Genomic DNA, 56353 nt, shown 5'->3' with positions numbered 1-56353 from the left:
AGTGTTGGGTCGCTCATTACTGCTCACCCCCGGTCGGAAGCTGTGTTTGTGGGGTCGCGACTGCTGTTGTCGGGTGTGGTGTCGGTGTCATGATGTCGGTTGGGTGGTCTCGGGTGTCTCGGATTTGGTGGGCGTGGCTGTTCGGCTGCCGGCTTGTGTTGGCGTTCGTCATTGGACGTATGGTATGATCGGCGTCGGCGCCGGGTTCAGTGAGGATCGAGATCGGTGGTTGTCTGTCCCATCTACCGCGATCGTCTCTCTCCGTGCGGACGGGGGGTGGGCTGTTTGATCCAGCGGGTGTAGTTGACTGTCGATGCGTCACCAGCGGCGGCGCGGTCGGATCGCTTCTTTCTGGGAGCCACGCCGTCACAGGGGGTGTCTTCGGGTGTGGCGTCGGCTTCGCCGTGGTCCACCGGCGGTGGCCCCCTTGCTGGACGGGCGTGACGCGGTCGAGATCGCGGATATCGCTCAGGCGACGGTCATAGCTACTCGCGGAGATGCCTGCTTGCTCAATGAGCTCTGAGCGGCCGAGTGGGCCGTCAGATCGGAGCAGAGTGGCGTACAGCTTTGTCGCCGTCGGCGTGAGATCGGGCCGGAAGCGCTCCGGCGGGAGCGTGGCCGCTGCGCGCTCGACCGCGGCAAGCGTCGGGGTTCGAGACTCGTTCAGCGCTCGCAGCAGGCTCGCCACGACGTCGTACGGACACGCGCTTGAGGTGTCCGCCGGGCCAAACGAGCGCAGACACAGCCGCACGAGCCGCTGGCGCTCGCGGGGTGTCCACTGAATGTTGTGGGTCATCGCGACCTCGTCGATCACCCGGCGAATGACGGGGTAGGTCGTCCCGTCGACGACCGGGATTTCGAGCGTCGGTGCGGATTCAGTGCCATCGGCGATCGCCTCCCGGACCGTCGTGAGTTCCCTCGAGAGGGTCGTGGTAATCTCGTCGTGGCATTCCGTGATTGTCGGGCCGGTCACCACCCACGACATGGTGAGATCTATCGTCGCGTCGTGGTCCGGTTCGTACGGGAGCCGTCGGCACAGCTTTGCAGGGCGGTCTTCGAACAGCATGCGGTACCCCGAATGAACGCCGTAAACGGACTGTTTGGGAGCGGTTTTGGCGAGGAACTCACAGAGATTCTGGAGACGGGTCTGGTTGCTTACGAGTGCGCCGGTATCGGGCACTCTGACGGTCGTCGTGAGATCGATCCCGACTGCGTGATACAGCTGGGTTGCTGAAGCGATTAGCCCGTGGAGATCCTCGAACAGGTCGCTGCGAGCGGCCGTGTCGTCGCTGTGCGTGAGTTCGGCGATCTGTGCGAGGAGGCGGTCTCTGACCGTTGTGATTCGCTCGCGCCACGCGTCGTAGGTGGTTTCGGCGTCGCTGTACCAGCCGACTTGGTGACCACGGCGGAGAATCCGGGCCGTTGGAATTGTCTGGCCGGGCTCATCGATCACCTCAAACTCCTGGCCGAGTTGTGTCGGGGTGAGAATGTTCGAGAGGGCCTTCTCGCTCAGTAAGGCGCCCGCGAGACGTCCCAGGGTGGCTAAGGGGCCACCCCACTGGAGGACGACGAGGGTTTCATCGTCGGTGTGGCTCAGGTACGCGACACGGCCGTCGTCGAACGGCTGGGGTTGGTCATCGACGAGGGTAATGGCATCGTCGTGGGCGACGGTGCCGAATCGCTCGTGGAGGTGGCTCGAAACGTTCTCAGGCCCAGTGAGCCACTGGACGTACTCGGCGTCTTCATCTGGATCGCCGGTTGCTGTTACCCACTCGTCGGGCGTGGGTGTCTCCTCGCCCGCCCGGCGGGGCGACACTGCACTTGTGAATTGTTGAGGGGTCGCAGTAAGACTCCCATCGAACCGGCGCTGATCCGGGTGGATGAGTTCGTAGTTGTCGTCGAGACACTGTTGGACGGTTGACTGGCCTAAGTCGGTGAGCTGGACGGTGTTGTGCTGGCTGCGCCGGTCGACAGTGACCAACTCGCGATCTTCGAGATCGAGGACATATCTGCTAATAGTACCCTCAGCGATATCGATCGCGTGATCGTGGGTGAGATCACGGTAGCTCCGGGCGTACTCGGTGTCGAGGTTGCCGAGGAGCCGGCGCTTTCTAGGTTCGGTGTCGAGATCACGGATGGCTTCCCACGCAGTCTCGGCGGTCTGGGCGTGGTCGGTGTGGGGGAACCGATCCCGGCCAGCAGTAAGATCGAGGTGACACTCGGTCCACTTGGGATATCGCTTCGAGAGATGTCGTCGGACTCTGGGAGAGGCGACAAGTCTGACGTCGAACCCGCTGGCGAGGACGGCGATCGCCGCGAGTGCGCGGACGCCCGTGCGGCGGTCTGTAAGGGAGGCCCAGGCGTCGCCGTCCAACAGGAGCGTGAGAGCGGTGGGATGCGATTCGAGTTCGCGATGGAGTGCGACCGGTCCTTTCTCGAGCGCACCGAGGTCCGCGTTGACTGGACCACGCCCCGTACCGATGCTGGTGACGGTGTCGGTGAGATCCGCGTGTCGCTGTTGGTGGTACCTAGTCAGTGTACTGGGGGGTTCGTCCCGATAGGTGAGCGCGAGTGTCGTGATCGCACGAGTGTACGCGACGGCCTCGGCGACGTCATCGGTCCAGCGGGTGTCCGTCGTTCGCCACTCCGGCAGAATTTCTCCGAGAAGCTGGGAGCTCGTACGCCACGGATCGGTGGTGGCGTGATCGCGAATGATCCGCTCGGTGTGTGACCGGAGTTCGGCGAGGAGGTCCGGCATCCACTCGGTCAGCCGAGGCGAGACTGCCGGACAGCGGATCCCCTCTAGTGAACGGTCTGTGGCGTGACTAACGAGTCGGATCCCTCGCTTGCGAGCCGCAGGCTGGCGTGTTCGCACAGCCGATCACCGCAGGGTGAGAGGCTGGCTGGTCACAGCGGCCACCATCACTCCGACCCCTCGCGTGGGTACCCACCATCAGAGCGGGCGTGTTCTCGGACAGCCGTGAGCAGCGGGGGTGGGTCTCGCTGTGTTGGCTGGGTTGGGTCTCGTGGTGTTGGGGCGTCTGGACGGACGCGTGGTTCGGTGGCTGTCGTGGGACTCGTGACGACTATGGTCGGATCAAGGAAGACGAACGTTGTTGATTGCGTTCGGGTGTTCGAACATGTCCCGATGTGACCCGTGAGGACGTACTCGCAAACGCCGCGCGTAAAGACGGTCGGGTGTTCGTGCCTATCTGATCCGCACATAATGTAGCCGATCGCGTACGCAGATTCGCCGGCCGCGCGGTAGGCGTAGGCGGTGACGTCGTTGCCTTCGTTGAGGGGTTGCCCGCAGACTTGGCAAATCGGGTCAGTCGTGTTGAGTGCGATGCGCGTGAACTGGGAGAGAGTTGCGGCGTGTGAGCTGTCGGGTCGCGTCATTCGGTCCTCCCCTCCGCGCTATGAGTGCCAGCTTGCCACGCTTGTCGAGCGGAGAGTGCGCGGCGGGCCGACTCGGTGAGTTGGTACTCGGTCGTGTCGTGGGTTTGTTCGGTAACGAGGTCGCGTTCGATGAGTTCCTTGAGAATGTTACAGATCCGGCTGTGGGAGATGCTGTCGGTGTAGTAGTCGGTGAGTGTATCGTGGAGTGGACGGCTCTCGCTGGTGTCTGTCTGAGAGAGTGCCCAGAGCAGGTCGCGCTGGGTTGCTGAAAGATCGGCAAGCGAGTGGGCAGCCTTCTCGGTTGGGCTAGACATTGTGCCCCTCCACGGTGTCCTCGTCGGCGCTGCGTGTCGTAGCGCACGTTGTACAGAGTGGGCCGTCGAAGGCAGCGTCGTAGCCGTTGGCTGGGTTGGGACACAAACTACAGCTGGAGCTGTTACGGTTCGATCCGTCGGTCGTCTCGCAGGGCTTAAGCCCCACAGTTGCCAGCATTAGCATGGTTCTGTGATCGGGCACAGAACCCGTCCCGGCCGGGTGCTAGTACACCGCGGTCGGGGTTTCAACACTTTCTCACGAGCCGAGAGTTCGTCACTGGGCTCTGTAGCTACTGATCAGTACTGGTGTTACTTTAATGTACTGAAAGTGTTCCAAATAACTTTTCGACCTCCTATTAAATATGGGTCCACCAGAGTAATCTATGAGATATGCTGGTGAATGGATGTCTGCAGCGGACGACCGCATCTTAGAGTATCTATCTGAAAATGAATCCGGCTCCCCAACAAAAATGAAAAGGGAGGGGCCAATACGATATTCTCGTGTACAGGTTCATCGCCGGTGTAAGATACTGGCCGAAAAGGGCCTTGTTAACGATCTCGGAAATGGCGTCTACATGATCACTGAAGATGGCGAGGCATATCTCGAAGGCCGTTTGGATACTGAAAATTGGCAGTATATTGATGAAGAGACTGATGAGGATACCTAGATAGCTCTACTGTCGATCTGTGAATAACGGCTAAGTGTTGTTTTCTGAATCTATAATCATTATTCTGGACTGTCAAATCAGGCTTAACCAACAACGGATCTATTTGAGCGCGGTCGTTGGTTAAAATCGCCCTGTTTAGTTCACCTCTTGGGAAACAGGTTTCGTGGTGTTCCAATATTCGATGGATTATATCGGCGATCGTTCCGGAGAAAACAGCCCTATAGCTCACGTGAAAGAACCAGACGGTCTTCTGATCTCAAATATCGGCCGAGTGAACGGTCGAATAAAGATTTTTTGAGCCCGGAGAAGTTATCGACGTTTTTGATGGTATTTACTCCGATCGAGCTGGATGAGCGTCAAGAAGCGACGTCGGAAGAGGCCGATCGCGAGCGCAATAAGTCCGATCAACCCGAGCCACGTAAGCAGGTACGCGATTCCGAGGTCAACTGTCGACACGGTCCCAGTACGTGAGACGTGAAACAGTAGCTGGGCCGCGAGAAGCACGCCGTTCGTGACGAGCACCCAGCCGACGATGTGCTCGTTCCGAAAGAACCGTGCTACATCGGCGATGCCCGGAATCCCAGAGCGTCCAAAATGAGACAGAAAACATGACGAATGTTCCGGGAACTGTCTGAAAACCGCGTTTTTAACCTCCCCGTCACGAGCGAGGGTCTCGAAGAGCGAGCCTAACCCCTCATCGGCCTTTGCGTAGTGGCCGTGCCGCGTCGTTCGCAGTACGCCGATGTCGACGAGAATATCGAGGTATTTGCCGATCGTCTCGTTATTTTCCACACTGGAGAACCACTTCGAAACTTCGGCGACGGTGTACGCCTCCGTCCAGAACGTGTCTTCGTATTTTGCGCGTGCAAGGTCGTACTGAAAAGTACAAAACAATTCGGCTAGACACACCTTTCTGTGGTTCGCGGGCAGATTTTGTTTCGAGTACGATTCTTCAGAGGTCACAAAGACAGGTCCGTCGACGGCTCCGGAGTCGACTCGCTCGTTCCACCGGGTGATCCGTTCCAGATCGTGTTCCGAGTACAACTGCTCTGGGTCGTGCCGAAACACCCGATTGCGATTGATCTCCGTGTGGCCTGGTGGGACCGGAGGAGCGGGCCGCATCGATATCAGGGTAGGACACGAATTGGCAATATGGCTTTTTGTCTCCAAATTAAATTACTATCTTGAAACAAGCGCCTTCGCGGCGTGGCATTATAAGCTTTTATCGGAATCGACGCCACTCGATTCGGAACAACGGGCAATTATTCCCCACTTGATGCTTCGAGTGCCGATGAACGGCAACCAGACGACGAACACGCTTGAACAGCACGCATCTCGGAGAGAGTACACTGTCCAACTCTTCGAAGAAATGAACAAAGAGCCGGGCACAGTCTCTCACGCAGCCGGAGGGCTGATCGCCACGACAGCGCTCGAAGACGGGGTCGATAAAGTCGTGAATCTGATCAAGGATCCACAGGTATGGAGGGTAGAGGCCTGTCTCAGTGATCGTAGTACGGCAATCAGGATTGCCGATACAGTTGTCACGGTCCCTGAAACGATCGCCACGGCGGTGCGGATCCACTACGAAGACGACGACGGGATCCGGACCCTCCCATTGTTAGGGACAGATACCTCACGAGCCCATCGATACGAGACTGCCGTCGCGCAGTTCCTCTTGACGTTCACGGAGACCGCCAACGGCGCGTCTCTCGACAAAGGCGAGCTGGCCGACAATCTCGGTCGCTGGCATCGGAACCTCACTGGCGACTCGATCAGCCCGGTGTGGATCGGGCGGACGCTTCAGGCGCTTGATGTCGAGACAACCGAGCTGGCAGTCTATGATCGGCGGTGGATCTACGGCGAACTCATGGAGTGATAACGGCTGACGCTAAACGGGCGTCGCCGGACCGTTCGCCTTAGCGCGTATCGGGAATTTCGGCCATTGGACTAAGCATTACCTATTTTTCATGAGATACATTTACCCTTCGAAGTGACATCTGATCCCTCGTTCAGTCGCCCAGCACGGCGTCTGAAATCACCACGCTGTACATCGAGTCGTCAGCGAAGAGTTGGTGTCGAGTCAATAATTACATCGCTTGGAGCATTCGAACACAGCTCCGAGATTACAGATGTCTCTGGCGTCGATTCAAGGCAGTATCTCGCTACTGGATACACCACCGACGTGGTTGACAAAGAACTCACACCGAACGACTATTACGACGAGCTCCGGGTGATTCGGTCGTCGCCGGATCTGTGTCACGAGTCCATTTGTGCGTCCGTTGAGACAGCGTCGGCGGTAACTCGGCGGAAAGAAGCTGACTGCTAATCTGTTCAGGCTACATACGACTGCGCTCGGTTAGTTATCGACGACTGCTTCGTCCACTTCATCATCCGCTTCCGGCTCCTTACCGCTCTCCAGTTCGTCCAGTCGCTCCTCGGCGCGGTCGCGGTCTTCAGGGTACCCGACGTCGATACGCCAGCCGTCCAGCCGAATCGCGTCGATGGTGCGGCCCGACTGGATGAGCAGATCGATCGCGTCGGGAAGTTCGTACTCGCCGCGGTCCGAGGGCTGAACGAGGTGGCACGCGTGGAAGATGGCGGGTGTGAACGTGTAGAAGCCGGTCATCACCAAATTGCTCGGCGGGTCGTCGGGCTTCTCGACGACTTCGATGACCTCCCCGTACTCGTTGGTGTCGAGGACGCCGTAACGAGAGGCTTCCTCGTAGGGCACTTCCTCGACGAGGAACGCGGCGTCGGCGCGGTCCTCTCGCTGGCGGTTGGTGACATCGGGAAGGTTGCCGCGGAAGACGTTGTCACCGAGCATCAGCATGAAGTCGCCGTCGACGTGGGGTTCGGCCTGAAGGATCGCGTGGGCCAGCCCGAGCTGTTCGCGCTGGTGCGTGTACGTGATCGGTACGTCGCGGTACTCGTCGCCGTATCGGTCTATGATCTGTTCGGCCTTGTAGCCGACGACGACGATGAGCTCGGTCGCACCCGCGTCGATGAGATTGTCGAAGACGTCCTCGATGAGGGGTGTCCCGTTGACCTCGACGAGGACCTTCGGCTTGTCATCGGTGAGCGGTCGGAGGCGTGTGCCCTTGCCCGCGGCGAGTACGACTGCTTGCATGGCTAGGGGATACCGAGGTAGTGGGAAATACTTTGTGAGCGAGATATCTCTTCCGAGAGTCATGTGGGAGAGGTATCTTCGCGTCCGACACCTTCCAAACAGCAGTCTTATCAGTCGAGCGCGGGAAAATCGGGTCACTCGAATGACGGACGCCAGCGAGAACATCACGTGGAGAGCAAAGCTGACGGCGTTACGTCGGGTCGCACAGTTTCGGCCAAAGATCACGGCCGTGATCGTGGTGTTGGGCGGAGCCACCGCGTTTTTGGAGGGCATCGGGCTCAGTTTCATTTGGCCCATCCTCGAAGTCGCGCAGGCTGACGAGCCAATCACGCAGGCAGAGGGTCTACTCGGTGTCTTCCTCCGGGTGTACCAGTTCATCGGGATTCCGTTTCGACTGGAGTATCTGATTGTCGGCGTCGGGCTGGCTATGACAGTCCGCTTCACGTTCTCGTTTCTCGTGACGTGGCTGCGGTCGATTCTTCAGACGACGTACGAGGAGTTGCTCCGGACCGAAGCGTTCGACTCCGCGATCGACGCGAAGGTGAGCTACTTCGACGAGGAGGGATCCGACGACATCCTGAACGCGATCATCACCGAGACGCGATACTCCGGGAAAGTGATTCGGTTCGCCGTCCAGTCGATCGAGACGATGTTTCTCGCGCTCGTCTACCTCTCGGTCATGTTCTACATCGCGCCGCGGATGGCGCTCGGCGCGTTGGCGCTGCTTGGCGGGATCACATACCTCCTGCGCGAGGTCATCGAACCCGCCTACACGGTCGGGTCACAGGTGGCAACATCGAACGAGCGCGTGCAGGAGGCAGTTCAGGCGGGAACACAAGGAATCCGAGACGTGAAGCTGTTCGGCCTCGCCCCAGAGTTATTTGAAAACTTCGATGAGTGGATCGGCAAGTACCGCGAGTCGTCAATCAACTTGGGCCGAAACAGGGCGGCCATTCGGAACTTCTACGATCTCGCGGCGGCACTCACGTTGTTCGCGCTCATCTACGCTGGTTTCACCTACAGCGGCCTCGCGCTCGGTGCGCTCGGAATCTTCTTCCTCGCGATGTTCCGGCTCGCGCCGTTAGTGAGTCGCCTGAACAGTAATTTCTATAATATGGAAGGAAATCTCCCACACCTTATCCGGACGCAGGAGTTTGTGGAAGAACTCGACGGTCGCCGAGAATCGGAGGGCGAGGCCGATCCCGGGCGTGTCTCGACGATCGAATTCGACGACGTTCGATTCTCGTACAACGACGACGAACAGGTGCTGGACGAGATTTCCTTTACAATCGACCGCGGCGAGTTCGTTGCGTTCGTTGGTCAGTCGGGCGCCGGGAAGTCAACGATCGTCTCGCTCCTAGCCCGGTTCTACGATCCCGACGCTGGTGAAATCACGGCAGACGGGACGCCCATCAACGAGTTCGATCTTCGAGCGTGGCGTGACCGCATTGCGGTAGTCCGCCAGCAGCCGTTCATTTTCAACGACACGCTGGAAGGCAACGTCACGGTCGGGAATCGTGATGCGTCGCGCGAGGCGGTAGAGGAGGTGTGTGCGATCGCGAAAGTGGACGAGTTTGCGGACGACCTCCCGAACGGGTACGACTCGCAGCTGGGCGATGACGGCGTTCGATTGTCTGGCGGTCAGCGTCAGCGTGTCGCGCTGGCTCGGGCGTTATTGACTGATGCGGATTTCCTCGTATTAGACGAGGCGACTAGTGATTTAGATTCGAGTTTGGAAAAAGAGGTCCAGGCGTCGATCGAAGCGATGGACCGCGATTACGGAATGATCGCGATCGCTCACCGGCTGTCGACGGTACAGAACGCAGATCAGATTTATACAATTGACAGCGGAGAAATTGTGGAAGCAGGGACGCACGAAGAGTTGCTCGGTGCCGGTGGTGATTACGCCGATTTGTACACTATCCAGTCAGAGGGGTGATCCGAATGAGCAATCGAGACAGTGAATATTGGTATTGGAAATCGCATCCGAACGTTTATTCTCGATAGTTTCGGTTGCTTAGGTAGAACAGATGGTCGACGTGGTATTTTCCGATGTCGACGGTGTCCTAACGGACTCGTCTATCAACATCGGTAACGACGGAGAGAGTTTCAAATCGTTCGACGTGAAAGACGGATACGGGATCGTCGAGTGGCACAATCACGATGACAATGAGTTTGTCATCGTCACCTCTCGATCTTCGGCCGCAGTCAAACACCGAGCCACGGAACTCGGGATCGATGAAGTACACCAAGGAGTGACAAATAAGCAGGAGACAATTACGCAAATTGCGGAGCGTCTCGGAGCGGACCTCAATGATGCGGCGTATATCGGCGACGACCTGAGCGACGTGGAAGCGATGGAGGCTGTCGGAAAAGCTTGCTGTCCAGCAGATGCTGTTTCTAAAGTCAAAGACGAGTGCTCCTACGTCAGCCCCCGAAACGGTGGACACGGAGCGGTACGAGACATACTTGAACATCTCAGTAATGATTCCACGACCGCCCTCGGAGTGATCCCGGCGCGATACGGATCCACGAGACTACCGGGAAAGCCGCTGGTCGAACTTGACGGGAAACCAATGATACAGCATGTGTATGAACGAGCAGATCGGGCGGACTTGCTCGATGTACTGGTCGTCGCAACCGACGACGAGCGGATCGTCGAGGCAGTCGAAGCCGTCGATGGTACCGCGGTGATGACGGATCCGGACCACGCTACCGGAACGGACCGCGTGGCTGAAGTCGCAGCGGAACTCGGGTTCGATTTCACGCTCAACATCCAGGGCGATGAGCCACTCATCGACCCGGATGTCATCGATTCGATCGTTCAGTCGCTGCGGGAAAACCACCCCGACGTCGCGACACCGGTTTCGCCGATCGACGACTCATCGCTACTTGATGACGAGAACACCGTCAAGGTCGTCGCCGACGCCAATGGACGGGCGCTCTACTTCTCCCGTTCGCGGATCCCTGCCAACGGAACTACGGACGACACGTACAAACACATCGGGCTGTACGGGTTCAAAACGGATCTGCTGCTCGACTACGTTGACATGGAGTCCGATCTCGAAGCCGCCGAAGACTTGGAACAGCTTCGATTGCTTGAAAACGGACACGAGATACAGACTGTCCTTACTGACTACGACGCAGCCGAAGTCAACGTGGAAAGTGATATACCGATGGTAGAGAAAAAACTCCGACAAGAAGATGAGCATGAAACTTAACGACGATATTTCGGTCTCCAACGACGATTCCTTTTTTCTGATCGCGGGACCTTGCGTGATCGAATCCGAGGAGTTTGTGTTAGAAACGGCGTTGCGGCTTAAAGAGATCGCAGCCCGATACGACGTTGACCTCGTATTTAAGAGTTCATTCGACAAGGCGAACCGATCGTCGATCACCTCGTATCGCGGCCCGGGGTTAGAACGGGGGCTGGAGATCCTCCAACGGGTGAAAGACGAGTACGATCTCCCGGTGATCACGGACTTCCACGTTCCCGATCAAGCGGCGCGGGTCGCTGAGGTCGTTGACGTGCTCCAGATCCCGGCGTTTCTCTCGCGGCAGACGGATATGCTCACCGCAGCGGGCGAGACCGGTCTGCCGATCAACGTCAAGAAGGGGCAGTTCCTCTCCGCCGACGGGATGGACAACGTCGTGAACAAGATCGAGTCGACCGGTAACAACCGAGCCATGCTCTGTGAGCGCGGTGCGATGTTCGGCTATAACAACCTCGTCGTCGATATGCGGAATTTGGATATTATGAAGGAACTCGGCAGGCCGGTCGTGTTCGACACGACGCACTCCGTACAGCGACCGGGATCGAAAGGCGACTCAAGCGGTGGGGATCGTCGCTTTGCGCCGACGCTGGCACGGGCTGCGCTCGGAGCCGGAGTGGCGGGTATCTTCGCTGAAGTACATCCCGATCCGCCGTCAGCTAAATGTGATGCGGCGACACAACTTCCGCTTGATGAATTCGAATCGCTCGTCAAACAATGGAAAGCGGTTGATGAAGCGGTGAAAAATGACTAGTGAAGAACAACAGTCGGTGAACGACGAGATTCGAGATGCAATCTCGCAGGCTGTTTCGGTTCAATCCGGCGCTATCAATACGCTTAGCAACGAGGAGACAATCGAACAGATCTATCGAGTTGCGCATGAAATAGACGAAGCCGATGGCCGTGTAGCATTTTCGGGGATTGGCAAGTCAGGCGATGTCGCCAAGAAGATCGTCGATACGTTCAACAGTATCGGAGTGACTTCGCATTTCGTCCATCCTGTTGAGGCGCTTCACGGGGATCTCGGGGCGCTGTCGTCAGGGGATGTAATGATACTTATCTCAAATAGCGGTAACACCGACGAAATGGTGGAACTGCTGAAATTCATCGGGCACTTCGACCCGACAACAGTTGCTATCACATCAGATCCGGATTCCGAACTCGCACAACAGTCGGAATACCATATCAACACGAAGGTCACCGATGAGGGGGCCGTTGTCGATCTCGTTCCGATGGCCAGTGCAACCGCCACGATGGTCGTCGGTGACTGTCTCGCAAACGCGCTGATGGCGATGCAGGACTTCGATAGAACCCAGTATGGCCACTTCCATCCTGGGGGAACAATCGGGAAGCGGCTTCTTTTGGACGTCAGTGATCTCCTCTATACAGATATTCCACGAACGAAGCCATCTGATACACTAGCTGAGGTTACTGTACAGATGAGCAAGGGTAGTAAAGGAATAGCAGTCATTCGTGACGAACAGGATGTTGTTCTAGGTATTTTGACGGATGGGGACATTCGACGCCTCGTTGAGGCAGAAACTGATTTTAATGAAGTAGCCGCAAGGAAGGTTATGACTACAGATCCTATCGTTATTTCACCGGAAGCTTCTGCTATTAAGGCACTTGAAATCATTGAAGGTCATGACATCACACAGATCGTCGTCACAGATAGAGAAAACAAATTTAAAGGTGTTATTCACCTACATGATATCATGAAAGAAGGCTTATCGAGTTAATTTAGAATGGCGGTTCAACTAATTCGCTTATCAAACATTGAAGTATATATGGAATGCTTTGCCTGATTAACCCATGGAGAAGCTTAGGCGGTTAGCTCAAATTGCGAGAGACGATGGGGCTTTTGAAGCCTGTAAACAGAGTATCAGATATGGTGCTAATCAGTTACCAGACTTCATCTGGTACCCGTTCGTTATTTATGGGTTACTACAAGACGGACGGAGCTTACAAGATATTGAATATCTATTACAAAACAATAGAGACCGCCATGATGCGTTAGTAGGGCCAGATCGACTATATTTGTCTACAATTTATCCAAAGACGTACACTAGGGCTCAGCATTATTATCGGTACGTATTTGCTGCGAACATAGTAGTCGAAACAGAAATGAGTAGAGTGTTGGACATAGCTGCTGGACTAAGCTATGGAACTAATATCTTCAAAACAAAATTAGATAGCGAGTTTGAGTATATCGCAGGCGATATCTCTGTAGATGCGCTCGCCTACGGTCAAAAATACTATTCACCCGACAATAGCATTCAAGCGGACGGCCAACACTTACCACTTGATGCCAATTCAGTAGATATGGTTATATCTTTTGAAACGATGGAACACATTCCTAACGTAGAAGAATACTTGAAAGAACTAAACCGTATTGTCAGTTCCAATGGCGATCTATTTTTTAGTGTCCCAAATGATGAAGACTTAGATTCAAAAGAAGAACACAACGTCAAAGAATACCCACATAGGAGCACATTTGACTATAAAAAATTTCGAAATACACTAAATGACTACTTCCCTGAACGAAACCTAACCGTATTTGCGCAGGAATATCCTTCAGATGTAAAGGAGCCCATGGAAATTCAGGGTATGCCTCCCGGCTTTTCAGAAGTAAATGGGCAACGAGAGATAGAAGACCAATCAACGTTACTAGCACACATCAACTAAGACTCCGTTCTTCACAAAGCTGGTTAGTTAGACCGACTGCTTGCTGAAGGAATGTCTACAACTGACGACGCCGCGACGGGGTGGGCGTCGTCTCTGGTGGTGGCCGTACAAGAGTTGATCATATGATTTGGTGAACAGCAGGGACTGCCCGACGCACCGCGACGGCCGTCCCTGCGAACCGCCCACCTGACGGCCGGTCCCACCGGTAATCATCGGCCGGCAATGCGTCTCAACCGGTGCGATCCTTTGTAAGACTTAGCCAATATCTTGTCGTCGCGTTAAGTTAGAGGATGAGGCGGACGATTTCTGAGTGTCTATGGCAGAATTCGACCGCCTCAGCGAACGTATCACGTGGATCGACTTGTCGTTTGTGGAGCGAGATCGAACTCCACGCTGGGCGATTGAAGTAGGGATCCGCTGTCACTTGGCCGGTATGTCACTTCGGGAGGTAAGTAAACATCTTGAACTATTTGGGATCAAGCGGAGTCACGTCGCGATCCATAATTGGGTTCACAAAGCCGATTTACAGCCGATCTCGACCGTCTCAGAGGATCAACTCGCGGTTGACGAGAAGATGATCCGCCTCCACGGCCAGCAGTTCTGGCTGTACGGCGCGGTTGATCCACAGACGAACGAGATCCTCCACGTGAGCCTCTATCCAACCGCAAATAAACAGACGACGCGATGGTTTCTCACCGAGCTCCACCGGCGCTATCAGCTCGATAACGTCGAATTTCTCGTCGATGACGCAGACTATCTCGGATCAGTACTCGCTGAAGACGGCTATCGATTTCAAGTCATTCGACATGGAAATCGGAACGCCATCGAACGTGTCTTTTGGGAGATAGAACGCCGAACATCATCTTTTGCGAATAGTTTTAGCAATGTCGCGCTAGAGACAGCTCAAAACTGGCTCGAAGCCTTCGCAGTCTACCACAATTCACGCCAAACTTAACGCGACCTATCTTGTCAAAACTACCTCGAAAATTGTACTGGCTCTCCCTCAATCATCCGCTGTATAACCGTCTTGTAAGGTTGACCTGCTAAGTCCTCAGGAGTGACCGGATACTTTTTACGGCTATACGTGCCCTCGCTCTTGTAGAACTCTACTGGGATATGCTTACGCTCAAAAAAGTAATGTGCGTATCGTTGAGCAAGACACTCTGTAGACGATGTATCGAACCCTTGCGAAAGTTCGTCTAAGTACTCTCTGTAATCCTCTGGGTTCGTTGCGTCGTGGGTGAATCCAAGATCGCGGTAATGAGGATCGCCAGCGACAATTACCGGAATCCCTTCGTAGGCCATTTCGAGACCGATGATCGAATTGTAGACGATACCCACATCGATGTCCCTGATCATCACGTATGGATTCACGTCACTATCTGGTTCAAGGAGAATAATGTTCTCTGGGAGCGTCCCACAGTAGTCACGTATCCACGTCGAGACTTGCTGATTCGTTCCGTGTTTTGCTTCGGCGGGGTGTGTTTTGATGACCAGTAATTCGTCTGGGTTAGACTCAAACCAATCTAGTGTCGTCTCTAACCATTCAAATGGATCGCTGTATGCTCCCTCTTTGGCTTCAAGAGATGCATCCCAAATAAGATTCGTGAATAGGCCAATAGCTGTGTCGAACCCCTCAACATCAACTGAAGCGTCGTCGTAGGAGACATAATCGGATTTCGTGTTGATGCCTTCCATCCGTTGTGACATCGTTTCATCAACGGTGTTCTTTTCTTCAGCAGTCAATGATGTGTCCACGATCTCAGATAGTAGATCCGCATCAGAAAACCAGGCTAGATACTGACGATTATCAGTCTTGCCGAACACAAGATCTTGAGACTTGTATCCCCAGTCAACGCTATAGCCGGTGATTCCTGCTTGTTCACCGCAGAACAGAGGGATTCCACCCTGTATATATGTTTCTTCAAACGCGACAAGCACCTCTACATCGTATTTTGAGAGTAGATTTTCAGTAGCATCGTTGATCATCATTGCGGCTGTACAGAACGCGTTCCAGACACCCTCGTTGCGCTTCGAAAGATCTGTTATGTGGTGTCTCTTGTAGTATTTTTTCAGCGACGACTGGACGAATGATGTTAGGTCGTTCTCTCGGTATGTGAATGTCGGCGGAGTAGAGTCTTTAGCAAGTGTTTCGTACTCGTCCAAATCCCGCTGAGTATTTTCTGAGAGTTTCTCAGCAGTTGCATTAAATTTGGAAGACAGCTTTTGTGGAAATTCTGAGCAACTTTTCCCGCACTCGTTGTCATCTGAATTCACGGTATTACTTGGACAGATCGGCAACATACCGTCGTTGAATAAATAAACCGGCTCATAGCCCCGGATTTTGAAGGCGTGACCGATCACGGCTTGTCTATATAAGCAGTCCGTGTACCCAGGGATCATTGGAAGTAGTACTACACCCTCTGGATTCTCCAGTTCATACCGTCTAATCTCATCATCAAGATTCCGTAAGTAGACCGGCGGGAAATAAGACGGCGAAAGATAAGACCAAGTAGAATAGAGTGCTGAAGACAGACCATCCTGCTGTTGTATTTCTACAAATCTTTTCACTTTGTCCAGTCCCATCAAATTGAGAATGTGACTCCCATCACTAAATCCTGCCGTCTAACAATACGACTGAGAGAAGTAGGGGTTACGGTTCCAACTCCGGTTGATTGATATGAATCGAACCACCCTATACGAGTATGACAAAACGGGTACTCGTAACAGGTGGGGCCGGATTTCTTGGGAGCCACTTGTGTGAACGACTACTGTCTGATGGACACGAAGTGATATGCCTCGATAATTTCGGTAGTGGACAGAGAAAAAATATTGAGGAACTCGAAGATCACCCCTCGTTTACCGTTAACGACCGCGACGTTCGTATCCCAGGATCGCTTCCGTCTGTGGATCGGATCTATCACCTCGCATCCCGGGCTTCTCCAGCGGACTTCACCGACTTCCCTGTCAACATCGCGTTAGCGAATACGCAGGGGACACGCAGACTCTTGGACCACGCCCGTGCCTGTGACGCGCGGATGGTGTTCGCCAGTACGAGTGAAGTCTACGGCGATCCCGAAGTACATCCGCAACCAGAAACTTATACAGGGAATGTGAATATTCGAGGGGTTCGTGGCTGTTATGACGAATCTAAACGCTTCGGAGAGACACTCACCGTTGCGTACCAGCGAAAACACAACGTTGATGCCCGAACTATCCGAATTTTCAACACGTACGGGCCGCGTATGCGTCCTGACGACGGGAGGGTTGTTCCGACGTTCATCACGCAAGCGCTGCGCGGTGAAGACCTCACGATCTACGGTGACGGCGAACAGACCCGCAGTTTCTGCTACGTTGACGATCTGATTACCGGGCTTGTATCCCTGATGCGTGTCGAGAATCCTGAGCACGACGTGTACAATATTGGGAAAGAGAACGAACGGACAATCAAAGAACTCGCATACGAAGTGCTGGATATTGTCGATACAACCTCTGACATCACCTATGAACCGCTTCCCGAAGATGATCCGAGCCAACGCAAGCCGGATATTACACGAGCTAAGACAGAACTAAATTGGGAGCCAGAAATACACCTGGCTGAAGGATTAGAAAAGACAATCGATCATTTCGAATCAAATCTCTTATGAAGAACACATGAACGAAAACAGTAGCTTGCTGCCGACATTACCCCAGAAGATATATCAATATTATTCAAGAAATGGGATAACCGACTTACTCAAAGAATCAGTACCATTCCTAACAAGGCGAATAGTTGACCGACAAAAGATCACAGCCGACGATATTGCCAGACAAGCGAATACTCATCAATTCTGGGAAGAGAGCAAGGAAAGTAGTTTCTCCATCTCAGAGCCGAACAACCAACGACTACGCCGGGAATTTAAATCATATCCAAAAAAATTCGACCCCCACCCTGGGACGGTGTATGAGATCAAAGACTGTGATTTGACAGGTCCCCATGCCATCGGGTTATATAAAGGAGAGAATCTCATATCCGAAACTTCTGGGTCACGTATTTCCAATATGTTTGTTGGTTCTAGAGGTGAAATCATAATACATAACACCAAATCACGGTTCAAAATAAGGCCTGACAAATTAAATGAGAGTGTGTTCCCGCTCATATGCCCAGATCCAAGTTACTATCATTGGATGATGGAATATCTACCTAAGCTTCGACTTCTTGAATTATATCAGAAAGAAACAGGGGAAGAACCTACTTTGTTGATTGAGTCAGACCCACGAGACTTCGTATGTAATACACTCAAAGCAGTTGGCTATGACTCTACTCAGTATACGGAATGGGACCAGCAAGAGACAAGAGTCGAAAAGCTAATTGTTACTACGCACCGTCCACACGTTTTCAATTACGAAACACCCGAACTATCAAATTATAATCCATCAGTCAGGGACTTCAGTTGGTTGCGTGACCGAATGAGATCGAATATGCCTGACTCAGACACCAATTCGGATAATATAAAGAAGGCCTACATTTCTCGCCAGGAAGCTAGTAGAGAGAGGATGGTGGTTAATCAGAACCAACTTAATGAAATTTTAGAAAAATACGGGTTCGAGACGTATAAACTAGAAACACTTCCCTTCAAAGAGCAATTAGAGATCTTTTATAAAGCGGATATAATTATGGGACCACATGGTGCTGGTCTTTTGAATATGATATTCGCGGACAACCCAACAATAATTGAATTGTTTCCCGAATCAGTAATAAAACCCCACTTTTACTTTTTGGCTGATATGTTTGACTTTGACTACACATCGATGGTTACCAAATCTGAAGGAAATAATTTAATAATAGATCCAGACGAGCTAGATGAGCTACTCAATGACATATCTGACTAGAAATCACAATCAGCAGTCTGATCTAACACAAGCTGTGCTCGGGCGGTAACCGAGTTATCAACCGGTTTCAGTCATTTTGTAAGCGCTTTTTATGATGAATCTAGTACCTTCACCTACAAGTCCCTGTGTATTTGCCCGTTTCAGTACGAGAAGCAGGCCGGTGGTTGGAACACCGACCCAGAGGGCTGTCAAGAGGACAACCCATGTAAATTACGCTGCTGACACAAGTGAATTATTCGGACTGACGGGTAGCACCGGGCGTGACGCCGAGAGGCTGACCTGCTTGATACGCAGGTCCGCGGTATGCTCGTACCCGAGGCAATCGAACAGAGCGACGAATTGCGTGACCGACCCGTAAAGGTTCTCTGACCGGCCTGTGGTGAGGAAGTCGAGCGGTACGAAGATGGGCTGCCATCGTACTTGTCGTGGTTCAAATGGCGGTGTTCGGACTGCAGGATCGAGCTGCGGCGGTGGAGCGCGGTCGCGGTGGATGCCGCGTACACTGAGTTGGTGACGCCGTCAGAGCTGCCTGAACTCGTCCAGTCGTACTGGGATCGACACCTGTGGGGCGGGATTCAGACTGCGGAGAACTGTCCCCGGACGCGGGAATTCACCGAGGCGTACTCGAAGCGAGCGCAGCAGTACGGCTGGGAGTGAAGCCCGACCCGTCCCCTGTGTCGACGGACGCTTGACGAACTCGGAATCAGCTGGTTGGACTACCATTATTGGCAGAAAGAGCCTGATGTCGGGATTTGCCTCTGTCGAAGCTGCCACGACGACATCAACAGTGGGGACTGCGACACGAACGTGGACTGGCACGCACGGAAGTTCGGGTTGAAGAACAAACACGACTTACAGATCCTCACACTGGCTACCCGGGAACACTTGGCCGAGCCTGCGACCTCACTCGATGCGTTCGCTGCCCGGCTCGTCGAACGGTACAACCTCATCCAGACCCCCGAGGCCGTTCGAACAATCATCGACCAGACTCGAGAAAGCGACGAGGTACAGTCCGTGAACGACCACGAACTCCCTGACTGTCCCGCTCGATGGTACCGGAATTCACCGTAGAGTATTCGCCTGTGTACCGTCCAAGTCGCAGGATTCGATACGAACCGCACGACGACGAGGACGAGTACTGGCGGATCATCGAAGAGTGGGACGGGGATCAGTGGTGTGTCGAACGGTGAGAAACGATCACTGATGTCGCGTACGAGGTTCAGTCGATCACATCGACAGCCGCGTAACCCCGTTTGATCACGGTGAACCAAACCGAACTAGCTGTGGAGCATCTTCGAACCGCTAGTGAGCATGATTTTCGGGATGGATCGCCGCTGTCGGCGGCGGACTGCCGCCGACGCGACGGCGTCGCCACTCACGACCGCTGTCCGGACCGGTGGACAGCTACCGGAAGAACCGGTCGTCAAGTGACTGGTTCGCTGGAACAGACCTACGCACACCAAGTGCTGTCCAAGCTGCGCGAAGCGTCATTTCGCAGAACTCCGTGAACGACCACTGCAAGAGGCGGCGCCCCCCGCGGCGGGGCGCCGCCACGTACTTCCAGTGGAGATATCGCCAGCTGTTCTGAAGCAGTAGGCTCACTACAAACATCATCAGCCGGAGCCCAGCGTCCTGAGAACTGGTGAAAGCGAGGCTCTGCTTAGCTAATCGGTAGCTCGACTCGATGCCGAAGCGCTTGCTGTAGTGTTCTCGGGCATCCCGTGGTGTGTCGATGAACGGCGCGTCAGCGGCGTAGCCGTGACGCGCCACCCCGTGTTCGTCGTATCGTCCCTGCTGGTAGACGCAGTCGATGAACACGGGGAACGTCACCTCACCGGCGAGATCGTGTTCGATCTCGCGGCTCCAGCCTCTGTTGAGTTCGTCTTGAATCGTCTCGCCCCACTTGACAATCGGCATGACGTAGGCGTAGTTGTGCTTGGACAGCAGTCCGAGGCAGGTACTGTTGTAGAATCCACGATCGAGGTAGACGGCCTTGACGCCGAGGTCAAGGCCGTCGAGCAGTTCGAGGAACTCAGCGAGGACATCGCTGGTGGTATCGCCAGCGACAAGCTGGCGAACCGCCAGCGTGTATCGTTTGTTGCGGACACGTACGTAGAGCGTCGCATAGGCGTGAAACGTCGTTGTTCCACGCTTGGCCTGTGAGGAGTACAGAGCCTCGGTTTCGTCCTCATCACCGTAGTAGGGATCGAGGTGGAGGTCTGCGCAGACCTCCACCGGTCGATCTGGAAGTGTCTCAAGCGTATCTCGCTGAAGCAGCGTGTCTCCAACCGATTCAACCGAATCCAGTTCAAACTGATCGGTGAGATGTCCACGGACGGTATTAGCGTGTGGTGAGTCGTCAGTCGTTTCGCAGACGTGATTGATCGAGGTCCCGCCGGCGCTGGCGCCGGCGAGGACCTCGTACAATGTCTCCGTAGAGACCTCAACGTCTTCTCCGAGATCTACCGAAAGCTCCTCTTCAAGACTGTTGACGACAAAATTAAGCAGGTGCTCTTCCTCTATCTCGCTGTCTGCTTCGGGTTGTTGCACATCTTCCCAAAGCAGACACTTCCTCTAACCCGATGTGATCGACTGAGGTTGATGCCGACCGACTCTGGCCTGAACCGGTAGGATAGGATCGACACAAAGTCTGACGTGCGGCAGACAAATCTCCAGTAACGGCTGGTCAGGATTACTTACCTTCTTAACGCGCAGGTGGTTACGATTATGTACCACAAGTTAGGCGAAGCAACGCGCCTGGGAAACCACAGGTGTGCCCGTTTAACGAGAAAACTTTCCAAACCATTCTCCTTAAACGGGCATCTGTACCTGTATTTGCTTGATCAGTGGCCGAACCTCGTGTCGCCGGGCAAGCCGTCTGATTTTCTGATCGTCGTAGCCTTTGTCACCGAGAGGGATGTCGATATTCTCGGGATTGCGCTTGATCAACGATGGGGCGATCTGGCGATCGTGTTTTCGTGTAGTCGTCACGTGTAATTCGAGAATTGCGTTCACTTTCGTATCGACCAGCAGCGTCACTTTGAGTTGCTGAATCGTGAGTTCAGCACGTTTCGTGTAGTGTTTCGAAGCGTGACTGCGGTCAAACCCTGACGCATCAACTCCAACGACTCCACTCGTCGGAAGTAGTGTCGCTGAGAGAGTCAATATGATACACCATACGGCCATATCAGGAAGATTGAACGCCTTACAGCGTTGATGGCGTAGGAAGTTCGGCTAATCCAAAGCTCGGCGGATACGTTGTATCTCGATCAGTTCGTCAAGCAGGCCAGTAAGTCGTGTTCTTCCGAACTTTGAGACACAACAGAACAACTTGCTGGGGAAGTCTATAGTGGTGTATTGAAAGTTTCGAGGAGTATCGAGAGACCGCTTGACGAGCCAGATGGATCGCTTTCTCAGTAAACCGGAGAATCTGCGACTTCGGGAGAGCCTTCATCTCGTAGAATCACACGACAAACATATAAATCTCTGAGGATTTCAACAGGGCCAGAAGATTACCACAAGCAAGGATTCCGAGAGCTCTATTGTCTATGTGAGAGCTGTATGATATTCAGGCAAAATAAATTTTTAACAGCAACATTTCTGGTATCTATCCTGCCGTACCGACGTCAGTTGCTGACCGACTTGCTCTCTGAGTTCAGCACGGCTCCAAGAACATGTCTCCTGTAGAGGATTTCAACAGAGCCATAAGTTTGAAAACGAACCGCCTCACCTTTCAATCCCTATCTGAACACCGCCAATATTAAACACGGAACTAATATATTGAACGGGACTACCGATATCACTATATGAATACAGTCTCTGAAATTGTAAAACTCATATCTGAAAGTGAACAAATAGTACAAGCTATTCGATTACTCGTATTTGCTGGATTCTTCGTTTTTACTGCTGGCTGTCTTCTCCTCCTGAACCGCTCGGACTCAGTACCCAATGAAACCGTCAAGAAAGTATTCTTACTCGCTCTCGTGATCGGACTGATCGTACCGACGCTAACAGGGAACACGTTTCCGCCGTTCGCTGGATGGTACTTTTTCACCGATCCGGCTCCCGAAAGTACAACACAGTACTCTGTAGTTTTGGTTAACGAATCCGGTGAAGAATTCGATTATCCGGTAGAAGCAGCTCCCCCGGGTCGAGTCGCTCACCGCGCCGGAGACATCGCGACAAACGAGACTACCGTCCCACCGGATCAGATGGCGAAGTTTTTGCTCGATCGGGCCGAAACTCATCGGAAAAGTATCGCAGCGAAACGATCACCTAGAGAGCGACGGCAAGACGGCTACGTTCACAACGTGATCACGAACGACAACAAGTGGAGTCCCACGGAGGCACACCAGATTGGTGACCTACAAACGATACGGATCTACCGCACCACCATGGACAGCTCTCCCGATGGACTCCGCATCGTTAGTCAGAATCGGAAATTAGTGTACAGTTACACCGGAAATACACCGCAAGGGACGAATCCATGATTAACTATTTTGCGGATGACGAGCGTTCCACGCCGATCAACGCTGCCATCGCTCGGGTGATCGTCTGCCTGTTCATTATCTGGAAGCTTTTCAAATATCAATGGAGCACTTACCCCCTGTGGCCGGCGCCGATGTACGACGTTCTCCCCATATTTCGACACCGGCTATTGTTTAGCTATATCGAGTGGGTAGTGTTGTTCTGTGCGGTGTTAGTCCTATGTGTACTTGTTGGCTATCGATTACAAGTGACTGCTTGGGCTAGCGCTGTCGTGATCACGTACCTCGGTACAGTTCGGTACGCGTTTCAGATCTCACATACTTCTGGAATTTTGTTTACTACTGCTCTCTTTCTCATTCTATTCACTATTTTCGAAGATGAACAAAAAATCAGTATCGACCAATTGAGGAAAACCCGCACTTGGGAATTGGACTCACTCACTTCTCATCTCGAGACGCGTACTGGAAACTTCCGACATCGCGGGCTAAGATGGAGCCTAGTCGTGATCGGATTCTTTTATTTTCAGGCCGGGTTTTCAAAAATTGTCCACGGGGATCCGATCGCCTGGATTCAACCGGCAAGCCTCGGCCGATACATTCTATACCGTATGGGTGACGAATCAGGTCGCTTTGTGGGTGAGTTCCTGCTTCAGTATCCATCCCTACTGACGGTTGCCGCAACTCTAACTATCCTCCTTGAAGTGACATTTTTGCTCGCAATCGTGCTAAAGAAGCCGGTTTGGCCGTTCTTCATTGGAGTCATCGGGATGCACATCGCGATCATGTACTCTGTTGGCCCGGACTTCACCGACCAAATGATGCTTTTAACCGTATTCATCCCTTGGGATACGATTCTCAAGAAGATCCAAACGACGGAGGAGTTAGTGATCGTATACGATCGACATTGCTTCTTCTGCGCAAGATCGCTTCACTTATTCAGATATCTCGACATAAGTGGCACAGTAACGTATCATAACCAGTATACAGTACCGGAGACTTTGGAAGACGAAGATCTCGATTTTGAAGAAGCGATGTATGCGTTCCAAGGGCAACAATCGTATCGTGGATATCATGCATTCCGCACGCTGTTTCGGCAGTTTGGAATCTACCCGATTGCCATCGTGATGACGTTGCCTGTTGTTGTCTACGTTGGTGAGAGGGTATACCAGCATATTGCTGACAACCGATCAAGATATTTCGTCTGCTCAGCTGAAACCTGAATCCTTGTATCATGATCTCTATTCTCACGTGTAGTGTGTCCCAGACGAAAATCTTGAACAAAATCACTCTTATACCGGGTGAGTGTAATTGCGCTAGTCCCGCACCGATCCGGATCAGTAACGCATGCCCACAGTCAGTACGGTAATACCCGTCTACAACGACGCAGACACGCTCCCACGCGCTATCGATAGCGTACTGAACCAGTCCCATCGCGTGAAAGAGATCATCGTCGTTGACGACTGTTCATCTGACAACCCTGAAAGAGTGGTTGACCGATACGACGACGAGAGAGTTGCATTCATCTCTCACGAAACAAATCGCGGTGGGGGGGCTGCCCGCAACACTGGGATCGAGGCAGCCTCGTCTGAGTTCATCGCGTTCCTTGACGCCGACGACGAGTGGAAACCGGTCAAAATAAAAAAACAACTCACAGAACTTCAGTCTCGTTCGGATGAGTGGGTCGCCGTACACTGTCGAGTGGAGAACGATCGAAGCGCCCTCAACGATCTAGGTGACAAACTGGCGACCGTCGTGGGCGCCCGAGACGCTGATCCCGCGACCGAAGGCGATAGCGAAATCATCAATGAAATTCTGAGAATGAACTGGCATATGTCGACATCTTCGTTATTAGTCAAGCGTGAAACCGTGGAGACCATCAACGGATTCGACGAGCGGTTCCAAAGACACCAAGATTGGGAGTTCCTAATTCGTGTTCTCAAACACGGAAAGTTGGCCTATGTCGACGAACCGCTAGTGATCAAGCACGGAACAGGACGACCAAGTGCCGCAGTACACGAAGACGCAAAACGGCTGTTTTTGAACAAATTCGACGAGGAAATCGCCGCACTTGAGAGCGACGGGGAAGATATCACTCACCGTCATGAGCTCCACCTCGCGAGACTGTACCTTGAAGACGGTGAGTTTGGGACCGGATTCGAGAAAGCGAAGATTTCCACCCTCACGGATGTACTGAGTGTCGCTTGGTCGCTATCGCTCGGAGTCCACTCGAAAGTACGATCAGCCTTGTCCTAAGGTAGCCGATATCAGTATGTTAATTGGACAGAAACACGGTCACTCGGTATGTCGTCCCCCTCGGTCAGCGTTGTCATGCCGACGTACGACGCCGCGGACTATATTGAACGATCTCTCGAGAGCATTCTTCACCAGTCGTTCGATGACTTCGAACTCATCATCGTCGACGACGGGTCGACCGACAGTACGATCGATCTGATCGAAAAACGAGATGACGAACGAATCCGACTTGTCGAGCGAGAAAACGAAAGTGGAATCACCTCAGCGCTGAACCGCGGCATCGATGAATCACATGGGAAATATATCGCTCGTCATGACGCAGACGACTGGTCGGCGCCCGAACGGTTCGACAGACAAGTCACGTATCTCGATACTCACTCGGATGTAGCTCTCCTCGGAACTGGCGCACACCTCGTCGACGAAGACGGAAAACGAATCGCAAAACGGCGGGTGCTTGAGGATCCCGAGGTAGGTGACTTAATCGACCACAACGAGTTCATTCACGGCTCAGTGATGATGCGCCGAGAACCGTTAGTGGATCTCGGTGGATACGATGAACGATTCCTGACCGCGGAGGACTACGATCTGTGGTTGCGACTCGCTGACCGGCATTCAGTTGCCAACATCGATGAACCTCTCTATTACTTCCGACAGCACGACGAGAGCATTTACGGAAGTAATCTTAAAATGCTCAAGCTGTACCACGTCTTAGCGACGCGTCGGGTGGACGACGGCTTCGACAAGGAGCTTTACGCTGCGATCACTACCGACGATCCGAAGAAGGCTATTGAGATGTTCACTACTGAAGAGCGCACTTGGTTTCACACGGAACTCGCGAGAGAGTCCATTCGCTACGGAAATCTCAGTTCCGGACGAGAGCACGTTCGCGAAGCGATCCGTCTGAACCCGACGGATCTTACCCTTCCTGCGATGCTGCTGCTAACCTACACGACACCAAAGATTGCCTCAGTGGTAGTCGATACGTACCGAAAAGTGATTAACGCAAAAATATCGGTAGAGAACCGTTCTGGATGAGCGCCAAGTACTGGAACCGTCACCACTAAACCCGTATTCGACCCCTCTCTACGGCATGAAGGTGTGCCAAGTCGCTCCATACGTCACGTATCCGCCGCGGATGGGCGGCGATCATCGCACACACGGCTTGATGAAGGAGTTCCCGGAGTTCGGTGACTCCGTGGTCCGCTACTGCCAGGGGGGATCCCCCGCGATGTATCGATCGTTCGATCTCCGACGATGGGTGACGATCGCAGATGGATACGAGGAACGACGACATCTCCATCCGATTCACGAGCTGCCAAAAGCGCCCATGCTGCTCGGTTATCCGAACCTGTTTGCTAGCCGGTCGCTCCGCCTGGCGAGCGACGGCCTCGACGAAATGTTCGCGGACGCTGATGTCGTCGTGGTACGCGAACCGTGGCAGCTACCGTACATCCTTGATCACGCGAACCCAGACGTCCCTGTGGTGTATTCGAGCCATAACGTAGAGACTGAGCGCTTCGGCGACATCGATCAACCGCTGTTCGCCGACAAAGTCCGGAAGCGCGTTGCGGCGCTGGAACGAAGAGCCATCGAAGAGACGGACGCGACGATCTGTACGGGAGAGCGGGACGCGAACGTCTATCGAGATCGATACGATCCAGGTGGGCCCATCATCGTCGCCCCGAACGGCGCTTATGAAGACGATCTCAGAGAACATTGCCCTGGCTCTCAGGGCGCACAGCGAGTTCGCCGCAAATACGATATTTCACAGGATTCGACCGTCTCGCTATTCATGGGAAGCAACTATCGTCCAAACGTCGAGGCCGCCGAAGTGGTGGTCGAAATCGCTCGGGATTTCCACGGCCGCAATGACCAGTTTCACTTCCTCATCCTCGGAGATGTCGGAAACGCCCTCAACGACGGAGATATTCCCCCCAACGTCACGACCACCGGATACGTCGAAGAGGATTTCGAGGCGCATTTCGACGCAGCCGACATCGCGTTAAATCCGATGCTGTCCGGCGGTGGGACCAACATCAAACAGATCGAGTACTTCGCCCGAAGCCTCCCCGTGATATCGACGCCCTTCGGCGTCCGTGGAATCGAGGTACGTGACGGCGAACAGATCATCGTCGCAGACGTCGAAGCCATGTCAGACGCGATCGAGAATCTGGCCGGCAATGCGGATCTTCGGGAGAAGATCGGAGAAAACGGGCGATTACTCGCCGCCGAGCGATATACGTGGGAAGCATCTTCTCGGACTGTCCGGACGCAATTTCGCAAAAATTTTGATCCGTTCTAACCCATTTGGGCTGGCACCCCAAGCGACGCTCGAGCGTATGATTGTCGACTCAGGCGAAATGTCGGCCACACGACCGATCTGATTAGTTATATCCCAGCTTTTCGAGGCGGTCTTCAACGACGCTAGAGACCACGGTTTTGGAGTCGTTCTCGACGTGCCAAGCGGGGAGCTGGTCGCGAAGAGATTCGTGGATATCGTATTGTAAATCGCTGACCGTAACCTCGGGATGTGAGTACCCTACCCCTACGTCGTGGCCTTTGGACGCAGAGGCCTGAAGTTGCGGTAATAAACTGAAATGAAAGAGGAGATGGCAAGCCTTATGCGCGTTTTGGGTGTCGTGATGACTAATGAGCGAAGCGAACGATCCATCGACCAGATCGGATCGGTCCCCAGCCGATCTATTTAAACGGTGGTTCCACGTTCCGGCCCTCCTTAGCGTACTGGTTTTCATGCTCTGGGCCCGGCTCCAGTCATACGGAAATTTCGTTGTCGACGGTGAGGTGTACTTCCGCGGCAACGACGCGTGGTATCACCTCCGTGAAACGTCATACCTCTTGGAAAACTGGCCGAATACGCTCCCGTTCGACCCGTGGACGGGGTTCCCGTACGGTAACAGTGTGGGCCAGTTCGGCACTCTCTGGGATCACATCATGGCCGTCGGCATCTGGATCGCCCGACCGATCATGGGCAGCGCCGAGGAGGTCATGCTCGTCATGGCTCCCATCGTCGGGGCGCTCGTCGCGGTGCCGACGTACTTCATCGCGCGGCGGTTCGTCGACCGTGTACCCGCACTCGCGGGCGCGGCGACGCTCGCGCTCTTCTCGGGTACGTTCTTCCGATACTCGCTCGTCGGCTTCCCCGACCACAGCGCGGCCGAGGTCCTCTTCCAGAGCATCGCCGTCCTCGCGTTCCTAGTCGCGCTCGGCGTCGCTGAGCGCGAGAAGCCGGTGTGGGAGCTTGTCGTTGACCAAGACTGGGAGGCGCTTCGTAAACCGATCGCCTACGCCGCCGCGGCCGGCATCGCGCTCGGCCTCTACATGTGGACGTGGCAGCCGGGTATTCTGATGGTTGGCTTCACGGGAATCTTTCTTGCGGTTAAACTCACGAGCGACACCTACCACGGGAAGAGCCCCGAGCCAGTCGCGTTCGTCGGTGTGGTGGCGATGACCGTTACGGGGCTGATGCAGCTGGTCCCGCTCGACACCTTTTCGTTCACAGCGACGCAGTACTCGCTCCTCCAGGTGGTCCTCCCGCTCGGCGTCGCGCTCGGCGCCGTCTTCCTCGCGTGGCTCGCCCGTCAGTGGGAGTCACGCGACATCGACGCGAAGACCTACCCACCCGCGGTCGGTGGACTCGTCCTCGTGTCCGCGGGCTTCGTCTGGCTCGCGATCCCGTCACTCTGGTCGACACTGACACAGAATCTCTTGAACGCCGTTGGGTTCAGCGCGAGCGCCGGACTCCGCACCATCGGCGAGGCGCAACCCCCCCTCCAAGGAGCCTCGTTCTCAGATTTCGTCCTCTCGCAGTACGGGCTCGCCTTCTTCCTCGCACTCGCCGCAGTCCTCTACATCCTTGCGCGCCCGCTCTACCGCTCCGACGACACCAACCACACGCTGTACATCCCGGCCGCGCTCGCTGTCGTCGGCTCCGTCTACGCGGTTCCGCAGGCGTACGGCGCCATCGGCGGGCTCGTCGGCGTCGACTGGCAGGTGATCGGCCTGCTCATCGCCGCCGCCTTCCTCGTCGGCGCGACGCTCCTCGTAGAGTACGACGCCGAGGAGCTGTACTTCGTCGTCTGGGCGGCGTTCATCGGCAGCGCCGCGTTCACGCAGGTCCGCTTCAACTACTACCTCGCCGTGGTCGTCGCGGTCGGCACGGCGTACTTCCTCCAGGTGGCGCTCGACGCCCTGGATCTCACCTCGATCGACGCCCTCCGCGAGATCGAGGGGTGGCAGGTGCTCACCGTCGCGGCCGTCCTCGCGGTCCTCCTCGTCCCCCTCGTCGGCGTCGCCACTCCGGTCTGGCAGGCGGGCAACTCCAGCCAGCCGGGCAGCGTCGTCCAGTGGGACGAGAGCCTCCAGTGGATGAACGACGAGACGCCCCAGCCGGGCGAGCTTGAAGGCGCGGACAACCCGATGGAGCTGTACGGCACCTACGAGCGCCCCGCGGACGGCGACTTCGAGTACCCCGAGGGCGCCTACGGCGTCCAGTCGTGGTGGGACTACGGCCACTGGATCACCACGCGCGCTGAGCGCATCCCGAACGCCAACCCGTTCCAGCAGAACGCGGGCGAGGCCGCCGACTACCTGCTCGCGCCGAGCGAGGAGGAGGCCCGAGAAGTGCTTGCGAGCCAGAGCACCGAGGGCAACGACACCCGGTACGTGATGGTCGACTGGCAGATGGCCTCGCCGAACTCCAAGTTCAACGCGCCGGTCACCTTCTACAGCGGCAACGAGACGACCCGCGACTTCAACGAGCTGCTCTACCGACAGGTGGAGGGCCAGGACGGCCAGCAGGGCGGGCTCCAGGCCGCGCTCCAAATACGGACGCAGCGCTACCACGAGAGCCAGATGATCCGGCTCTACCAGCACTACGGCAGCGCGGTCGAGCCGGAGCCGGTCGTGCTTGACTGGGAGCCGCAGACGGCACAGACCCAATCCGGCGAGCAGGTCGACATCAAGGTCCTTCCGAGCGAGGGCCAGCCGATCCAACGGTTCGATAACCTCTCTGCCGCGCGATCGTACGTCGAGGAGGACGGCTCCGCGCAGGTCGGCGGCGTGATGGGCGTTCCCTCGGAGCGGCTCGAGGCGCTCGAACACTACCGGCTCGTTCACGCCACGGAGGCGCCGGGGCGGTCGCCGTACGCCCAGCAGGCGCAGATCCTCGCCCAGCAGTTCGGCATTGACCTCCAGTCGACGTTCGGCGAGTCGCTGTTGGGCGCGTTCCGCGCCGACTTCGTCAAGACGTTCGAGCGGGTGCCGGGCGCGACCGTCGAGGGCTCGGGCGCCGAACCCGGCCAGGAGGTTACGGCGACCGTCGAGATGGAGAAGCCGAACGGCCAGACGTTCGAGTACACGCAGTACGCGACAGCCGACGACGACGGGAGCTTCGAGCTCACGCTCCCGTACTCGACGACGGGCTACGACGAGTTCGGCCCCGAGAACGGGTACACGAACACGAGCGTCCGTGCGACCGGGCCGTACAACGTCACCACCGAGCGGACGACCGGCGACGACCTCTACACCACCCAGCGCGTCGGGCAGGTCCAAGTGACCGAGGGCCAGGTCGTTGGCGCCGATGACGCCGCGGCGACGGTCGAGCTCGAAGAGCAGATTATCGACTGTCCGAGCGGCGACGCCGAGTGCCCCGTCGACGACGGCAGCGGGAGCGACGGCGGCAACACGACGAACTCTACGGACGCGGGGTCGCTGATTGGCGTCGAGCCGGCGATGACAACCACGACGACGGCGACGACGGCGTGACGGCCGCCACGTCGGCGACCGCACCGAACTGACCGAGGTCCCGAATCCGCGGTCGACGCGGCCGCCTGACACCCGGCCCTTCATAACCGCGGCGACGCTTTCTGCGAGCAGATGGCCGAACTCCGCGAGTGGGCGACGATCTATCTGAAGGGCGTGGCGATGGGGAGCGCCGACGCCGTGCCGGGCGTCTCCGGCGGCACCATCGCGCTTATCGTCGGCGTCTACGAGCGCCTCGTGGCGGCGATCACGGCCGCGACCCCCGCGCGACTTCGCCGGATACTCGCGGGCGTGCGGTCGGCGGATCGCGCGGACGCCCGGACGGCGTTCGGCGAGCTCGACGCCGGCTTCCTGCTCGCGCTCGGCGCGGGGATCGGCACCGCGGTCGTCGCCGTGCTGAGCGGCGTCGACTACCTGTTGACGACGCGGCCGGTCGCGACGTACGGCTTCTTCTTCGGGCTGATCGCCGCGAGCGCGGCGGTGCTCTTCGCCGACGTCGACCTCGCGACGCCGGCGCGGAAGGCGGCCGCAATCGGGGGCTTCGCGGTCGCGTTCCTGGCATCCGGCTACGCCTCCGCCGCGGTGGCGACCTCGCTGCCGGTCGTCGCCGTCGCGGGCGCGGTGGCGGTCAGCGCGATGATCCTCCCCGGCATCTCCGGCTCGCTGCTGTTGATCGTCCTCGGACAGTACAACTACATGGCGGGGACGGTCGGGCGGTTCGTCGACGGCGTGGTCGCGCTCGCGCTCGGCCGGGGCGCCGACGGGGTCATCGAGACCGCGCCGGTCGTCGCCGCGTTCTGCGCCGGAGGTGTAGTGGGTCTTGTCACCATCGCGCACGCTGTCCGGTACGCGCTCGACCGCGCCCGCGCCGCGACGATGGCGTTCCTCGTGAGCCTCGTCGTCGGGGCGCTGCGCGCGCCCGTCGCCGAGACGACGGGCATCCTGGCCGAGAGCGGGGAGTCGTGGCGGGCGGCCGGGCCGCGGTTCGCGCTGGCGGCGCTGGCCGGCGCCGGGCTCGTGGTCGTGTTGAACCGCTACTCCGCGGCGATCGAGTACTGAGCCGGCAAGGAGTCGGTCCCGATCGAGGAAATTGAATTAGAGCCAGTCGGAAGTGACGAACGTCACTGTCTCCATGGCTTCCCGATTGGGAAACGCTTCGACGACGCGCTGGATAATGTAATAAAGTTCCTGTGGATCAAGTGATTGGTCGGGCACGTAGAACACGCCGCTGTGCGAGTCGGCCGGCATCCGGACGAAATCGTCATCACTCGTGACGATGAGACGATCCTCCTCAACGGCGTACCGACGAATCGTGGTGTCGTCGATGCCCTCCCCGAGGTCGTTCACGTCGACGACCCGCTCTACGTCGTGGCCGGCCTTAGCGAGTTTGTCGGCGAGCGGAGCCGCGATGTTCTCGTCAAGTAGAAACGCCACCCGCATGCGCTACGATTCCGACAGATCCTCGGGGCCGGTGATGATGCTCGGATCGTCGTTTGCGGCCTCGCGTAGCTCTCGACGGCGTTCTTCGACTGCCCGCATCTCTTCGGGATGGTCGTGATAGTACGCCAACGCGTGGTAAACCTCCGAGGCAGTGAGGTCGAAGCGGTCCGCGACGGTCTGCGCGTCGAGGCCGCGCTCCTCAACCAGCGAGTGGATGTGGCTCACGGTGATTCGCCGGTCTCGAATGTGCGGCTCGTCGTGGATTCCCGACTCGTCACCAGAGACGACGGTGTTCATCTGCCTCGACATACCGACAGCTACCGTCGTAGTGGCCTTTAGTCTTTGCCGGTGGGACGGACCGCCGAATGTGTTCTGTGACCGAATGGGCTCTTTTTTGTGGCTCGCAACGCCTTTTCGGCTCCCGCTCGTACGCCCTCATATGGTCCAGATGGAATCTGACTCGGCGCTCGATCGCGGCGACGCCGCGCCCGACTTCGAACTGCCCGGCGCGGACGGGGAGACGTACGCGCTCGACGACTTCGAGACGGACGCGCTGCTCGTCATCTTTACCTGTAACCACTGCCCGTACGCGAAGGCGAAGATCGACCTTCTGAACGATCTCGCAGCCGAGTACGACGACCTCGCCGTCGTCGGGATCAACCCCAACGACGCCGACGAGTACCCGGATGACTCCTTCGCGGCGATGCGCGAGGCGGTCGCAGACGGCACGGTCGCGTACGACGCGTACCTCCGCGACGAGACCGGCGAGGTCGCCGCCGCCTACGACGCCGTCTGTACGCCCGACCCGTTCCTCTTCGGCCGCGAGGACGGGGAGTGGCGGCTCCGGTATCACGGGCGCCTCGACGACGCGCTCAACCCCGACGATGAGGCGACGGAGTTCTACATTCGCGACGCAGTCGACGCCGTCCTCGCGGGCGACGAGGTCGAGATCCCCGACCGCCCCTCCCGCGGCTGCTCGATAAAGTGGCCCGACGCCTGAGGCTCGGTGACCGTCGCCGAATGCGGCGTGCGGTCCCGGATCGGCGTTCCGCCGGAGAGGGGTTAACAAGCGTCCGGGCCGAACGGGTGGTATGAGCATGAAAGGCGACGAGCCGGACCTCCACGAGATCGATCGGTACGACGGCGGCGTCGGCTGGATCGCGTACCCCGACGAGACGATGGAACGCGCGAGCCACGCGTTCGCGGTCGAAAACGAGGAGACGGACGGAGACGACGTCTGGGTAGTGGACCCGGTCGACGCGCCCGGCGTCGACGAGTTGCTCGCCGAGTTGGGGACCGTCGCCGGCGTCGTGGTCGGGCTCGACCGCCACGTGCGCGACAGCGGCGAAGTGGCTGCGCGCCACGACGTCCCGGTGTACGTCCCCGAGTGGATGACGGGCGTCGCGGAGGAGCTCGACCCGGACGTCGAGATCGAGCGGTTCGGCTCGCGGCTCGCGGACACCGGCTTCGAGGCGATCCGGATCCGCGACTCCTCGCTGCCGCCGTGGCAGGAGGTCGGGCTCTTCGACGGGGAGACGCTGATCGTCCCCGAGTCGCTCGGCTCCGCCTCGTACTTCCGCGGCGCCCGCGAGCGCCTCGGCGTCCACCCCATGTTGCGGCTCACGCCGCCGACTGGCGCGCTCTCCGGGCTCGACCCCGAGCGCGTCATCGTCGGGCACGGCGTGGGTGTCCACGAGCGCGCCGCCGTCGCCCTCGAGGACGCGCTCTCCGACTCGCGGTCGAAGGCGCCCGGCCTGTACGCGAAGACGCTCAGGTCGGCGCTGCCGTTCTGAGCACGGGGTGAGACCGGCGGTGGGGGCGGACGGCCGCCGAACCCGCCGACCGAACGGTGCGTGAACTTTTGCCAATGCGTCCCGTAGCGACGGCTGAATTGTGATCTACGTCACCCGCGACCTGTTGACCGTGCTCCGTGAGCGCGCCGCGAGCGAGGACCCCGACGAGGTGAACGTCCGGCTCTCGGCGACGCCCGCCGGGGAGTTCGAGACCGACCTCGGGCTCGACCCGGCGACGCCGGTGGTGACCCACTTCACGCTTCCGTCGGTGGGGGGCTCCGTCAGCTCCGTGTTTGGCGTCGATCTCGGCACACCGGCTGGCGAGGGCGGCGCGCGGTTCGTTTCGCACCCGGACGGGTTCCTCGGGGTGTCGCGGACCGACGACCTCGCGGGCGTGGTGATTGTCGCCGTCCCGCCGTACGACGACGACTCGGTCGCCGCCTTCGACCGGTCCGGAGACGGGGTCGAACTCGCCGTCGTCGACGCCGAACCGCCGACCGAGTCGGTCCCGGAGTGAGCCGAGAGCAGGGGTTTGAAGCCGTCGGAGGGAGTACCCGACGGCAATGGCAGCACGGCCACCCGGCGGCGGTGATACGAAGGAGCCGGAGGCGATCGAGTTCGGCATCGCCGCGCTCGACGCCCGACTCGACGAGGCGGACGTGTCGTTTCCCGCGACGGCCGCGGAGCTACGCGACGCGCTCGGCGACCAAGAGGTCCCGTACGACGCGCAGGGCCGCTCCATCGCGCTGGCGGACGCGCTCGACCGCGTACCACAGGAGAAGTTCGAAAACGAGACGGCGTTTCTTGACGCCCTCTACCCGGTGTTCGACGAGGCACGTCGCGAGGAGCGCGGCGTGATCGCCAGCCTCCGCGACGCCCTTCCCTTCTGAAGCGGCACCGAGCGCGACGCGCCGGGTCGGGAACCGGTTACCGTGACTCCGGCCGCGCCTCGATCTCGCTCCCTTCCTCCTCCGACTCGCCGGTGTCGTACCGCTCGATGACGTCGTTGATCAGGACGACGTCGCCGACAGCGCGGACCCAGCGATACGGGACGACGACGCCGGTCGATCCGCCCAGCTGTCCGGCGAACAGCTCGTGGTTGAGTTCGGCGAGCGCGAGGCCGGTGACGGAGCGCGCGTCCAAGTCGAGCTGGATGTCTTCGATCTCGCCGACAAAAACGCCGTTGCTCGAGTACACCTCGCGACCGACGAGCGACGTGATCTCTTCGGGGGCTGCGTTCATACACGATACGGACACGAGCGCGCCTAATAAGCGTTCGTTGTCGAACGACGCGCGTCGGACATCTCCCCTCCCGCGCGTCGCACTCCGCGTCCCGCTCGCCCCCGGTTCCGCCTCACTCTCGAGGCGCGATCACTTCGATCGGGTGGAGCGGGGACGAGTCCAGCAGGGCGTCGAGCTGCTCGGTACAGGACGTCCCGGGGGCGACGACGGTGCGGTCGGTGTCGCCGAACTGCTCCCGAAGCGGCTCGCCCACGTCCATGCTCAGCTCGTAGTAGTCCGTCTTGTAGCCGAACGAACCCGCCATCCCGCAACACTCCGTGTCGGAGACGCGCACGTCGTAGCCGAGCCGCTCGAGGGCCGCGGTCGCGTACTCGCCCACCTCGACCGTGCGGGCCTGACAGTGCGGGTGGTACGCGATCCGCTTTCCGGATGCCACCGGCCCGGTGCCCTCGCTCGGCGCGCGCAGCGCCGCCGGGTCGGCACCGTTCTCCAGCAGGCCGAAGGCGTACTCCATCGCGTCGTAGCTCGCGTCCGCGAGCCGCTCGTAGGAGTCGGCCGGGAGGAACCGCTCGTACTCGCGGCGGAACGTCGCGAGATCGCTCGGCTCGATCACGACCACGTCGCGGCCGGCGTCGAGGTGGGGCGCCAGCCCGGCGTACAGATCCTCTGCGGCGGCCTCGGCGGTCGCGATCATCCCCTGCGAGAGCGGCGGGCGGCCGCTCCCGGGGAGGTCCGGCACGCGGACGTGAACGCCGAGCGCCTCCAGCGCCCTGACGGTCGCCTTCCCGCGCTCGACGTCGACGTAGTTCGTCGCGGTGTCCGGGTAGACGACGGCCTCGCGGGCCGCCTCGTCGGCCGGGACGGCGGGCCCGCCCCGCGCGTCGAACCACTCGACGAGCGACTCGCGCGCGAACGCCGGGAGGTCGCGGCGGCGGTCGATCCCGGCCACGCGCTCGGCGAGCGCGCGCACCGGGCCGGCGTTCGCGAGGCGGTTAGCGACCGGCGCGGTCTTATGCCCCCACTCCGCGAGCGTCGCGTAGTTCCCCACGAGGCGCGTGCTGAGGTCGAGTCCGCCGGGCTCCTCGTCGGGGACCAGCTCCTCGAACATCCAGTCCGTCTGGCCGGGCTCCGCCTCGCCGCGGTTGATCCGGTCGCGGACCGCGGTGTTGATCCACGGGATATCGATGCCGACCGGACACGCCGGCACGCAGCGCGAGCAGCCGGTACAGAGGTCGTTGAACTCGGCGGCGGTGTCGAGCCCTTCGATGCCGGCTTCCCAGCCCGTCGCGATCCCGCCGGAGTACGTCTCGCCGCCGAACGCGTGGCCGCCGACGCTCTGGAAGTTCCCGCAGGCGTTCGAACAGGCCGAACAGCGGATACAGTACAGCGTCTCCTTCAGTTCCTCGTCGTCGCGCATCGCCAAGCGCCCGTTGTCGATGAGGACGAGGTGGAAGTCGCGGTCGGCGCCGGAGCCGTCAGAGTCGGCGGCGAGCGGTGTCTCGTCGTTCTGGAAGTCAGGCACCGGCGAGTCCACGGGCGGCGTGAGCGTCGAGATGTAGGAGGTCACGTCTTGGCCGGTTCCTGACCGCCCGATCAGCTCGACGAACGGGGAGAAGTCCTCGACGGTCGGGACGAGCTTCTCGACGCCCGCGACCGCGACGTGCGTGTCGGTCGCGGTCACCGTCTTCCGGGCGTTCCCCTCGCTGGTGACGAGGAGCATCGTGCCAGAGTCGGCCGCGATGAAGTTCGCGCCGGTCATTCCGAGGTCGGCGCCCTCGATCAGCTCGCCGAGCCGCTCGCGGGCGAACATCGTGAGCTCTTCTGCGGTCTCGGGCGGGTCGTCGAGGTCGAACCGCTCGGCGAACAGCTCCGCGATCGCCTCGCGGGACTTGTGGATCGCCGGCGCGACGATGTGGGAGGGCTCCTCGTCGGCCAGCTGGAGCACCCACTCGCCGAGGTCGGTCTCGACGACCTCGACGCCGTCGGCTTCGAGCGCGTCGTTCACCTCGATCTCCTCGGAGGTCATCGACTTCGATTTGGCCGCGCGGTCGGCGCCGCGCTCGGCCGCGACCTCGCGGATGTACCGGTTCGCGTCGGCCGCGTCGTCGGCGAGGTAGACGGTCCCGCCGTTCGCCTCGACCGTCTCCGTCACCTCGTCGATGAGGTCGGGGAGCCGCTCGATCGCGTCCTCCTTGATGGCGCGCGCCTCGTCTTTCAACGCCTCGTAGTCGTCGAGGCGACCGGTCGACTCGTAGCGCCCCTCGTTGAACCCGCGCGTGTTCTCGGCGACCGCGTCGCCCTCGGTCGCCAGCAGCTCGCGGATCCGCTCGGCCTTCGTCTCGCGGTCGGGGTTGCCCGCGCCAGCGGCGTCGCTCGCGCCGGTCTCGGCGTCGCTGCTCATCGGACGCCCTCCGCGTCTTCGGTGTCGTTCGGTTCGTCCGCGTCGTCGTCGCGCAACAGGACCACGTGGACCTCCTTCGGCCCGTGCGCGCCGTGGACGAGCCCGCCCATGTCCGCGGTCGCGCTCGGGCCGGTCGCGAACACCACGTCGACCGACTCGTCGCGCGCTCGCGGGCCGAGCCAGTCGAAGGCGTCGGGCATGTCCGGGACGAGGTCCGCTTCCCGGAGGACGACCACGTGGCGGTCGACGAAGAGGCTCACTGGCTCCGAGCCGGCCGCGTCCGCCTCCAGCGCGACGCTCCCGTACTCGGCGACCCCGAGCGACGCGGCGGTGACGCCGGTGTGCGCCCGGCGTAAGTCGGCGGTCGTGGGATCGGTCTCGACCCGGTCCGGGAGCGTCGCGGGCGAGTCGGTGAGCCCGTCAGGCCCCGAGCGGCCGAGCGGTACCCCCACCGCCGGCTCGCCCGCGGCCGCCTCGACCATGGCTGCGCACTCCGCCGGCGGCCCCGCCGAGACCGCGACGCCGAGGTCGTCGAGCCGACGGGTGAACGTCGACGTGTCTGCGAGTGGCATGATCGTCCCTTCGCCGGCCAGCATATGTGTGTTCCGGCGGCTCCCAAGACGCGGAACCCTGGCGAGCGGACGGTGCCGCCTCGCGCGCAGACGAGGCCGACTTCCGGCGTCGACCAGTTCCGATTCGGGGACCGAATTCCCCCGACGCGGAGCCGGAAGGAGGTTTTTTCACGGTTCGACCGTGAGAGATTCGCATGGCGACTAACACCCCGGGTCCAGACCCCACGGACGGCGGGGACTTCGACTACACCGGCGGCGCGGTGGAGCGACCCGACCTCGTCGACGCGCTCGACGAGCGCGTCGCGGGCGACGTTCGGTTCGACGACTACTCCAAGCGGCTGTACGCGACCGACGCCTCGGCGTACGAGGTCACCCCGATCGGCGTCGTAATCCCGGAGTCGACCGCGGACGTCGCGGCCGTCCACGAGTACTGCTTCGAGGAGGGAATTCCCGTCCTCCCCCGCGGGGGCGGCACCTCGCTCGCCGGGCAGACTGTCAACGAGGCGGTCGTCCTCGACCTGACCGGCGAGATGGACGACGTGCTCTCCACCGACCCCGACGCGAATCGGGCCCGCGTTCAGGCGGGCGCGTACGTGGGCGACCTCAACGCCGCGGTCGAGCCCGACGGCCTGAAGTTCGCGCCCGACCCGGCGTGGCGCGACAAGTCCGCGGTCGGCGGCGCGATCGGGAACAACTCCACCGGCTCGCACTCCCTGAAGTACGGGAAGACGGACCACTACGTGGAGGAGGTGGAGGTCGTCCTCGCAGACGGCACCGTCGCGACGTTCCGCGAGGTCGCGGTCGAGGACCTCCGCGAGTCCGCCGACCCCGACAGCGACGACCTCCTCCCCCGGATCCACGCCGAGGTCGTGCGGATCCTCGACGAGGAGGCCGACCGGATCGACGAGCGGTTCCCGGAGCTGAAGCGGAACGTCTCCGGCTACAACCTTGACCGCCTGCTCGCCGAGTACCGCGGCGAGTACGGCGACGAAGGCGTCGTCAACCTCGGCCGCCTCATGGCCGGCAGCGAGGGGACGCTCGCGACGGTGACGGAGGCGACCGTCTCGCTCGTGGAGATCCCCGAGACGAAGGCGGTCGCACTGCTCACCTACGACGATCTCCTCGACGCGATGGAGGACGTGGCGGCGTGTCTCGAACACGACCCTGCCGCCGTCGAGGTGATGGACGACGTCCTGCTGGGGCTCGCCGCCGACACGCCGGAGTTCGAGGATGTCGTCGGCATGCTCCCGGACGGCACCGACTCCGTGCTCCTCGTCGAGTTCTACGCGGAGAACGATGTCGAGGGGAAGCGGAAGGTCGCGGACCTGATCGCGGACCGGGTGGGCGGCGCGGAAGGCGCTGAGGGGTCCGAGGTCGAGACGGACGCCGAGCCGAGCGCCGGCGCCGCCGAGACGACGAGCCACCCCCGCCGGGCGGCGCACGCGATGGAGGCGCACGACCCCGCGGAGCGCGACCGGTTCTGGAAGATGCGGAAAGCGGGGCTCCCGATCCTCCTCTCGCGGACCACCGACGAGAAGCACATCTCCTTCATCGAGGACTGCGCGATCCCGCCGGAGCACCTGCCGGAGTACACCCGCGAGTTCCAGCAGATCCTGGAGGACAACGACACGTTCGCGACGTTCTACGCGCACGCCGGGCCGGGCGTGTTACACATCCGCCCGCTGATCAACACGAAGGAGGTCGACGACGTCGAGGCGATGCTCGACATCGCCGACCGCGTCACCGACGCGGTGGTCCGGCTGGGCGGCTCTGTCTCGGGCGAGCACGGCGACGGCCGCGCCAGAACGCAGTGGAACCGGAAGCTGTACGGCGACGAGCTCTGGGAGTCGTTCCGCGACCTCAAGACCGCGTTCGACCCCGACTGGCTGCTCAACCCCGGGAACGTCTGCGGCGAGTTCGACATGCGCGAGAACCTCCGATTCGACGCCGACTACGAGTACGACGCCGGCTTCGACCCCGCGATGGAGTGGGCCGTCGACAACGGGATGCAGGGGATGGTCGAGCTCTGTCACGGCTGCGGTGGCTGCCGCGGGCCCCAGGAGACAACCGGCGGCGTGATGTGCCCGACCTACCGCGCCGCAGACGAGGAGATTCAGGCGACCCGCGGGCGGGCGAACATGCTCCGCGGCGCCATCAGCGGCGAGCTTCCCGACGACCCGACCGACGACGAGTTCGTCACCGAGGTGATGGACCTCTGTGTCGGCTGTAAGGGCTGTAAGGTCGACTGTCCGAGCGGCGTCGACATGGCGAAGCTGAAGGCCGAGGTCGAACACGCCCACCACGAGGAACACGGGATCGACCTCCGGACGCGGCTGCTCGGAAGGTTCGAGTCGCTCGCGCCGCTCGCCTCGAAGCTCGCGCCGCTCTCGAACCTGCCGAACAAGATTCCCGGCAGCGGCCTCATCGCGGAGAAGGCGCTCGGGATCGCGAAGGAGCGCGACCTCCCGACCTTCCGCTCGGAGACGCTCGTCGACTGGTTCGAGGCGCGCGGCGGCGCGGGCGTCCCGCGCGAGGAGGCCGCCCGCGACGTGCTCTTATTCCCCGACGTGTACACCACCTACACCAATCCGGGCGCGGGGAAGGCCGCGGTGCGGGTGTTAGAGGCCGCGGACTGCCACGTTCGGATTCCGGACGTCAACGGCAGCGGGCGCCCGCCCCACTCGAAGGGGATGCTCGACGTGTCGCGCGAGACCGCCAAATCGGCTGTAGAGACGCTCGCGCCTGACGTCCGCGACGGCTGGGACGTGGTCGTCGTCGAGCCGTCGGACGCCGTCATGCTCCAGTCGGACTACCACGACCTGCTCGACGGCGACGCCAGCGACGTGCCTGACGCCGACGTGGCGGCCGTCTCGGAGAGCGCCTACGGCGTCATGGAGTACGTCGACGCCCACCGGCTTGACGAGGACCTCCCCCTCGACGCGCCGACCGAGTCGCTCACCTACCACGGCCACTGCCACCAGAAGGCGACGAAGAAGGACCACCACGCGGTCGGCGTGCTGCGGCGCGCCGGCTACGGCGTCGACCCGCTCGACTCCTCCTGTTGCGGGATGGCGGGATCGTTCGGCTACGAGGCCGAGCACTACTCGATGAGTAAGGCGATCGGCGAGACCCTCTTCGAGCAGGTCGACGCCAGCGACGGCGACGCCCTCGTCGCGCCCGGCACCTCCTGCCGGACGCAGCTGGAGGAGGGCCCCGGCGAGGTCCCGGATCCGACGCACCCGATAGAGAAGCTGGCGGCCGCGCTGGCGTAGGGAGGCGGCTGCGGGCCGTCGGTCAGGGTTCGTCGGCGCCGGCCTTGGCCTTCACTCCGCGCTCGACCAGACGTTCGCCGCGACGAGGGCGATCAGGTACGAGAACGCGGGGAACAGCACCGCGACCGCGACGAGGAACGCCGGGTCAAGTCCGGCGGGATCGTCGGAGAGCCACCCGGTGTACTGGAGGACGGCCAGCGTAAAGACCACGACCGCCGTGTTGAGCGCGTACTCGGAGAGCGACGGGTTCGGGAACCGCATACGGTCGCTGACGCCGCCGCTCACTCAACGGTTTCGGCCCGGTCCCGCTCGCGTTCCCGCCGTCTCCGCAGTAGCCACTTGAACCCCTTCCCGGGCCCGCCCTCTATCGGCCACCCCTTCGTGCGCCACTGCGGGGGTTCGGGCGAGAACTCGGAACACGAGCCCGAACACTCCCGCGCGGTGGGGAGCTTCCCCTTCGCCGCGCAGTGGGGAACGAGCGCGCGGCCCTCGCGCCGGAGTTCGAAGTGCCGGCAGTCGGGGCGCATCGTGTCGTGGTACGAGCGCCATCCCTTCCCGTAGGCGCGCTCGGCGATCTCCAGTCGCAGCGTCTCTGTCTCGGCGTCGCGGCGCTCGCCTTCCCCCGGGGAGAGGTCGCTCGGGTGCCACGCCACGTCGGCCGCGTCGGCGTCGACGCCGCCGGAGAAGTCGGTCGCGAGGATCCCAGCCTCGACGGGCATCTCGCGGAGCAGGGCGGGCTCGACGCGCTCGCCGGTCGTCTCGGTCGCCAGCCACGCCTCGTCGGCGAGCGCGGTCTCGATGTCGTGGTCGAGCTGGTCGGCGAGCCGGTCGGCCGCGGAGCGGTCGAGGTCCGGCTTGTTCTCGACCGCGACGATCCGCTCGACCCAGTCCGGGTACGGCCGCACCCGCCGGATCTGAATCCGGTTGCCGTCGCGGCGCTTCTCGATCAGGTCACGGCCCGCGGCGCGGTGGACCGCCTGCCGGACGTAGCGCCACGGGTAGCCCGGGTGCGGCAGCGCGTCGCGGTAGAACGCCCACTCGGCGGGCGCGCCCCGGACGACGTGGAGGAGGTCGGAGTCGATGGTCCGGTCGCCGAACTCGCGTCGCGCCGCGAAGGCTGTCGGGTCGACCTCGATCACGACGGTGTCCCACCGTCGGTCCTGGGTGCCGAGCTGGCGGGCGACGATCGCCGGCCGCGACCCCTCGCTCGGGTGCCACGTCAGCTCGGCATACCGGCAGACCAGAAGCTCGTAGCCGAACTCGGCGTCGGGCGTCACTGGTCGACCCGTCGAGCGGGGCGGACAAAAGCGAACCGCTCGGGGGCGGGGCGGTCAACAACCGGGGCAGGGCGGTCGTCGCCCGCGGTTCGTCCCCGCTCCCCGGTTAGACGTACTTGCCGTTCTCCTCGTCTTTCCGCTCGTCGAGGTAGTCGTGGGCCTCCTCTAAGATGTCGCGCGGACCGTCCTGGGTGATCGTGTTGAGCGCCTGGTCGTAGTCGCGCCACTGGAGGTCGCGGTGTTCCTTCGAGAGCTCGGCGCTCGCCTCGAACGAGCGGGCGATGAACAGGTGGACCGTCTTGTGGATGGTCTTCCCGTTCGCCTCGAACACGTAGTCGTACTCCCTGCGGAACCCGTCGATCAGCCGGAAATCCTCGATCCCGGCCTCCTCGCCGACTTCTCGTATCGCCGTCTGCTGGAGCTCCTCGTCCCCCTCGACCCCGCCTTTGGGGAACTCCCAGTCCCCCGGTCGGCTCTTCAGGAGCAGGTACTCCCGTTCGCCGCGGGTATCGCGGAAGAGGATGGCTCCGGCACTGGTCGCTTCGACCGTCATTAGCCGCAGGTAAGCGATCACCCCTAAAGAGCGTGTCGGACTCCCGAACAGCGGCGAGCGACTCGGCTGCGTCGACCGGTCTCCGGGCGGGATTCGCGGCGCGGTCGCGCGCGTCAAGCGCGGGTAGATGCGTTTTTACCGCTCGGGCGGCCATTGGCGGACAACCCCCAGCCATGACCTTCGTCACGAAACTCGACTTCGCGTCCGGCGACCGCGACGTGCTCGTCGAGACCGTCCAAGAACTCAAGGAGACGCTCGAACGGAAAGGCGCCGAGTGTAAGGGCCCGCACGCGAGCCCCTCGGAGAACGTCACCGTCCCGCTGTACAAGAACCTCTCGCCGGGCGACGAGTTCTCGCCGTGGCGCTACGACGTGTACCGGCGCTCGATGGAGATCCATGGCGCCGACGACATCGCGCGCGACGTCGTCGGCCGCGACTTCCCCGACTCGATCCACGTCGAGGTCGAAGTCGACCAGAAGAAGCCGCTCGGGCACCGACGCGACTGAGGCGGTCGGCGCCCAGAACAGTTAGTCGCCGTCCCGGACGAACGGTCGACGCGGTCACGGCTGCGGTTTTTTACGGCACACGACGCGCCGTCAGCCCAGCGAGCGCCCCGCTCGTCAGCCGAGCGTCCGCAGGTTTTCCGTCTCGACGCGCTCGGGCAACCGAGCGAGCGCGCGCTCGCACCACGCGTCGTGGCCGAGCGTGATCGTCGTCTCGGAGTTCGCCGCCGCAAGCGCCACGACCCCCTCCGCGGCCGCGACCTGCGCCGCGTCGTCGGTCCGCTCTGGAACCTCCGCGGTGAGCGGGTACGTCTCCGAGAGCGCGGGCGGGTACGGACCGAACGGCGGCTTCACCCGCCACACGGCGTCGTAGTCGTGGTTCGAGGGCGCCTTAGACTCGGTGAGCAGGAGATCGTCGGGCGCCGCCAGCCGGGCGAGACGGGTTTGGTGGCGCTCGACCTCCGGACGGCGAGCCGCCTCGTGAGAGGTGTAGAAGAACGCGTCCTTCGAGCCGGGGTCGGTGCGCTCCAGTTCGTCGGCGTGGTCGAGCAGCGCGCGGTAGCCGTCGAGCATCGCCGGGTGGCCGCGGGCGCGGCGGTCGACCAGTTCGAGGAGCGTCCCCGACCGGATCGCCTCCTTGACGCGGCGCAGCTCCTCGAAGGTGACGTGGAGGTTGTGTTCGGCGAGCAGCCGCTCCGTCTCGCCGTCGTCGAACCCGCGGAGGTCGGCGGGCGTGTGGTCCGCGCACACCGGACACGAGCAGGGGAAGTAGTCGAGGTCCTCGAGGTGCTCCGTTCCCGAGACCGTCAGGTAGCGGCCGTCGCGCGCCATCAGCGCGTAGGCGGCCGAGTCGAACAGGTCGCAGCCGGCCGCCACGGCGAGCGCCAGCATCATCGGGTGGCCGGCGCCGAAGAGGTGGACGGGCGCGCCCGGGCCGAGGCCGCGCTTCGCCGCGCGCACCGCCTCGACCACCTCGGCGTAGCGGTAGGAGTTCAGGAGGGGGACCATCGCGCCGACCGGGAAGACATCGAGGTCGGTCGCGGCCGCGTGCCGGCCCGCCTCCTCGCGGAGGTCGGCGTACGTCGACCCCTGGACCGGCGCGTTGACCAGCATCTCACCGGTCTCGGCGTCCTCGGCGTCGGCGAGCGCCTGTTTCGTCGTCGCCAGCTCGCGCTCGGCCTGCTCGCGGTCGGCGTCGGGCGGCGTCGGCACGTCGACGGGAGTCGCCACGTCGCTGCCGATCTGCCGCTGGAACTCGATGATCTCTTCGGTCGTCACGTCGATGTCGCCGTACTCGGCCAGCTGGAAGGAGCCCGAGTCGGTCATGATCGCGCCGTCGAACCCCAAGAACTCGTGGAGCCCCTGGTCGAGCACGCGGTCGCGGATACGGTCCGTGCTGCGGATGATGTAGGAGTTCGTGATCAGCATCTCCGCGCCGAACTCCCCGCGGAGCCGCTCGGGCTCGATAGTGAGCACGTTGGGGTTGACCACGGGCAGGAGCGCCGGCGTCTCGACCGTGACGTCGGCGCGCGGGACCTCCAGCCGGCCGATCCGCCCGGCGGCGTCGTGGTCCCGGATCTCGAAGTGATCGCGCATACCCCGACTGCGCGGACGCGAGCGGTAAGGGTTGCGTTCGGCGGTGAGCGCCACCCGCTCGCGGCCGCCCCGTCGGCGCGGAGTCCCGGCGGCGCGCGGTCACCTCGGCGGCCGGCTCAGAGTCCCGTCGGGTGCGAGAGATACGTCGTCTCAACGCCCCACTCGTCCGTCAGCGACTGGAGCGCCCGGACGCCGAACGTCTCCGTGGCGTAGTGGCCGGCGAGGAACACCGTAATCTCCGCCTCCTGGGCGTCGTGGTAGACCTGCTGTTTCCCCTCACCCGTGATCAGCGCGTCGGCGTCGGCCGCGACCGCCTCGTCGAGCCAGTCGACGCCGGAGCCGGTGACGACCGCGACGCGCTCGATCTCATCGGGACCGAAGTCGAGCACCTGCGTGGGCGACGCCTCTCCCGCCGGCTGCCCCTCGAACCCGTCGAGCGTCTCGCGGATCGCATCCGCCGACCGCGACTCGCCCGTCTCGCCGATCGTCCCGATCGTGACCGGGCCCATCTCGCCGAACGGGTCGCGGTCGGCGAGCCCGACTTCCTCGGCGACGCCCGCCGCGTTGCCCAGCTCCTGGTGCCCGTCGAGCGGGAGATGGGAGACGTACAACGCGAGGTCGTTCTCGATGAGCGCCGCGATCCGGTCGTGCGCCTGTCCCGTGACGCGCTCGATGCCGCCCCACGAGAGCCCGTGGTGGACGACGAGGATGTCCGCGCCCGCGTCCGCGGCGGCCTCGATGGTCGCTTGCGCGGCGTCGACGGCGAACGCGACGCGCTCCACGTCGGCGTCGTCCGGGCCCACTTGGAGCCCGTTCGCGCTTGCGTCGACGTCGGCATACGCGGCCGTGTCGAGTCGGTCGTCGAGTCGGTCGACGTACTCGGAGAGCTTCATATCGGACCGTGGGTCGGGCGGGAAATAAAGCGCGGCGGTCTAGCGGGATCGGAGCGGCTCGCAGTCGCGGTCGAGCCACAACTCTCGCAGACAACGATTTATAAATAAACGATGCGGTGGCGCGTGCCTGCGAGCGGCCGCTAGGCCGCGAGCCAGCACGCGCGAGGGAGTCAGTCGCCGGAGCGGAGCGACGGCGACTGACGAGGCTGGGGAGGTGTGAGGTGCTGTGCGGTGCGGTCGGGTGGGACTCAAAGGGGCAGCCGGGAGATGGGCGCAGGCGACGGAAGCACCGCAACGAGGGAGCGAACAGCGTGAGCGACCGAGTGAGGAGCACAGCGAGCGTGCGCCCACCTCCCGGCTGGGGCTTTGGAGGTGGTCCTCGTCTATCTGTAATCAACTATTTATAAGCGAGCGGCTGGGGATTCGGAACCGTTCAGCGCCGGTCTACTGACAACCGCTTATAAACCAAAACTTAGTCGTCGAGCTCCTCGGCGACGGAGTCCGGGACTGCGTCCGGGCCGCCGGCCGCGGCGTCGGCGATGTCCGCCTCCTCCGGCCCCTCGGTCTCCGACACGAACTCGGGGTCGAACAGCCGGAGCGCGGTCCGGATCGTCTCCCAGTCGTCCTCGCCGGCAGCGTCGCGGAGCGAGCGCGTCGGGGCCGCGAGCAGCTGGCCGACGAGGGCGTCCGCCAGATCCGCGACCGTCTCGCGCTGCTCGTCGGTGAGCCCGCCCTGCGCCTCCAGCTTCGACATCGCGCGGTCGAGCTCGCGCGCCTTCACCTGGTCCGCGCCGGCGTACATCGCCGAGATGGCGTCGTCGGCGCGCTTGCGCTTGTACGCCTGGAGGATGCGGTCGAGCTCCTCGTCGATGATCGACTCGACCTTCCGGGCCTCCTCCGCGCGGCTCTCTCTGGTCCGGCGGGTGACGTCCTCGAGGTCGTCGATATCGTAGACGGTGACGCCCTCGCGGGCGCCCGCCGCGGGGTCGACGTCGCGCGGCTGCGCGATGTCGATACAGACGACCCGACCCGCGCCGTCGACGTACGAGGGGTGGACGACGAGGTCGGGGCTCCCGGTCGCGGTGACGACGAGGTCTGCCTCGGGGATGATCGCGGGGAGGTCAGCGAGCGACACCGCCTCCGCGGGGGTGTCGACCTCCTCGACGACGAACTCCGCGTGCGGCACCGTGCGGTTCGCGACGACGATCTCCGAGACGGTGGTGTCGTCGAGCGTGCGGGCCGCGAGCGTTCCCATCTCGCCGGCGCCGACGACGACCGCCGTCCCGTCCGTCAGATCGATCTCGCTCGCCGCGAGCCGGACGGCCGCAGAGCCGAGCGAGACGACGCCCTCGTTGATCTCGGTCTCCGTCCGCGCGCGCTCGCCGACGTGGAGCGCCTTCGTCACGGCGTCTTTGAGCACCGGCCCGATCCCGCCGGCGGACTTCGACTCCTCGTAGGCCTCGCGCAGCTGGCCGATGATCTGGTCCTCGCCGAGCACGAGCGACTCCAGCCCGGAGGCGACGCGCATCAGGTGTTCCAGGCTCTCCTCGTGGTCGAGGCGGCGGACCGCGCCGCCGCGCACGTCCGGCGCGAACGTCGACAGCGCCGTCGTGCCGTCGACGGTCCGGTCGGTGACGACGTACGCCTCCGAGCGGTTACACGTCTGCACCGCGAACGCCTCTTCGACCCCTTCGCGTGCGAGCAGGTCGGAGACGGTCGCGCGGACGCCGTCGCCGCCGGCGGCCTCGATCTCGTCGACGGTGGCGTCGGCGTGGGCGACGCTCACGCCGGCGATCGCACCCGTCTCTCTCATTGGTCGAGTACCTCCTCAATCACGGTGTCGGCCTCTTGCCGTCCGTTGGATCTCCCCTTTTGTAAACCCTTCCAAACCCCCCGCGACCTGACAACGCGCCGGACCGCTTCCCGGCGTTTCTCGGGGGCTACACCGTCCGCTTTCAGCTCCTCGCGGATCTCTCCCGAGAGCGCCGCCATCGCGCCGGCCCCCTCGATCTCGGCCTCGATCCGCTCCCGCAGGGCCTTCGCGAGCGCGGGGCTCGTCCCTCCCGTCGAGAGCGCCACGGTCACCGGGTCGTCCTCCACCGTCGCGGGCACCACCACGCTCCCGGGGGCCCGCTCGCCCGAGACGTCCGTCCGGTTCACTAAGATTCCCCGGTCGACCGCGGCCGCCTCCACGGCGGCGTTGACCGCGGCGTCATCGGTCGCGGCGACCGCGAGCGCCGGGTCGAGGCGATCGATCCAGTCGTCGACGGCGTCGGCGTCCGGCGCGGCGCGCACGAGCTCCACCGCCGCGTCGCCATCGGCGTCGCCGTCAACCTCGCGCTCGTCCGCGAGCGACAGCAGCCGCTCGTCGAACTCGGGGCTGACGACGACGACGCGCGCGGCCTCGTCGAACCCCCGCGCCTTCCGCGAGCCGACGGCACCGCCGCCGAAGACGACGACCGTCTCGCCCGAGAGGTCGTGGTACAGCGGGGTCACGCTCGCCCTCCGAGTCGCGCTATCCAGCGGGTCACGCCGTGTTGCTGTCCGCCCGGTCCGCGATGCGGATGCCGGCCTTCTTCAGGATGCGCGTCGAGAACAGCGTGTCCCAGTCGTCGGCCCCGACGTCCCAGTGCTCGGCCATCAGCTCCCGCACCTCCGCGATCCGGCGCTCGCTTTCCGCCTCCGTGCGACCGTGCGTCATCGCGAAGAAGTTGTACTCCCAGACGCCCGCGTGGCGCGGGCGCTCGTAGCAGTGCGTGACGAAGTCCAGCTCTGCCACCGCGGGCCCGACCTCGTCTAAGACGTCCTCGGGGACGTTCCAGACGGTCATCCCGTTCTCCGTGTAGCCGAGCGCGTAGTGGTTCGGGATGACGCCGACGCGGCGCACCTTCCCCTCCCGCTCGAACCGCTTGATCGTCTCGATCACCCAGTCGACGTCAGCGTCGAGCGCGGCGGCCACGTCGGCGTACGGCGTCTCCGTGATCGGCAGCCCGCCCTGGATTTCGACAACTAGGTCACGCTCGTCGGGCGTGAGCGTCCCGCGGTCGCTCGGCTCGACTTCGGGCCCCAAATCAGAGAGGTCAACGTCGCCCTCAGGGACAGGGCCGTCGACGAGGAACTTCGCGCCGACGTGGAACTCCCGGAGCTTCGGGAGGTTGTACGTCTCCTGGCCCGTCGCGTCCTCGATCTCCGCGAGCACCTCCTCGACGCGGTCGCTTCCGTCCTTGTCCGGGTCCGGGTGGTCCGCGACGCTCACCACGAACCACATGTTGAGATGCGGGTGTTCCCGCTCGTAGTTGTGCGCGACCGCGGTGAACTCGTTGACGATGTCGGCGATCTCCTCGTAGCGGTCCTCGGGCGCGTGCATCGCGACGAGCGACGCGGCGCCGCCGATCTCCTCGGCGTTGACGAGCGCGCCGAACCGCGAGAGGATTCCCTCCTCGTCGAGCTCGCGCACGCGCTCACACAGTTCCGGGCCAGTCACGTCTACGCCGCGCTCGCGGAGCGCGGCCGCCGCCGCGTCGAAGGGACGCTCCACAACCGGGAACCCCCCCTGGAACGCGTTGATGATCGCGCGGTCGAGCGCCGTCAGATCCGCGTCGACCTCTTGCATAAGGGAATCTCGGGACCGAGCGAGAATAAGCGATCCGGCCTGACGCCGCGGGGCTTCTGACCTGACGCCGCGGGGCTTCTGACCTGACGCCGCGGGACTTCTGACCTGACGCCGCGGGACTACTTGTCCACGTCTTGCGCGATGTCCGCGAGCGACGACCGCGGCCCGCGGTTCGCGTCGTACACGGTCCGCTCGCCCGGGATCCGGAGCCCGTACAGCTCGCCGGAGACCACGACGTCGAGGACGACGCTGTCGCCCGGCTCCCGGCCGTTCGCGTCGAGCCACTCGACCAAGCGGTTCGTCCCCTCGCTCGCCTCGCGCGCGAGCCGCCGGTTGTCGAACGCGCCGCGGAGGAGTCTCCCCGTCGAGTCGCTCGCGACCCGCGCGTGGTACTCCTCGCCGTCGAACGCGACGCGGATCAGGTCACCCTGGCTCACGCCGAGCGCGTCGCAGGTTCCGGACTCAACGCGGCCGTCGAGCGCGTCGTCGTCGGGGAGCCTGACGCAGGGGCGGCGAGTGCCGCCGCTCCGGGCAAGCGAGACGCGAATCGAAGAGACGTCCTCGCCGTCGGAGGGAACGCGAGGCATCGCCGCGTCGTTACTCGTCGGCTTCGTCGTCGTCCGCGTCGCCCTCGCCGAGCGCGGCCGCCACGTCGCCCTCGCCGTCGACGACGCTCGCGTTGATCTGCGCGATGTCGTCGTCGATCTCGCGACCGCGGACGGTGATGCGCTTGCGCTCGCCCTCGCGGGACGGCTCAAAGCCGACGCCGCCCTCCAAGAGGAGCTCCTTCAGGCGCGTGCCGGAGACGTCCTCGCGCATCGGGCGCCCGGTCTCGTCGGAGCCGCCGGTGAGTTCGATCGTGTGGTCGGAGAGTCCGACGGCGTCGCCGCCGATCTCGTCGCCGAGTTCGCGACCGAGGAATCGGTTGGCGTCCTGTCCGTCGACCTCTCGCTGGAACGTCTCGCCGGTCTCGGGGTCGGCGACGACGACTTTGAATTCGGCCATGCGCGAACCCAGTCCCCCGCGCATAAAAAGCACGTCGAAACGTCGGAACCGCGGGCCGCGCCGCGCTCAGGCGTCTGCCCCGTCGACGCGCACGATTTCGCGTTCGCCGTCACCCCACGGGCCGTCGACGAACGCGGCCTCGAGGGCGCGGGCGACGGCGTCCGGGTCGTCCGGACCGCCCGCGTCGGCGACGCTCCCGACCGACTCCGGATCGAACGGCACGTCGAGCGCGTCGTAGACTGACTCGGTGACACGTGCGATCGGGTCGGGGTCCGCGGCCGAGACGACGAGGACGCCCGCGACGAGTGCCGCGTCGGCGCGGACGCGCTGGGCGAGGCCGGCGACTTTTCCGCCGTCGTCCTCCGAACCGTCCGGGGCGCGCTCCCCGCCCGCTACCCGGAGCGAGTGGTCCCCCGGACAGAACGCGGCGGGCGGCTCCCCCCGAACCACGTCGGCGCCGAGGTCGCGGAGCGCGTCGCGAAGCGTCGCAGTCGCGGTCTCGTACCGCGAGTCGATGGAGCCGCGTCCCTCTCCGGTCGGCACCGCGACGCCGAACGAGAGCGTCGACCCCGTGTACGCGACCGCGCGGCCGCCGACGTCGCGCTCGACGGCCGGGAACCCCGCCTCCTCGGCCGCCCGCTTCGCCGCCTGGAATCCGGGCTCGCGAGCGTCACGCCGACCGAACGCGACCTGCCGCGGCGGCGCGGTGACGCGCACGGCCGGGACGCCGTCCGCGGCGGACGCGAGCAGGTCCCCCGTCGGCTCGCGGTCCGCGGCGGGCGTCGCGAACTCACCCCTGTACACGCGCATGCCGAACCCGATGACGGGAGTGTACAAGCCCTTTGCGCCGGGCGAGGTCGCCCGTCGGCGTGCTGCGAGCCCCGGAGACGCGGCGGCCCGACCGCCGGCGTGTGACACAACAGTTTTGTCGACCCTGGAAGTGGTTCAGGTATCGATGAGCGACCTCGGCGCGCTGCCGGTCCAAGCGTACCTGACCGCCTGCCTGCTGGCGGGGGGTATCGGGCTCTGGCTCGGCCGGGTCGCGTGGCGCGAGCGCGACGAGCCCGGGGGGATCGAGGTCGCGCTCTACCTGCTGTGCGGCGGCGGCGTCTCCCTCCTGTACGCGCTCCGCGTCGCCGCGCCCGGCGAGGTCGGGATGACGGTCGCGCTCAACCTGGCGACGCCGCTCATGGGCGCGTTGCCCGTCCTCTGGATCCTCTTCGCCTTCGCGTTCACCGGGCACGACCGCTGGCGGACGGAGAACCGGATCGTCGCGCTCGCAACCCCGGCGTTCGTCTGGGTCCTCCTCGCGTGGTCGAGCGGCACCCACGGGCTGGCCCGGCGCTCGGTGATCCCCGTCGTCGACGGGCCGTTCACGCTGCTCGGGTACCAACTGGGCCCCGTTGGGGGCGCGTTCGTCCTCCTCGCGTACGGGCTGTGCGTCGTCGGGGCGCTCCTCGTCGTCGACCTCTACGAGCGGACCGGGAACCGCTACCGCCTCCAGACGTTCGTCGTGCTGCTCGGCACGCTGTTCCCGTTTCTGGCGGGCATCGCCACCTTCGTCGACGTGGGGAGCTACGCGCACCTCTCGTGGCTGCCGACGGCGTTCGTGATCCACGGCGTGTTCCTCTACGGCACCGTCTTCTGGCTCGGCACCCTCGACGCCGCGGTCGTCGCGCGCGACACCGCCGTCGAGGTGATGCAAGACCCCGTCATCGTCTCCGGCTCCGACGGCCGCATCCGCGACCTGAACCCGGCGGCCGAGGCGATCCTCCCGCCGGACGCGGTCGGCTCGTCGCTGTCGGAGGCGTTCCCCCGCCTAGAGGTCGGCGACGAGCACCCGATCGCCATCGGCGACCGCCAGTTCGACATCCAGGAGAACCCGATAACCGACCCGCGCGGAACGGACCGCGGGCACGTCTTCCTGCTGCGCGACGTGACCGCGAGAGAGCGGCGACAGACCGAGCTCGAACGCCGGGAGGCCGAGCTCGAACGACAGAACGAGCGCTTAGAGGAGTTCGCCGGCGTCGTCTCGCACGACCTCCGGAACCCTCTCGCCGCCGCGTCCGCGGCCGTCGAGCTGGCCCGCCAGCGCGGCGACAACCCGGACGGCGCCTTAGAGCGGGCGGCGAACGCCCACGAGCGGATGGACGACATGATCGAGGGGCTGCTCGCGCTGGCGACGGCGGGGGAGACGGTCGACAATCTCGACCGCGTCTCGCTGGACGCGACGGTCAGGCGGGTCTGGTCGCGGCTGGAGACCGCAGACGCGACGCTGACCGTCGAGGGCGACGCGACCGCGCTCGCCGACCGCGACCGCCTCGAACAGCTGACCTCGAACCTGTTCCGGAACGCTATCGACCACGCGGGCGAGGACGTCGCCGTCACCGTCACGGTCTCGACGGACGGCGACGGTGTCACGCTCGCGGTCGGCGACGACGGCCCCGGGATCCCGCCCGAGGAGCGTGAGCGCGTCACCGAGCGCGGCGTGTCGCTCGGCGGCGGCACCGGGCTTGGACTCGCCATCGTCGGCGACATCGTCGAGGCTCACGGGTGGAGGCTCTCGGTCGCCGAGTCCGACGCCGGCGGCGCCGAGTTCGTGATCGAGGGGATGGAGGCGGCCGAGTCGTGACCGACGCAACGGTCGCGCTCCCCGTCGACGTCGTCGAGCGGTACGAGAAGTTCTCGCGGTTCAACTCCCCGTACCCCGCCCACGACCGCGGGCACGCGGTCGACCTGTACCCGGGCGACGGCGTCGGGCGCTCCCCCGTATCCGGGACCGTCCGCGAGGTCCGCACCGTCGGCTGTCCGGACCGCCCGTACGCGGCCGCCGAGGACCACCTCATCGTCGTCGACCTCACCGACGAGTGGTGCGCTCGCGCCGGGGCTCCGTCCGGAACCGTCGCGCGGATCCTCCACGTGATCCCCGAGGTGGCACCCGGCGACCGGGTAGCCGTCGGCGACGCGCTCGGCCCGACGACGCGCTCCGGCTTCTTCGGCCAGTGGGTCGACGACCACGTCCACCTCGGCTTCCGCCCGCCGGACGCGAATCCCCTCCGAGCGAGCGGGTCGCTCCCGGTCGCCGCGGATCTCCCCGTGGAGCCGGTCGCATGGGACGGGACGGGAGCCGTTGTCGAGCGCGGCCCGACGCACGTCGTCCTCGACGGCCCGCGACGCACCGCGAGCGTCGGGGACCGGTCGTTCGCCGCGCTCGCGAGCGACGAGGGGGTCCCGCTCGACGGCGGGCTGACGCACTACGCGGGGGGCGGGACGTTCGAGGCGGCGGGAGAGGTACCCGCGGCGAACGGGACGACACTGTCGCTCTTCGGAGCCGAGGTCGGAACGGCCCGAGTCGACAACACGGACGCCGGGGCGCCACGCGTCGAGTGGGCCCCCGTCGACGTCCTCGCGAACGGCGAGCGCGTGACCGGGCTGTCGCTGTTCGCGGCGCGGGGCGACCGGTTCGGCGTCAAGGTGGTCTGCCCGGACCGCGAGTTCGAGATCGGCGAGTCGGTGACGGTCGACGTCATCCCGAGCGACGACCCGATCCGGCTCGGCGTCGGGTGAGCGGCCGTCAATCGGCGGCCGGTTGTCGCGCGTTTCCGGGGGGTACAAGCCGTCCCGGCGAATTCCCCGGAACATGGACCGCACGGACATCGCGGCTATGGACCCGCTCCCCGACGGGGCGACGGAGTTCGTCAGGCGGAAGCTGGAGGACGACCACGGCTACCTCTCGTGGCTGAACACGAGAGTAGAGACGATCGAGCGCGGCCGCGTCGTGCTCTCTATCCCCTTCGACGACAAGCTCACCAACGCCGACGGGCGGACGATCCACGGCGGCGTCGCAGCGACGCTGATCGACACAGCTGGCGGCGTCGCCCAGCGCACGACGTTCGAGGATCCGCTCGACGGCGGCGTCGCGACGGTGAACCTCAACGCGAACTACCTCCGGCCCGCTGACGGCGACCTCCGCGCGGAGGCCGAGGTGGTGCGGGCCGGCGGCTCGATCGGCGTCAGCGAGATGACGGTCACCACCGCCGGAAACGGGGGCGAGGCGCCGGACGGAGACGACGAGAACGAGGAAGACCGCTCAGAGGTCGTCGTCGGTCAGGGGTCGTTCCGGCTGTTCCGCGAGTAGCCCGGGAGGTCGGCGAGGATCGCGTCGAGGTCGGGGCGACCCTCGGCCGCTGACTCTGCGTCGGCGCCCAGGCCCTCAAACTCCCCCGCCAGCGCAGCGACCGGCTCGCGGTCGACGCGGTCGGCGGCGGCGCGGACGACGACCGACTGCTCGCCCAGCGAGACGAACCCGCATCCGAGCCGTTCCGCCGTCTCGCGGAGGCCGAGGCCGGCGTCCGCGTCGCCTGCGGCGACCGCGCGGACCGGGCTCTCGAACGCCTTCGCGGTGCGCTCGTAGCCGTCGATATTCTCGGCGAGCGCGCGGCGGTCGGCGTCGCGCTCGGCAGCGAGGTCGTCGAGCGCCGCGTCGAGGCTGCGCCGGAGCCCCGAGACCGTCGGCCGGTTCCGGAAGCGAAGGTCGCGATCGACGAGGTCGGCGAGTCCTTCGATTCCCTCGGGATTGCCGTCGGAGACGACGAGCCCCCACTCGCGGCTCCAGCCCCCGAGTTCCGCGGCGTCAACGTCGCGGTCGGTCGGCCCCGCGGTCACCGCCACGTCGGGGACGCCGTCGCGCAGGCGACGGAGCCCCTCTCGCGACCCCACGGCGAGGTATCTCGGATTTTCGAGCCGGTCGAGCAGGCGGTTGAGCGCGGGATCGTCCTCGCCGACGCCGAGGAGGGTCGGCGGGCGCACGTCCGGCGAGAACAGGTCGACTGAGACCATCTCGCCGACGTCGAGGTACTCCGTGTCTGGGTCGACCGCGACGACGCCGTCCGCCTCGACGAGGCTCGTCGTCGCGCCCGACCCCTTGTCGACCGGGTAGACGAGCGGGCGGTCGTCGCCTCCCGACGTCGCTTCCTCGTCGAGGTCGAGCAGGCCGACCGGCATGAGCCGCAGTCGGCCCTCGCCGTAGCGCTCGCCGACGCCCATCCGGCCCTCGACGGTCGCCGTCGCGGGCTCGGGCTGCCCGGCGGCCTCGCGGATCGCCGGTGCGACGAACGTCCGGAAGATGGTGAGCGCGGACACCGGGTAGCCGGGGAGGCCGATGTACGCCGACTCGCCGGGGTCGGCGTCGGCGCCTTCGACGTCCTCGCCGTCTTCCGTTCGGTCGAGCCGCCCGACGAGCATCGGCTTGCCGGGCTTGACGGCGACGCCGTGGAGGAGCAGTTCGCCGCGCGCCTCGATCACGCGGTAGATGACGTCGACCGCGCTCGCCGAG

Annotated in this window: 52 protein-coding genes and 2 pseudogenes (2 of these 54 only partly in view); 29 read left to right on the top strand and 25 right to left on the bottom strand. The window is 62.2% G+C overall.

The features are described 5' to 3' along the window. The 3 genes from ACOZ35_RS02845 to ACOZ35_RS02835 all read right to left on the bottom strand — a co-directional run. Positions 1-17, bottom strand: the start of a protein-coding gene (locus ACOZ35_RS02845) for a hypothetical protein (RefSeq protein WP_424014970.1). 241 nt of this gene lie to the left of the window's left edge; 17 of the gene's 258 nt are visible here — the first part of the coding sequence; its start codon is at positions 15-17; the stop codon falls past the left edge of the window. Next, positions 17-2758 (bottom strand): plasmid replication protein RepH, encoded by a 2742-nt coding sequence (locus ACOZ35_RS02840; protein ID WP_424014969.1) that lies wholly within the window; start codon positions 2756-2758, stop codon positions 17-19. Before ACOZ35_RS02840 ends, ACOZ35_RS02845 begins: the two co-directional genes overlap by 1 nt. A gap of 637 nt (positions 2759-3395) precedes the next feature. Further along, complete coding sequence (locus ACOZ35_RS02835) at positions 3396-3713, bottom strand: PadR family transcriptional regulator (RefSeq protein ID WP_424014968.1); 318 nt, start codon at positions 3711-3713, stop codon at positions 3396-3398. 383 nt (positions 3714-4096) lie between these two features. On the opposite strand from ACOZ35_RS02835, the gene ACOZ35_RS02830 reads away from it, so the two are divergent. Continuing rightward, the gene (locus tag ACOZ35_RS02830; protein WP_159368477.1) at positions 4097-4381 is read left to right on the top strand and encodes a MarR family transcriptional regulator; all 285 of its coding nucleotides are present in this window, start codon (positions 4097-4099) and stop codon (positions 4379-4381) included. A gap of 309 nt (positions 4382-4690) precedes the next feature. On the opposite strand, the gene ACOZ35_RS02825 is transcribed toward ACOZ35_RS02830, so the two are convergent. Beyond that, on the bottom strand, positions 4691-5344 hold the full coding sequence (locus tag ACOZ35_RS02825; protein ID WP_424014967.1) for a hypothetical protein: 654 nt from the start codon (positions 5342-5344) through the stop codon (positions 4691-4693). A gap of 328 nt (positions 5345-5672) precedes the next feature. On the opposite strand from ACOZ35_RS02825, the gene ACOZ35_RS02820 reads away from it, so the two are divergent. Continuing rightward, positions 5673-6257 carry a hypothetical protein gene (locus tag ACOZ35_RS02820; RefSeq protein WP_424014966.1) on the top strand — a complete coding sequence of 195 codons (585 nt, stop codon included), beginning with the start codon at positions 5673-5675 and terminating at the stop codon, positions 6255-6257. A 480-nt stretch (positions 6258-6737) separates the two neighbouring features. Here ACOZ35_RS02820 and aglF read toward each other — a convergent pair whose 3' ends face one another. Beyond that, positions 6738-7508: a UTP--glucose-1-phosphate uridylyltransferase AglF gene (gene aglF, locus ACOZ35_RS02815; protein WP_424014965.1), complete on the bottom strand. Its 771-nt coding sequence runs from the start codon at positions 7506-7508 to the stop codon at positions 6738-6740. Positions 7509-7650: 142 nt separating this feature from the next. On the opposite strand from aglF, the gene ACOZ35_RS02810 reads away from it, so the two are divergent. The 7 genes and pseudogenes from ACOZ35_RS02810 to ACOZ35_RS02780 all read left to right on the top strand — a co-directional run bounded on the left by ACOZ35_RS02810 (position 7651) and on the right by ACOZ35_RS02780 (position 14420). Beyond that, positions 7651-9447: an ABC transporter ATP-binding protein gene (locus tag ACOZ35_RS02810; protein WP_424014964.1), complete on the top strand. Its 1797-nt coding sequence runs from the start codon at positions 7651-7653 to the stop codon at positions 9445-9447. Between the two features lie 91 nt (positions 9448-9538). Then, positions 9539-10729 (top strand): 3-deoxy-manno-octulosonate cytidylyltransferase, encoded by a 1191-nt coding sequence (gene kdsB / locus ACOZ35_RS02805; protein ID WP_424014963.1) that lies wholly within the window; start codon positions 9539-9541, stop codon positions 10727-10729. Continuing rightward, positions 10713-11534, top strand: a complete 822-nt coding sequence (gene kdsA / locus ACOZ35_RS02800) for a 3-deoxy-8-phosphooctulonate synthase (RefSeq protein WP_424014962.1) — start codon at positions 10713-10715, stop codon at positions 11532-11534. Before kdsB ends, kdsA begins: the two co-directional genes overlap by 17 nt. Beyond that, positions 11527-12519: a KpsF/GutQ family sugar-phosphate isomerase gene (locus tag ACOZ35_RS02795; RefSeq protein ID WP_424014961.1), complete on the top strand. Its 993-nt coding sequence runs from the start codon at positions 11527-11529 to the stop codon at positions 12517-12519. The genes kdsA and ACOZ35_RS02795 overlap by 8 nt, the downstream gene beginning before the upstream one ends. A gap of 73 nt (positions 12520-12592) precedes the next feature. Beyond that, entirely contained in the window at positions 12593-13465 is an 873-nt protein-coding gene (locus ACOZ35_RS02790) for a class I SAM-dependent methyltransferase (RefSeq protein WP_424014960.1), read from the top strand. A gap of 61 nt (positions 13466-13526) precedes the next feature. Beyond that, positions 13527-13674, top strand: a pseudogene (locus tag ACOZ35_RS02785) (ISH3 family transposase); the annotation flags it as partial. 107 nt (positions 13675-13781) lie between these two features. Then, positions 13782-14420, top strand: a complete 639-nt coding sequence (locus tag ACOZ35_RS02780) for an IS6 family transposase (RefSeq protein WP_424014959.1) — start codon at positions 13782-13784, stop codon at positions 14418-14420. Positions 14421-14440: 20 nt separating this feature from the next. On the opposite strand, the gene ACOZ35_RS02775 is transcribed toward ACOZ35_RS02780, so the two are convergent. Then, a complete protein-coding gene (locus tag ACOZ35_RS02775; RefSeq protein ID WP_424014958.1) occupies positions 14441-16051 on the bottom strand; it encodes a hypothetical protein in 1611 nt (536 codons plus the stop codon). A 119-nt stretch (positions 16052-16170) separates the two neighbouring features. Between ACOZ35_RS02775 and ACOZ35_RS02770 the strand changes: the two genes are divergently transcribed. The 4 genes from ACOZ35_RS02770 to ACOZ35_RS02755 all read left to right on the top strand — a co-directional run bounded on the left by ACOZ35_RS02770 (position 16171) and on the right by ACOZ35_RS02755 (position 19408). Continuing rightward, entirely contained in the window at positions 16171-17112 is a 942-nt protein-coding gene (locus ACOZ35_RS02770) for a UDP-glucuronic acid decarboxylase family protein (protein WP_424014957.1), read from the top strand. 7 nt (positions 17113-17119) lie between these two features. Beyond that, complete coding sequence (locus ACOZ35_RS02765; RefSeq protein WP_424014956.1) at positions 17120-18337, top strand: glycosyltransferase family 61 protein; 1218 nt, start codon at positions 17120-17122, stop codon at positions 18335-18337. Between the two features lie 486 nt (positions 18338-18823). After that, entirely contained in the window at positions 18824-18994 is a 171-nt protein-coding gene (locus ACOZ35_RS02760; RefSeq protein WP_424014955.1) for a hypothetical protein, read from the top strand. A 150-nt stretch (positions 18995-19144) separates the two neighbouring features. Next, positions 19145-19408, top strand: coding sequence for a hypothetical protein (locus tag ACOZ35_RS02755; RefSeq protein WP_424014954.1), 264 nt, complete (start codon positions 19145-19147; stop codon positions 19406-19408). A gap of 333 nt (positions 19409-19741) precedes the next feature. On the opposite strand, the gene ACOZ35_RS02750 is transcribed toward ACOZ35_RS02755, so the two are convergent. Further along, positions 19742-20887: an ISH3 family transposase gene (locus ACOZ35_RS02750; RefSeq protein ID WP_424013255.1), complete on the bottom strand. Its 1146-nt coding sequence runs from the start codon at positions 20885-20887 to the stop codon at positions 19742-19744. A 288-nt stretch (positions 20888-21175) separates the two neighbouring features. After that, positions 21176-21791: pseudogene (locus tag ACOZ35_RS02745) on the bottom strand (transposase); the annotation flags it as partial. 352 nt (positions 21792-22143) lie between these two features. Between ACOZ35_RS02745 and ACOZ35_RS02740 the strand changes: the two are divergent. The 7 genes from ACOZ35_RS02740 to ACOZ35_RS02710 all read left to right on the top strand — a co-directional run bounded on the left by ACOZ35_RS02740 (position 22144) and on the right by ACOZ35_RS02710 (position 31917). Then, positions 22144-22827, top strand: coding sequence for a hypothetical protein (locus tag ACOZ35_RS02740; RefSeq protein ID WP_424014953.1), 684 nt, complete (start codon positions 22144-22146; stop codon positions 22825-22827). Then, positions 22824-24044, top strand: a complete 1221-nt coding sequence (locus ACOZ35_RS02735) for a DCC1-like thiol-disulfide oxidoreductase family protein (protein WP_424014952.1) — start codon at positions 22824-22826, stop codon at positions 24042-24044. Before ACOZ35_RS02740 ends, ACOZ35_RS02735 begins: the two co-directional genes overlap by 4 nt. Before the next feature lie 124 nt (positions 24045-24168). After that, entirely contained in the window at positions 24169-25077 is a 909-nt protein-coding gene (locus tag ACOZ35_RS02730; RefSeq protein WP_424014951.1) for a glycosyltransferase family 2 protein, read from the top strand. Positions 25078-25125: 48 nt separating this feature from the next. Then, positions 25126-26112 carry a glycosyltransferase gene (locus tag ACOZ35_RS02725; protein WP_424014950.1) on the top strand — a complete coding sequence of 329 codons (987 nt, stop codon included), beginning with the start codon at positions 25126-25128 and terminating at the stop codon, positions 26110-26112. A gap of 55 nt (positions 26113-26167) precedes the next feature. After that, on the top strand, positions 26168-27379 hold the full coding sequence (locus tag ACOZ35_RS02720) for a glycosyltransferase (protein ID WP_424014949.1): 1212 nt from the start codon (positions 26168-26170) through the stop codon (positions 27377-27379). A 347-nt stretch (positions 27380-27726) separates the two neighbouring features. Then, the gene (locus tag ACOZ35_RS02715; RefSeq protein WP_424014948.1) at positions 27727-30861 is read left to right on the top strand and encodes an oligosaccharyl transferase, archaeosortase A system-associated; all 3135 of its coding nucleotides are present in this window, start codon (positions 27727-27729) and stop codon (positions 30859-30861) included. Positions 30862-30972: 111 nt separating this feature from the next. Continuing rightward, positions 30973-31917 carry a DUF368 domain-containing protein gene (locus ACOZ35_RS02710; RefSeq protein ID WP_424014947.1) on the top strand — a complete coding sequence of 315 codons (945 nt, stop codon included), beginning with the start codon at positions 30973-30975 and terminating at the stop codon, positions 31915-31917. Between the two features lie 36 nt (positions 31918-31953). On the opposite strand, the gene ACOZ35_RS02705 is transcribed toward ACOZ35_RS02710, so the two are convergent. Then, complete coding sequence (locus tag ACOZ35_RS02705; protein ID WP_424014946.1) at positions 31954-32298, bottom strand: DUF5615 family PIN-like protein; 345 nt, start codon at positions 32296-32298, stop codon at positions 31954-31956. A gap of 3 nt (positions 32299-32301) precedes the next feature. Next, a complete protein-coding gene (locus ACOZ35_RS02700; RefSeq protein ID WP_424014945.1) occupies positions 32302-32607 on the bottom strand; it encodes a DUF433 domain-containing protein in 306 nt (101 codons plus the stop codon). A gap of 130 nt (positions 32608-32737) precedes the next feature. On the opposite strand from ACOZ35_RS02700, the gene ACOZ35_RS02695 reads away from it, so the two are divergent. The 4 genes from ACOZ35_RS02695 (at position 32738) to ACOZ35_RS02680 (ending at position 34981) form a co-directional block, all read left to right on the top strand. Beyond that, on the top strand, positions 32738-33298 hold the full coding sequence (locus tag ACOZ35_RS02695; RefSeq protein WP_424014944.1) for a thioredoxin family protein: 561 nt from the start codon (positions 32738-32740) through the stop codon (positions 33296-33298). A 97-nt stretch (positions 33299-33395) separates the two neighbouring features. Next, entirely contained in the window at positions 33396-34091 is a 696-nt protein-coding gene (locus tag ACOZ35_RS02690) for a hypothetical protein (RefSeq protein ID WP_424016098.1), read from the top strand. A gap of 100 nt (positions 34092-34191) precedes the next feature. Next, entirely contained in the window at positions 34192-34608 is a 417-nt protein-coding gene (locus tag ACOZ35_RS02685; protein WP_424014943.1) for a hypothetical protein, read from the top strand. 46 nt (positions 34609-34654) lie between these two features. Next, positions 34655-34981: a hypothetical protein gene (locus ACOZ35_RS02680; RefSeq protein WP_007993657.1), complete on the top strand. Its 327-nt coding sequence runs from the start codon at positions 34655-34657 to the stop codon at positions 34979-34981. A gap of 37 nt (positions 34982-35018) precedes the next feature. On the opposite strand, the gene ACOZ35_RS02675 is transcribed toward ACOZ35_RS02680, so the two are convergent. From ACOZ35_RS02675 to ACOZ35_RS02665, 3 genes are all read right to left on the bottom strand, one after another. Beyond that, the gene (locus ACOZ35_RS02675; RefSeq protein ID WP_007993659.1) at positions 35019-35333 is read right to left on the bottom strand and encodes a PRC-barrel domain-containing protein; all 315 of its coding nucleotides are present in this window, start codon (positions 35331-35333) and stop codon (positions 35019-35021) included. A 112-nt stretch (positions 35334-35445) separates the two neighbouring features. After that, a complete protein-coding gene (locus ACOZ35_RS02670; protein WP_424014942.1) occupies positions 35446-37734 on the bottom strand; it encodes an LUD domain-containing protein in 2289 nt (762 codons plus the stop codon). Then, positions 37731-38306 (bottom strand): LUD domain-containing protein, encoded by a 576-nt coding sequence (locus ACOZ35_RS02665; protein WP_424014941.1) that lies wholly within the window; start codon positions 38304-38306, stop codon positions 37731-37733. The genes ACOZ35_RS02670 and ACOZ35_RS02665 overlap by 4 nt, the downstream gene beginning before the upstream one ends. A gap of 194 nt (positions 38307-38500) precedes the next feature. Here ACOZ35_RS02665 and ACOZ35_RS02660 point away from each other — a divergent pair, with 194 nt between their 5' ends. Further along, the gene (locus ACOZ35_RS02660; protein WP_424014940.1) at positions 38501-41578 is read left to right on the top strand and encodes an FAD-binding and (Fe-S)-binding domain-containing protein; all 3078 of its coding nucleotides are present in this window, start codon (positions 38501-38503) and stop codon (positions 41576-41578) included. A gap of 51 nt (positions 41579-41629) precedes the next feature. On the opposite strand, the gene ACOZ35_RS02655 is transcribed toward ACOZ35_RS02660, so the two are convergent. The 3 genes from ACOZ35_RS02655 to ACOZ35_RS02645 form a co-directional block, all read right to left on the bottom strand. Continuing rightward, positions 41630-41839, bottom strand: coding sequence for a hypothetical protein (locus tag ACOZ35_RS02655; RefSeq protein WP_424014939.1), 210 nt, complete (start codon positions 41837-41839; stop codon positions 41630-41632). A gap of 20 nt (positions 41840-41859) precedes the next feature. Further along, positions 41860-42855, bottom strand: coding sequence for a DUF5787 family protein (locus ACOZ35_RS02650; protein ID WP_424014938.1), 996 nt, complete (start codon positions 42853-42855; stop codon positions 41860-41862). A gap of 106 nt (positions 42856-42961) precedes the next feature. Next, complete coding sequence (locus tag ACOZ35_RS02645) at positions 42962-43408, bottom strand: bis(5'-nucleosyl)-tetraphosphatase (protein ID WP_004596138.1); 447 nt, start codon at positions 43406-43408, stop codon at positions 42962-42964. A gap of 173 nt (positions 43409-43581) precedes the next feature. Between ACOZ35_RS02645 and ACOZ35_RS02640 the strand changes: the two genes are divergently transcribed. Beyond that, on the top strand, positions 43582-43914 hold the full coding sequence (locus ACOZ35_RS02640; protein ID WP_424014937.1) for a 30S ribosomal protein S10: 333 nt from the start codon (positions 43582-43584) through the stop codon (positions 43912-43914). A gap of 114 nt (positions 43915-44028) precedes the next feature. Here ACOZ35_RS02640 and tgtA read toward each other — a convergent pair whose 3' ends face one another. The 8 genes from tgtA to ACOZ35_RS02600 all read right to left on the bottom strand — a co-directional run bounded on the left by tgtA (position 44029) and on the right by ACOZ35_RS02600 (position 51828). Further along, entirely contained in the window at positions 44029-45507 is a 1479-nt protein-coding gene (gene tgtA, locus ACOZ35_RS02635) for a tRNA guanosine(15) transglycosylase TgtA (protein WP_424014936.1), read from the bottom strand. Positions 45508-45623: 116 nt separating this feature from the next. Next, positions 45624-46400 carry a Nif3-like dinuclear metal center hexameric protein gene (locus tag ACOZ35_RS02630; protein WP_424014935.1) on the bottom strand — a complete coding sequence of 259 codons (777 nt, stop codon included), beginning with the start codon at positions 46398-46400 and terminating at the stop codon, positions 45624-45626. Between the two features lie 472 nt (positions 46401-46872). After that, positions 46873-48213: a glutamyl-tRNA reductase gene (gene hemA, locus ACOZ35_RS02625; protein ID WP_424014934.1), complete on the bottom strand. Its 1341-nt coding sequence runs from the start codon at positions 48211-48213 to the stop codon at positions 46873-46875. Next, positions 48210-48896, bottom strand: coding sequence for a precorrin-2 dehydrogenase/sirohydrochlorin ferrochelatase family protein (locus tag ACOZ35_RS02620; RefSeq protein WP_424014933.1), 687 nt, complete (start codon positions 48894-48896; stop codon positions 48210-48212). Before ACOZ35_RS02620 ends, hemA begins: the two co-directional genes overlap by 4 nt. Before the next feature lie 31 nt (positions 48897-48927). Beyond that, positions 48928-50013: an Lrp/AsnC family transcriptional regulator gene (locus ACOZ35_RS02615; RefSeq protein ID WP_424014932.1), complete on the bottom strand. Its 1086-nt coding sequence runs from the start codon at positions 50011-50013 to the stop codon at positions 48928-48930. 119 nt (positions 50014-50132) lie between these two features. Then, on the bottom strand, positions 50133-50600 hold the full coding sequence (locus ACOZ35_RS02610; RefSeq protein WP_424014931.1) for a DUF7112 family protein: 468 nt from the start codon (positions 50598-50600) through the stop codon (positions 50133-50135). A 10-nt stretch (positions 50601-50610) separates the two neighbouring features. After that, positions 50611-51018, bottom strand: coding sequence for a 30S ribosomal protein S6e (locus ACOZ35_RS02605; RefSeq protein ID WP_424014930.1), 408 nt, complete (start codon positions 51016-51018; stop codon positions 50611-50613). Positions 51019-51084: 66 nt separating this feature from the next. Then, complete coding sequence (locus tag ACOZ35_RS02600; RefSeq protein WP_424014929.1) at positions 51085-51828, bottom strand: lipoate--protein ligase family protein; 744 nt, start codon at positions 51826-51828, stop codon at positions 51085-51087. A gap of 145 nt (positions 51829-51973) precedes the next feature. Here ACOZ35_RS02600 and ACOZ35_RS02595 point away from each other — a divergent pair, with 145 nt between their 5' ends. The 3 genes from ACOZ35_RS02595 to ACOZ35_RS02585 all read left to right on the top strand — a co-directional run bounded on the left by ACOZ35_RS02595 (position 51974) and on the right by ACOZ35_RS02585 (position 55156). Then, positions 51974-53650 (top strand): histidine kinase N-terminal 7TM domain-containing protein, encoded by a 1677-nt coding sequence (locus tag ACOZ35_RS02595; protein WP_424014928.1) that lies wholly within the window; start codon positions 51974-51976, stop codon positions 53648-53650. Continuing rightward, positions 53647-54585 (top strand): hypothetical protein, encoded by a 939-nt coding sequence (locus ACOZ35_RS02590; RefSeq protein WP_424014927.1) that lies wholly within the window; start codon positions 53647-53649, stop codon positions 54583-54585. Before ACOZ35_RS02595 ends, ACOZ35_RS02590 begins: the two co-directional genes overlap by 4 nt. Positions 54586-54658: 73 nt before the next feature. Then, positions 54659-55156, top strand: a complete 498-nt coding sequence (locus ACOZ35_RS02585) for a PaaI family thioesterase (RefSeq protein ID WP_424014926.1) — start codon at positions 54659-54661, stop codon at positions 55154-55156. Here the strand turns inward: ACOZ35_RS02585 and ACOZ35_RS02580 are convergent. Further along, positions 55126-56353: the 3' portion of a molybdopterin biosynthesis protein gene (locus tag ACOZ35_RS02580; protein ID WP_424014925.1), read on the bottom strand. The gene runs 815 nt beyond the window's last position; only the last 1228 of its 2043 coding nucleotides appear in the window; its start codon lies beyond the right edge, outside the window — the gene reads right to left on this strand; the stop codon is at positions 55126-55128. The genes ACOZ35_RS02585 and ACOZ35_RS02580 overlap by 31 nt on opposite strands.

Origin of the sequence: Halorubrum xinjiangense, assembly GCF_049604745.1 — an archaeon.
In the GTDB taxonomy this organism is placed as follows: domain Archaea; phylum Halobacteriota; class Halobacteria; order Halobacteriales; family Haloferacaceae; genus Halorubrum; species Halorubrum xinjiangense_A.
Note: the sequence above shows the minus strand (reverse complement) of the source record. Positions and strands in the feature narration are given on the sequence as shown.

Bases quoted from the DNA above. Each gene is read 5' to 3' on its own strand.
- ACOZ35_RS02830 (WP_159368477.1), top strand. From the start codon at position 4,097: ATGAGATATGCTGGTGAATGGATGTCTGCAGCGGACGACCGCATCTTA.
- ACOZ35_RS02600 (WP_424014929.1), bottom strand. From the start codon at position 51,828: ATGCGCGTGTACAGGGGTGAGTTCGCGACGCCCGCCGCGGACCGCGAG.
- kdsA (WP_424014962.1), top strand. From the start codon at position 10,713: ATGAGCATGAAACTTAACGACGATATTTCGGTCTCCAACGACGATTCC.
- ACOZ35_RS02775 (WP_424014958.1), bottom strand. From the start codon at position 16,051: ATGGGACTGGACAAAGTGAAAAGATTTGTAGAAATACAACAGCAGGAT.
- ACOZ35_RS02770 (WP_424014957.1), top strand. From the start codon at position 16,171: ATGACAAAACGGGTACTCGTAACAGGTGGGGCCGGATTTCTTGGGAGC.
- ACOZ35_RS02705 (WP_424014946.1), bottom strand. From the start codon at position 32,298: ATGCGGGTGGCGTTTCTACTTGACGAGAACATCGCGGCTCCGCTCGCC.
- ACOZ35_RS02730 (WP_424014951.1), top strand. From the start codon at position 24,169: ATGCCCACAGTCAGTACGGTAATACCCGTCTACAACGACGCAGACACG.
- ACOZ35_RS02680 (WP_007993657.1), top strand. From the start codon at position 34,655: ATGGCAGCACGGCCACCCGGCGGCGGTGATACGAAGGAGCCGGAGGCG.
- ACOZ35_RS02665 (WP_424014941.1), bottom strand. From the start codon at position 38,306: ATGCCACTCGCAGACACGTCGACGTTCACCCGTCGGCTCGACGACCTC.
- ACOZ35_RS02630 (WP_424014935.1), bottom strand. From the start codon at position 46,400: ATGAAGCTCTCCGAGTACGTCGACCGACTCGACGACCGACTCGACACG.
- ACOZ35_RS02795 (WP_424014961.1), top strand. From the start codon at position 11,527: ATGACTAGTGAAGAACAACAGTCGGTGAACGACGAGATTCGAGATGCA.
- ACOZ35_RS02695 (WP_424014944.1), top strand. From the start codon at position 32,738: ATGGTCCAGATGGAATCTGACTCGGCGCTCGATCGCGGCGACGCCGCG.
- ACOZ35_RS02585 (WP_424014926.1), top strand. From the start codon at position 54,659: ATGGACCGCACGGACATCGCGGCTATGGACCCGCTCCCCGACGGGGCG.
- ACOZ35_RS02670 (WP_424014942.1), bottom strand. From the start codon at position 37,734: ATGAGCAGCGACGCCGAGACCGGCGCGAGCGACGCCGCTGGCGCGGGC.
- ACOZ35_RS02595 (WP_424014928.1), top strand. From the start codon at position 51,974: ATGAGCGACCTCGGCGCGCTGCCGGTCCAAGCGTACCTGACCGCCTGC.
- ACOZ35_RS02645 (WP_004596138.1), bottom strand. From the start codon at position 43,408: ATGACGGTCGAAGCGACCAGTGCCGGAGCCATCCTCTTCCGCGATACC.
- ACOZ35_RS02725 (WP_424014950.1), top strand. From the start codon at position 25,126: ATGTCGTCCCCCTCGGTCAGCGTTGTCATGCCGACGTACGACGCCGCG.
- hemA (WP_424014934.1), bottom strand. From the start codon at position 48,213: ATGAGAGAGACGGGTGCGATCGCCGGCGTGAGCGTCGCCCACGCCGAC.
- ACOZ35_RS02780 (WP_424014959.1), top strand. From the start codon at position 13,782: ATGGCAGAATTCGACCGCCTCAGCGAACGTATCACGTGGATCGACTTG.
- aglF (WP_424014965.1), bottom strand. From the start codon at position 7,508: ATGCAAGCAGTCGTACTCGCCGCGGGCAAGGGCACACGCCTCCGACCG.
- ACOZ35_RS02610 (WP_424014931.1), bottom strand. From the start codon at position 50,600: ATGCCTCGCGTTCCCTCCGACGGCGAGGACGTCTCTTCGATTCGCGTC.
- ACOZ35_RS02735 (WP_424014952.1), top strand. From the start codon at position 22,824: ATGATTAACTATTTTGCGGATGACGAGCGTTCCACGCCGATCAACGCT.
- ACOZ35_RS02605 (WP_424014930.1), bottom strand. From the start codon at position 51,018: ATGGCCGAATTCAAAGTCGTCGTCGCCGACCCCGAGACCGGCGAGACG.
- ACOZ35_RS02715 (WP_424014948.1), top strand. From the start codon at position 27,727: ATGAGCGAAGCGAACGATCCATCGACCAGATCGGATCGGTCCCCAGCC.
- ACOZ35_RS02765 (WP_424014956.1), top strand. From the start codon at position 17,120: ATGAACGAAAACAGTAGCTTGCTGCCGACATTACCCCAGAAGATATAT.
- ACOZ35_RS02615 (WP_424014932.1), bottom strand. From the start codon at position 50,013: ATGCAAGAGGTCGACGCGGATCTGACGGCGCTCGACCGCGCGATCATC.
- ACOZ35_RS02740 (WP_424014953.1), top strand. From the start codon at position 22,144: ATGAATACAGTCTCTGAAATTGTAAAACTCATATCTGAAAGTGAACAA.
- ACOZ35_RS02790 (WP_424014960.1), top strand. From the start codon at position 12,593: ATGGAGAAGCTTAGGCGGTTAGCTCAAATTGCGAGAGACGATGGGGCT.
- ACOZ35_RS02660 (WP_424014940.1), top strand. From the start codon at position 38,501: ATGGCGACTAACACCCCGGGTCCAGACCCCACGGACGGCGGGGACTTC.
- ACOZ35_RS02655 (WP_424014939.1), bottom strand. From the start codon at position 41,839: ATGCGGTTCCCGAACCCGTCGCTCTCCGAGTACGCGCTCAACACGGCG.
- ACOZ35_RS02640 (WP_424014937.1), top strand. From the start codon at position 43,582: ATGACCTTCGTCACGAAACTCGACTTCGCGTCCGGCGACCGCGACGTG.
- ACOZ35_RS02720 (WP_424014949.1), top strand. From the start codon at position 26,168: ATGAAGGTGTGCCAAGTCGCTCCATACGTCACGTATCCGCCGCGGATG.
- ACOZ35_RS02810 (WP_424014964.1), top strand. From the start codon at position 7,651: ATGACGGACGCCAGCGAGAACATCACGTGGAGAGCAAAGCTGACGGCG.
- ACOZ35_RS02840 (WP_424014969.1), bottom strand. From the start codon at position 2,758: ATGCCGGACCTCCTCGCCGAACTCCGGTCACACACCGAGCGGATCATT.
- ACOZ35_RS02820 (WP_424014966.1), top strand. From the start codon at position 5,673: ATGAACGGCAACCAGACGACGAACACGCTTGAACAGCACGCATCTCGG.
- kdsB (WP_424014963.1), top strand. From the start codon at position 9,539: ATGGTCGACGTGGTATTTTCCGATGTCGACGGTGTCCTAACGGACTCG.
- ACOZ35_RS02710 (WP_424014947.1), top strand. From the start codon at position 30,973: ATGGCCGAACTCCGCGAGTGGGCGACGATCTATCTGAAGGGCGTGGCG.
- ACOZ35_RS02835 (WP_424014968.1), bottom strand. From the start codon at position 3,713: ATGTCTAGCCCAACCGAGAAGGCTGCCCACTCGCTTGCCGATCTTTCA.
- ACOZ35_RS02690 (WP_424016098.1), top strand. From the start codon at position 33,396: ATGAAAGGCGACGAGCCGGACCTCCACGAGATCGATCGGTACGACGGC.
- ACOZ35_RS02700 (WP_424014945.1), bottom strand. From the start codon at position 32,607: ATGTCGAGGCAGATGAACACCGTCGTCTCTGGTGACGAGTCGGGAATC.
- ACOZ35_RS02675 (WP_007993659.1), bottom strand. From the start codon at position 35,333: ATGAACGCAGCCCCCGAAGAGATCACGTCGCTCGTCGGTCGCGAGGTG.
- tgtA (WP_424014936.1), bottom strand. From the start codon at position 45,507: ATGCGCGATCACTTCGAGATCCGGGACCACGACGCCGCCGGGCGGATC.